Below are 56659 nucleotides of genomic sequence, written 5' to 3'. Positions count from 1 at the left end.
ACTCGGAGAAGGAGACCAAATATGTTGATTTTTCTCGATACTGAGTTTGCCGATTTCGACGACCGCGAGCTGATCAGCATCGGCATGGTGTCCGAGGACGGTCAGCACGTTTTCTACGTGGAGCTAGAGGACTTCGACCGTGATCGCTGCAACAACTTCGTACGCACAACAGTCTGGCCCCTGTTGGGCCAGACACATGGTGCAATGGTCAAGAAGATCGACCTACCGGATCGGTTACGCAGCTGGTTCGACACGCTGCCAAGAAAAATTACGATAGCTTGCGATAGCTCTTATGACCGTGAGGTATTGGGCGCAGTAATCGGCAGGCCGTGGCCAACTAACTTGGTAGGCTGGTTCGACTTACGCCCGCTGATCGATACGACGGTTTTCGACCAAGCTGTGAGCTCTTATCACGATCAACCAGATCGGCCATGGCATCATGCCCTACACGATGCTCATGCCCACAGAGCGGGTTGGTTAGCTTGGATGGACAAACGCAGGCGGGACGACCCTAGTTAGGAATGAGAAGCTGGCCCAAAATGGCACAGCACAACTCGTATTTCATGAAAAACGGGACAGTTCAGCACCTAACAGGATACCCTTATAACATATGTCATTTCAATAATATAATTTAGCAATTTTGCAGATAAAACGTAAAAGCATATGCTCCGATTTGAACGGTGAGATCCAAACTTGAGCTCCACAAACGACGAACCCATACGTATCCTGCGCTTTTGGCGCGACCTAGAGATTTTCAATATCCCGGCCGCCCCTACCTCCCGAGATTCCAACGACCTAACGAAAATCTCCACGCTACGGTGCCGTAACTCACGTAGAAATACCCTACCTTGGCGGCAAGCCGAATTCATACCCACAGACAAGTTTGGCTACGTGCACGTCGTCTATCTGGGGGTCGCTGACACGGAGGATCTATCTCGACTGTTGCTCAAGAGCCTCCTTCCGGACCGCGACCTAAGCGAGCAGGAACGCCAACGCGTAACTGGTAACGGTTGGCTGGCCGCATTCGTGGTAGATGAACTGGGTCGGCCCAAACTCGACAGCTACCTACCCGCCAGCTTCGCGCACGGTGTGGCAGCTATGCGGGAAACAAAAGCACTGGACAACATCAACGCTCGTCTTGAGCGGGCGAAAGAGGAATTTGCCCAGCGCCGTCATCAGCTCCCAGCAAACCAGAAACAGGAAGATGGCAGTACGAATACTGCGAGTCGTGCTTCGGCCGAGGCCATTCTGGATTGGAAGGAACTCGATGAGGAGCTGCGCATCGTGGGCAGCCTGCTCGGCGAAGCTGCGAACGAGCCGAGTCTGGACTGGCGTGTTGTCGTGCGGACCAGTCGAGTCAAGCGGCGCTACCGGATGACGGCCTGCAAGGCGCGACCGATTTCCTGAACTCGTTCTACTTGAATGACCTCGATCGATTGATCGCTCAGGCAGAAAAAAATACCCCTTTGGCAAAGCATTGGGGGCTTATCTCGGGCCAGCGCTGACAGAAGAGCAGCGTGTCGATATTCTCACTGACAACACCGCTATGGCGGGGCTCGTCAGTGCGAAGCGCTGCCCAGCGCACGATGGTAAGCCTCCCCCAAACACCCGCTCGTCCTCGCGCAGCGAGCAGCAGTTTCGCAGGTGGTGAACTCGCTTGGCAAGGCTGAGGGGACTCATCGGCGTTAATGGCCCTCCGGGGAACTGGCAAGACCACGCTTCTATGCGACGTCATCGCCGAGATCGTCACAGAGAGGGCGCGGCGAATCGCGGCGCTGGATCGCCCGGTTGCTTTGTTCGAGGACAAGATAACCGTTACGGGCAAGGGTTTCTTTCCTCTAAAAGCCGATGTGGTTGCTTAAGCACATCAATCGTTGTGACCAGTACGAACAACAATGCGGTCAAGAACATCACCCGAGGAGTTGCCCGCACGCAAGAAGGTCGCAGACGAGTTCAGTTCGGTGGACTATTTTGCGGATGTCATGTGCGAAGTCTTTCGAGCACAGAAGGTTCTGGACGAGAACAAAGAACCCATCGAAACACGGGGGACGATCGCCGCCGCCACGGGCAATGCTGGCAACCGGCGCTCGTTCGCACAAGGCTTCTTTCGCGACGAATACCTGCCCCAACGTCAAGCAGATGGAACTAAGGCGCAGGGAGAGGAACAACTTGTAAGCGCTGATCTGGCAGATGAAGAAACTGAAAAACCATCCACTGCAGATGATCGGCCGCCGTCAATGAAGCAGCTTCTCGAAGCGGCATCAGATCAGTACTGGCGGTACCGGGACGAATGGCAGAAGGCCAAGCAGGCATTTCTGGCGCTCCGGGCGGAATTTGAGAGCTGTCGCAAGGTGCTGGAGCGGGCTGAGAAGGCTGCCCAGCACATCGACGACGAGCAAAGCCGGTTGAGCAGCCTTTTGGCCGAAGAGCAGGCACCTAGCCAGGACATCCAAGCCCGCGAGCTGGCCCTTGCACAACAACGCGTTGCTGTGGCTACCCAGCGCACTGTCGTCGAAGGTAATCGGGTCGTACTGGAGCAACTACGTGCTGGCACGCCACGCAACCTGTGGGACCGCCTGATGGGGCTGTTTGGCCGCGAGACGCGCCGGATGGCAGACTTACGACAGTCCACGGAGGCGCGGACGCAAGCTTTGGCTGACGCTTCGTTTGCCCTCGCGGAAATGTCCAAGGAAGTAGCGGTATCCGAAGCCCAATTGGGACAGCGACAAGAGCAGCAGAAAGCTGTTTCCTCCGGGCGAGTAGCGCTGGAGCGCGAACTGGAAGCCCATCGGCGAGCGCTGCAAGTGCGGCTACGCAATAGGGGCCAAGCACTTCCCCGATACGCAGTTCTGGGCCTTGTAAGCCGATACACGTCACCGCGCCAGCATCACTGTCGGCCCCAAGTTGGATGAACTGCGCGCTAAGCTCTTTCTACTCGCAGTCGATCTTCACCGCCTTACCGTGTTGGCCAACGTAAAGCAAGTTCATCGCCAACCTGCGGGCGGTGAATGGCATGCTAACCGGCGGCTCGAGCGACAAGCTGTCTCCCGAGCACCGTCCGCTGCTGTGGGATGCCCTCTTCTTCGTTGTACCCGTCGTTTCCACGACCCTTGCTTCGTTTGATCGGCTATTCGTTGGCATGGGGAAGAACAGCCTTGGCTGGCTGCTGATCGACGAGGCGGGTCAGGCCACGCCGCAGTCGGCGGCGGGTGCGATCTGGCGCAGTCAGCGTGCGGTTATCGTCGGCGATCCCTTGCAGATTGAGCCGGTTTTCACCGTTCCACGGAGCTGGCTGAGGAGCTGCGACGCCGCCACGACGTAGCAACGCACTGGTCGCCCATAGACGAATCCCGTGCAGACGTTGGCGGATCGTATTACGCCTTTCGGCTCTCGGGTTGAGAAAACCAGTAGTTCATCCTCGAACGACACGCCTGAACGTCTGTGGACTGGCATGCCGTTGCGCACCCACCGCCGCTGCGATGACCCGATGTTCTCGGTGGCCAATCACATCGCCTACGCCGGGCAGATGGTGCAGGGTCGTGTCGACGAATCAGGCAAACCTACGCCACAGGACTTCTCCTGCAGCCTAGGTGAAAGCGCATGGTTTGACGTGCGCTCAAGCCGCGTAAATCACCCCGTTTCAGAGGATGAAATCGCCTGTCTGCTCGACTGTCTGGCGCAGTTACAGCGAGAGAAAAGTGGCAAGACCAAGGTCTATGTGATCTCGCCTTTCCGCAAGATCGCTCAGGCGTGCCGGAAGCGTGTCAGCGACGCGGGATTTGGTGGTATCGAATGCGGCACCGTCCACACCTTCCAGGGCAAAGAGGCGCACATCGTCTTTCTGGTTCTGGGTACGGCCCAGGGCCAAGCTGGTTCGGGCGCCCGAAGCTGGGCGGCAAGCAAGCCGAACCTGCTCAACGTAGCGGTCACCAGAGCACAGTGTCGACTGTACGTAATTGGTGATGTTACCCAATGGGGGCAGCTGAATTATTTCTGGAACCTGCTATATCAGCTGCCAAAGAGAAGCGTCGAGGCTGCGCGAGAAAATGGCGACTGTCAGGAAAGTTGGTCCAGACACGTCGATATCAAGAGTTGATCCCGGAGGAGTAGTGGACTGCCACGGGTCGATTGAGACGATCATAAGTTGTCGGAAAAACAGATGGTAAACAACAATAGAATGCGGAATGGTACTTGTAAGGAATCTATAGTTCCTGTTCTCGATGACCTTCTTAATGACGGCCGACTTACACGGCTGTTCTCGAAGGAGTCCCGCAACTGTGCGTTGCAGCTGTGGATCTTGCAGATCAAGTCCGATCAATCGATTGAAAATCTCATAGCTTATGGCCGCCTGCTCCCTTATAGCCATTCCAGCGACCGCTGGTACGCTCCCTGACGACGAGAGCTTCGAGGCCATAGGTGGATGTCAGATTCAAGTCGTCCGACTAAACCTGTACATCAAAAGTACCATCTGCGCAGACTTTTTACGGCAATTGAGTGCCGGACGAACCCTTGCAGCAATTAGCGAAGACATGAAAATTGGGTGTTCAGCCAAGTTTAGATCACGATTCGGCGCAACGGCACTCCCTGCAAATCATCTGGTCTACCGTCCTGTTGCCTATTTGCTCAACCGCGATGCATATGACCGGAACTCTCTCTCCAGTCCACATGGTGGGGCTGGAGCATTCAGCGCTTCGATAACCCAAGCAGACAAGGTGACGATGTTCTGTCTCGAACAAGGCTGTGACGTCGCCTTAGCCGAATCGGTAATCAAGCACCTCAACGTCGATACAGGGCTGGACTTCGGTGGAGCTGACGCCACTCGCTTTGGGGACCTTGAACTACTAGTCTTTCCTGCACTGGATGATCTTGAACGACCCTTGCTAAGTGTGAACTGGACCCACGCTCCACACGCCTCGGTCGCTCGATTTGATCCTATGCAGATACCGTACTTTAGCGGTTTTCAGTTCCGTCTGAGCATAGAGAATAACGGCCAAATTGCTTACGCAGCTCTCGCTACTGCAGAACGCAGTACGGAGGGTGTGTTCGAATGCAAATTCGAGCTGAGCGACCAGTTGCACGCTAGAACCGACAGCACTGAACTGGAGATATTCGGCTTCTACGGTGACCAATCCCGCGAGAGCACTCTGTGTTGCCGATGGAGGATCGGGTACATTCGAGAGGTCCATCTTCAGGGCCATGCGGTAGGCCACAAAACCAACCCGGTCAAGTTCGATTGGTTGGAAAAAACCACTCATCCATCCGTGTCTGGGCGGGTGAAAGCAGCACTGACGATCAATCGAGGCGACCTAGGATTCACCAACCTTATTGGTGGGCGCGAGGTGGACCCTTGGGTTCCGGCTAACCGCGATCTCATTTCCCTTTTGCACGGCTCCATCCACCGAAGTCAGAGGGGCAGTTCTTCCTGCGCTGGGGGAGGGGAAACGGCGGTAAAGCTTCAATTCGTGGAGTGGTTCAAGGCGATGCTGGCAAAGTACCATCAGCATCAGATAGTAATTTTCGATCCCTATTTTGAGGCTGCCGGTCTGGGGTTAGTACTACTTTGTGCGGCCCAAGAAGCCGACTATATTGTCTTCACGTCTCTACCCAAGCCTGCCGGTGAAGGCCTGAGCTATGCGTCGCAAATCCGACAGATATCCTCAGGAACGGATTAACAACTTGCTGGCAAACTGTGAGCGCAACAGCCCTTTACTAAAACCCATCAAACTACGCATCTATGGCCTAAAGGACGGCAAGCTACATGATCGCTACATCCTGATCATGGGGCAGGACAAGTTACCGATTGCCGGATTCCATCTATCCAACTCATTTCAAGCTGCAGCCCAAAATCAACCATTGTTGGTCACTCCAATCCCTGCAGATATTCTGCTCAAGGTTGAGCAATACAAGTCTGAGCTGGTTCGGGATGCAACAGAAGCACAGCCCGAAGGTGAAACTGAAACTCCATCGATGCGACTTCTCTTCGATTCCACAGCGTCTCCGACGGTGCCTCGACACTACGAGCCTCTTGGCTTCCTTGAGAAGGTCCAAGCAGGCGATGTACTAAGCGCATGGACCGGCGAGCTGTCGTTACATGGCCTAAGCAGCAAGCCGTTGAAAGAGCAGATGATCGTGCTGGGTCAGCTTAAGGATGACTCGCTTGTGCTGCCAGTAACGGCTAGCCTGCGTAAATTCCTAAAACAGCAAGAAGGTAACTTTGAGGGCTTCTCGGCGACATGGGAGGTGCTCGGCGAGGTGCTCGCCTATTCCCGTACCGAGAACCACTACGATCACGGGCTCGAATCTGCGCGTGACTTTCTGGAGTTCCTAGCTCAGTTTCTAAAAGAATCGTTCAACCGTGTGCATAACGAGGTAGATAAGGAGTTGGCAGTGGCAGAGGTCCGGTTCTTTCAGGACCCAGTCGAGGCCCTGCTACATAGCCCTTATTACCCACATCACTTGTCCCATCCGACAAAATTCACAGCCCTGACTTGGTCAGAGTACTACGCCATCAAGTTTCTGTGGTGGTACTTCCCAGACGCTCTGCTGGTAATCGCCGAAGCACAGATGGCTTGTGTGCCAATCGAGCCACAAGGCCGGGACGTGGTGAAGCTATCCCTATTGAGCCAGATCGTCAGTGAGATTTCACTGTCAGTGCAGTTTGACATCAGCAAGGGACAACGAGATCGGCTCGTTCGCAGTAGCAACGGCTTGCTACAGTGGATGGGACTGAACGCAATTGAGCAGCAGCTGGAAAAACCGGGAGGCCTCACCATCGTGCTGCAGTTGGTTGCCGCTTTTGCCTACCCCGAGCAGGTACGGGCACTGAGCTGGATGATTCATCGTGCGACAAGGGACCCGAAGAAAGTCGAGATCTACAACGGCCTAGTTGCAGCTCTACATGAGGTACTGCCGCCGACAATTCCCGCTGACGATCTAAGACATGTGGTTGACTCGATGCGCGGGCATATGCGAGAACTGACCTGGGCTGAGCCTTGGTTATTCCGAGATGTAATCTTCCCCTTGTTGCGGGATGACCGCGCCAACAACGATGATGCCTTCGAAATCTGGCGTGAGGAACTGGCTGCTTTGCTGGAGCCTAAACCTAGGCACCAATCGCGGCTGTTTGAGCTCGCTCGAGAGGGCCAGACGACCAACATCACCGCCTTCCTGTTTGCATACAGCAGCCCCGAACGACAACAGGCTAGCCTGAAATCAATGCAGGATATCCTGAAGTGGCAAAGGAGGATTGTGCAACAGCCTCTCGCCAGCACATCTGACTGGACCCGGTGGGATGATGCCCTAGTAGTATCGATGTGGATCCTGACCTTTGCCCGGTGGGGCCAGTACTACCTATACCAGCGCAGCATTACCAGTCATGAGCTGGACGAGCTGTCACGGTGTGCTAGCGCACTTGCACTGATTAGACCTATGGAAGAATGGCGATCAAGGGGGACCCCAGCAATCCCGGCCAGCTTGCCTCGTTTCTAGATCAGGTGGAAACTCTCACGGCCTCTCGCGACGAACCAAAATAAAGGTACGTCAGGTCTTGATCATGAACTTAACCCTTTGGGGACACTACCCATGGACTTTTCGCCTTCTATGAATAGAAGAAAGCAGGAGATGTGAATGAATGAGCTGATCAGGACTGCTAAGCAGCCCCCCTGCGACGAGGTATCTCAGGAGCCTTTGGCCCAGAGGAATATTCAAACCGCAAAGGCGAATAGCGAGAAATTCACGGCAGCCATTCCTGCCAAGATCAAGCAACGCGAGGATACAATCCAACGACAGCTATCTCTGGAGAATGCATCCGCTTTCAGTAAGCTGAGGAAACTGTATCACCTGCTAAACGAATTAGGTGCCATCGCAGCACCGTACATCGCCTGCGGGAAAGGCTGTTCTGCTTGTTGCCACATGAACGTGATGGTATCTCAACTAGAGGTAGCGCTTATTGAGAAAGAAGTGGGTGCAAGACCCGCTCCTTTGCAGGGTAGCAGAGTACATAATTTGGAAACTTTCAATGGTGTCCCTTGCCCCTTCCTGACCGATGGAGCTTGCTCGATTTATGAGGTTCGCCCTTTTGCCTGTCGAAAGCATATGAACTTTGACTCCTCGGCATACTGGTGTGCTCCGGATCGGTCACACAAGGTGGAAATGCCACTTGTAGAGTACTCAAGTGCTGAAAGTGCCTATCTGGGGTTGACGCGCATTTGGGGAAATGGGTGCTTTGCAGATATCCGGGATTTTTTCCCTTTGACAGTCCAATCATAGGGCAGGATTGCCTACAGGAACCGGGGCGATTCACCCCTGATGAAGCAGTGTTCAAACTTGCTTATCGTGGCCGACTAAAATGCCAACGTCAATGAAAAGCCTCCATGATAAGGTCATTTGTCTAATCAAAACATTTCAACTTGCCTCTTCTCGGACAGAGTTGCAATGTATTCCTTCTTGAAAAACCCTGAACAATTCCCAATATGCATGAAGCCACCACACCGCCACTAAAGGAGTATTTTCATGCCGGACAATTTGAAGATTACGCGCCCTCTGGATGCCACCGGGATCAACATTCATGAGCCGTACGAAGTCAATTACTGGTGCAAGGAGCTTGGTGTGAGCAAAGATACGTTGATTGCAGCAGTCAAGGCGGTTGGGACCTCCGCAGCCCAAGTACGCTCACACCTTAAAAAATAGCGCGGACTATTGCTAGCCACCCAAGCGGGTGGCTTTTTGCCCCCTTCACGTTCAACGACAACGAAGTGGTGGTAGCGACCCGTCTCGAAGAACTACGCAATTTGATGCGCGCCAAGAAAAAGACGAGGTCGAAGTGCCACCAGAAGATTGGCGCCATGAATCGCCCCTCCTTTCCTAGATATCTCATGAGCCACTACCCTGAACTGCCCATGGCGGGTTCAGTCTAGGTCCAATTTGTGCAACGAATCGAAAGGCTAGTAAAATGACTTTTCGATTACAGTCCAGAACCCGCATGTCTTCTATCGTTATCAACTATTACGAACACTACGGTAATACTAGCCAGCAGACGCTACTTGGAACGGAGGTTCTCGATCGGATTGAGGAGGCATTGCTACCTACGAACCCAGAGTTTGTGACTGATTCGATTACAGGCGAGTGGCAGCAAGAAAAAATCTTCATGTCGAAGAAATTTGTCGGCCGAGTTGAATATCGGTGGCAAGTCTTGCAAGTAGCGGGGCATAGTGACGTGATAACCCATCAATTGGTCTTTGATGTTGCCCTCACGTCACGACGCCGGTGGAAAAAGATCGATGCCTCACGCAAATTATGAAACAGCGGAAAAAGTTGCAAAAGCAGATCCTGCAAGCCTTTTTACGCCCATTTCATCTAGTTGAGGTGGAATACGGCCACCCCATGTCGATTGGCAAAGTAACTGGGGAGGTAAAATCAAACAAGCGCTACCCAGAAAGCTTCCAACTTGGCAGCATGCCCAAACGCCGTTTGGCGATCGTGCTAAAAGCAACACAGCGGAAAGCGACTGGCTTGGTGCAAGTAGTTCCGATCTCATCGGTGCAACCATCTGGACACGATCAGTCTTGTGTAGAAGTGACAGACATGATTGCCCCCTTCCGGATTCTCCAGTTACAAGAAGCAGTGTTGGGCGATCTGTGGCATGGTTGAACATGTGTCTGCTACCCGTATTTTCGCTCCTGAGATCGATTTTGGGGGGCGAAAGCATCCCCCTAGCTTCAAAGCCGTACTGAAAGGTGAGGATAAAAAAAGCATCCAGCGTGCTCTCGTTCATGGCGTAGAGGCACAAGCTGTGGTCGAAGAGAAAAATGACCAAATTGCACTGCGTGACAAACAGATTATCGAGCTACAGAAACAGTTAGAACAGTTACAAATGCAGTTAAAAACTGCAGAAATTCATGAAGCTATAGCACGGGAATATTCTGAAATACTTGAGGACAACTTCGAGGATGCTGTAGCCAGAAGGATAATGTCTGAGATGGCTTGCAGTGTTTCGGACGCCTAAATCTGACTTGACATTCACGTTGAGTCCATGTAAGGTTACGCCATCGGGTACAACGAAATGCGGACAGTGCCGTGTTGTACCGTCGGCCCTAAGAAGCCCACTGATGATGTCCTTAGTTAAAGCAAAAACCGCCTTCTGGCGGTTTTGCTTATTCATTTCTGATGTTCATCAGTCTAACTTCAGCTGTCCCTACATATGCCATTGACGGCTTTGTTGCACAAATCGGGGCTTGTGTACGTCCGGTAGAATGATAGCATGAGCAAGCCCTCCCTTCCTCCCAAGTACCAGACCACCAACTTGCATGCCTACAACCAGCCCCTCAAGCAACGAGGGCAACACTTTCTTTAGCTCGATAAAGACATAAACTAGCTGGCACCTACCACAGGCAAACGGGGACGGCAGCCAACTTTCTCCGACGCCACAAGCCACAGGCATGGATTGGACTCTAAAGTGACGTGCAACTCAATACAGGGAGGACGTCGGAGGCACAGCGCGAGATTTTCATGGTCATCGACGTGGGCGTAAGCACCACCGACTTTGGTGTCTTCCTGCTGCAACACAACCCGGACAAGGAGGTCTGCCTGACACGCATTATCCACGGGCACGATTGAATACCTGCCAGAAGCAGGCAACCGGGTAGATGACCTGTTCAAGTTTTACGTATTGAACTCCGAGGGCATCGATCCTGCAGTGCTGAGGGTAGAAGAAACCTACCCGCAGTTTGCTCCCCAGTACCCCCAACTCGCGGTTGCGATAGGCGGCGCTGCGCCAGACCTTCCGGAGCAGGGCGCAATCTTTGCAGATTTCAAAGGACTCGGCGCGAGAACTTACGCGTGATCTCGCTCCTGTGCCCATACATCCATCAAACACTTGGTCGACTGCTTATCCCCCCCCCCAACCATTCTTGGTGGACTGTCCCGGAAGTTGAGGCAGTCCATCCAGCTTAAGTTAGTGTCCACTGAAAGACCACGGCGAATTTATTGCAAAATGAAGCCCGTTCAGATAGATTAAGCGTAGCTATATCCTGCTTAGGGTATGGGCCCTGCACACGGGGTTGAGCTAGCCCGAGTCGGACAGTGTGTAAAACCAATTTTTCGCATGTACTTTCATGTCAGCGTTAGGCGTTAATCGGGCTGCCTGCTGATATTAGGAGAGCACATGTCCGTATCCCATATTGTGGATAGTCTTCGTCACGCCGCCGAGGAAGTTGGTATCTCGGCTGATCCGATGACTAAGGCACGAAACTTCGTTGCCAACCTCTTGTTTGACCGCAACTACGACCAAGTTAAGGCTGCCGAAAATGCTCGGAAATTTGTTCAGCCCCAGCTTGATCCATTACGTACGGCCAAACTAATCCAAGAGAGCCCCCATTTCGCCCCATTGGCTAAGTTCTGCATCGCGCACTTTGATGCATTTATGGGCCATTACGAATTCATCGAATCTGTCTCTTCTACCAATCAAGCTATTCGCCGGGGGGCTTATTCCGCCGCCCCCGAAAGTGACACTTGAACAGGTCAAAGCGATGGCACTTGAAGCTGAAAGTGGTGGTCTCGAACTGCACCGGCTGCCTTTCACGCCCACCAGTTTGCAACAGGGGCCTCATCTGCGTTTCATCCGCGAGGGCCATGGGCTTTGGCATGCCTTGTTTGATGCCTTCTACCAAGATGGTACGGCCGTGAAAACCGTCGAAGTAGATGGGGCAGTATTCCGCTACATGGAGCCGGAGGATGAGGATGAAGATGCCCATGAGTTCCTGTGCCAAATCTATTCCGATGGGCATTGGAAATTGGCGCCAGCCATTCACCTCATCTCAGACGAAGAGGATTTCGGCAGCACGCTGAACACTCTGGCCTGCTGGTTCTAATGCTAAACGTGGGGCTGGGTGCTTCCAAGTCCGCAGTAAGCTCGTTGGAAATTGGAAAGAGATGTCGTATGTCTATCAAACATGAAATTCAGGCTCTCGTGATGAGCTTCGAAAAATTGGAAAATGAAGTACTCGTTCCTGAGGGTGATTACTCTAGTTCTGCACTCAATTCTCAGGAGATCTTTGACCGCTTGCCTCCCCAGACTCAGGCGTTAGTGGAAGAAGTAGTGGAAGAAGCCCGCACCACACTGCTACAACAAGGTGATGAGAGTTTAGAACTCAATTCTCGTGCACGTCGTACTCTTGCCAAGGAAGGGGGGCGTGTGGTCTACCAGACGGATCAGGATGACCCCTACCGGATGGTCGGTAACGTGACCATCGGGGGAGTCACTCTGGATCTAAGTGATCCGCCGTTGCAATCTCACGACGAGTAATCCCTGCCTATGCTTCCCCCTACAACCTACTTGTGACTTCTGAGGGCAGTAATCCAACGACCGGCAGGGCAGTCACTTCGGTGAAGCCCAGCCGGTTTCCTGATGGCCTCATAAAGTGGAGTCGTATCAGCCTCTTCGGAACATCATGACAGCTGATTGGCTTTATGAGTTGGTGAACGAGGGTCTCTGCTGGGTTTGGGGCAATGCCCTGAAAGATGGATACAGCCAAACGGAAAGACTTTATAAGTCTTTGATTTTACCGCATTTGATACATTTTTTTTACAAAGAGCGCAAATTCTGTAGGAATTATTCACGTAGTCTGCAAGTTGGTAGGCTCCCCGCATGTGCACGTAAGTGAAAAATCCCTTACAAATCAAGGATCGCGTTTTTCACGAACTCTGCAAACCTACAATTCTTTCATCCCAAAGAGGCGGGGTCTCCAGCACGGCAATCCATCTTGGATCTGACGAAGCTTATCCTGCATACTACGCACGTTACAGAGTGAGAGGCGTGTACTGGATTGTGGCGAAATATCGCCGCATAGTGGTCGATGGAGACGCCATCAACCGCTTGCTCAACATCTTTTCCAAGACCTGCGCGGCCCCCCCTTTTTTTAGCTGTCGGCTAAAGTCGAGGTCATCTGGCTACGAGCCAGTTTCGGCTTCGGGGTCATGCCACCGAGTGCCATATTCGGCCGCTCGTGATTGTAGGTCCATATCCAGTCGGTGGCATAGTCCTGTACTTCGGCTATCGAATCGAACAGGTAATGCCCAAGCCAGTCGTAACGGACTGGTCAGGTTATAGTGTTCAATACAGGCTGAAGGTAAAAGCACTGGTTCCGCGTCGCCCAAGTCCCCGATGGATTCTGCGTTCCCCCCCCAAGAGCGGGTCCAACTCACTGACCGCTAGGTCACTGTCTCCCCTGCCACGCGAGATTCCGAGCAATAGCTGCTTCTTCCAGGGCAACCATCGAGCACGAGCACAAACACGCCAAAATTGCTGAAGACGGCATGGGCTAAATCGTCGAGGAAGAGGTGGCCACCATTCAGCGCGAATTCCAAGGGCAATATGGCTACTACCAAAATCTAAAGAATGCGCAGAGCCGTATTGATCAGCGGTGCGCTTCCATTGAGCGGCGAATGCAATTGGTGCTGGATCGTGTGGAACAGATGAACGGTGGCGTTGACACGCCGCAGGAATACGCCAGAGTCCAATCCGTATGCAAAGATCGGTCGGTACCCAAGAAATCCCTGTGGGAAAAATGGTTCGGCTAAGCCCCCCGAAGACAGAAGAATAAAGCGAGGAAATGAACGAGCAAGGCCCGTAGATACCGAGCCAGCACATAGAGGGGTGGAAAAACCCGGATTTTTGGCCTTTTTCCTCCCCCTAACTGCGTGTCCATTCTGGATAAGATGCACGCTGGAGTAAGAATTCCCAACAAAATAATTACGACAAATAGGTAAACACGGGAAATTAGCCTCACGAAGTCGGCAAAAACAACGTAAATAAATCTTTGTAATCAACGATATATGAATGTGAAAAAATTATGTGTTGCGGCAAGTTCGGGGTAATGACACAATGCACCCCATTCAATAGAGGGGACCATCATGGCAGCAAAAGTCATAGTGATGATCAATAACAAGGGCGGCGTTGGCAAAACCACGCTAACAACCAACCTTGGTGATGGTCTCGGCCGTCTGGGCAACAACATTCTTGTTATCGACTTGGACCCTCAAGGGAACTCCAGCTCGTTGCTAAGCCCGGTCAATCCTGAGCGCCTAGGTATGAATGTTGGCGATCTGATGATGGCCGACGATCCCCTAATCCATCTGGGGAAATGCCTGATCGAAGAAACGGGGTTTAAGCGCGTAAACCTTCTTCCGGCCAACCTGCGGTTGGACATTCAGGCTGAAGAAATCCACATGAAGATGTTTAACGCTTCGTTCCGCCTGAAAAAGGTCGTGGACGAAGTGAAAGACCTCTACGACTACATCATCATCGACTGCCCGCCACGACTTTCCGGCGTATTGTAAGCGAATGCACTGGCCTGCGCCGATCACGTTATTGTCCCCATTGAATCTGGCGATGAATTTTCTATCTCCGGGCTGGAAAACGTACTGGTCTATGTCTCGCGCGCCAAGTCTCAACTCAACCCGGAAATGGCAACACCGTTCTGTCTGATGAACAAAGTTTCACGGCGAACGTTGGGGGCGAAACAGACTGAACACGCGCTTAGAACACGCGTTTCTGAGAAAGCCGATATCGAGCTGCTCGAAACATCCATCCCTGAGAGCGTTCAGGCAAAAAACTCTCTAATGGCGCGGACGCCCATTATCTCATTCAAAGACAATACGGCGATTGCAGATGCAATCCGCGACCCGGCCGACGAAGTCAATCACAGAGTCGGTGGAAAACCGCGAGTGCGTGGAACGGGTCACAAGTCGAAAAGCAATGAGTCAACTCGCGTAGATGCGGCTTAATTGAGTAGAGAAATCATGTCCGACAACCTTTCCATTGCAGACAAACTCGCCGCCAGAGCCAAAGACCGCGAGCAAGCGCTAAAAGATAATGGCGTATTCTCTGGCGATATTTTCCCGGGAGTTCGTTCAACCATCGCCGTCGGTGGTGAAGAAGAAATCAAACTCATCCCGATCGATCAAATTGACGAACCCGATATCCCACAACGCTGGCACTACCCGGAAGAAGAAGTGTCCGCGATGGCGCAAGCCCTACTTTCCGAAGGTGATGGCAATGCACTGGCTGGCCAGCTGCAGGCTGTCATCATCAGAGAAAAGGACAATGGCCGCTATGAAATGATCGAAGGATTGACCCGGCTAAAGGCGTTCAAAAACCACCATCTTGGCCCGGTTATTAAGGCAGTCATCCGCTCGGGGGTAGATGGCCGCTCCGCGTTCCGTATGGGTTTTAAGGCAAACGAAAAGCGTAACCCATTGACAGACTATGACAAAGGCATGTCTTTTGCCAAGTTGATCGAAAGAAAAACTTACGATTCCGTGCAAAGCCTTGCTGCCGATTTGGAAGTTTCTGATAAAAAGGTTTACGCATTGCTGGCGTTCAGCAAATTACCAGAAACGACAAGAAGCATTATCGAGCAAGATAAATACCGCTTCAGCTATAACGTAGCGGTTCAGCTGGCATCGCTCAACAACAAAACCGAGAGCGAGGAAGAACTAAATAAAGTGGCCACCAAAGTCCTGACCGGCGCACTGGACGGGCGACAAGGTGGCCAAGCACGTAGCATCGATCTCCTCTGGGAAAACGGCCAGAAACAACAGGAATGGAACCACCACCACATTGCACGGGCTGGGAAAAATGCGTTACACCAACAAAAGAATGTTGGTTGACTTAGATTTAAGCGCCTATCCACCAGATATGAGCGAAGAAATCGCCAGAAAGATCAAACTTGTCTTGAAGGATTATGAGACACCTGAGTTGCCACCCGATGATGGTCAAAGTGATGGTGACTAACACCTTCAAAACAAGGCATTCCATGCTTCGTTCTATAGCTATAGAAAACCGGCTCCATCATCAGCCGGTTGACGTTGTTTCTATAGCTATAGAATTCCCCTTCCCCTCGCCACATCAAGATCCCGTTTCTATAGCTATAGAAAAAGTTATCGCCAAACAGCAAGCCGTCAGACAGTTTCTATAGCTATAGAAAACAGACCGTGACCAACCTTACCCCTTGCGTTTCTATAGCTATAGAAAACCATTGCAGCGAAACGGGTGCTCAAAGCGAAACAGGCAACGAACAGAGCGAAGTAGATCAACATGCTTCGGGAAAAACTTTCTATAGCTATAGAAAGCCGGTGCCGACTCCAAGCTGGCACCCAGCAAGTTTTCTATAGCTATAGAATTCTGCCTCTCGTCCGCACATTCAGAAATGATTTCTATAGCTATAGAAAACAGAAAGCGCGGTATTGACGCGCTTCGAGATGATGGCAGAACAAATGGCAGCATCGCTCCGCATTCCTCCGGAGAGATGTTCTATAGCTATAGAAAGTCATCGACCAACATCCCACGTATGCCTCATCCAGTTTCTATAGCTATAGAAACCCGGCGAACTGCTAGGGAACGAACAAGCAGATTAAAACCAAGGCTACAAGCTGGCCCACCACTTAGACCCCCGAGAAACCCTCGGGGGTTTTTACTTTCCGATCAAAATTTCAACTTCGCCCGTCTCGGCCACTCCGGCTCAGACGGGCGAAGTCTTTTGGGAACGAGAAATGAGCCTTTCCGAAAACTTCCCGCACAAGCTTGCCATCCTGCAAGTTGCACTGCGGGCTAAAAAGCTAAAGATCAACGAGTACCTGCAAGATATGGCCGAGCAGTCGGTTATCAGCAGTTTGCTGGTATTCCTTAATTCCAGTGATTTCCGTTGCCCGATAACGGTTCCACGCAAAATCATTGGCCAGTACAGCATGCTGGGGCGTAGCGCGCTGTATCTGAAATTGGCGAGCACTGGAAGAACGAAAACTTATCGAACGATTCGACGGTGAACGAGCCATCCGCTTTACCGAACTCGGAGCGAGTCTGCTGACAGCGATTGAGGAGAAATCAGAAAACAGCACAAAGAAAGAGAAACGGTCTTTCTTCCGTGTTGGTAGATCAAATTTTCCGAAAGAAGTGATTCCGCTGTTAACGCGAGGAATATCAGAAAAACAGATGGTTTTCCTGATGTCCGAAGCAAAAAAAGCGAATGTAAAAATTCAGGAACAAATCAAGAAATTTGGAAAAATTATTGAACGATATGAAGGCAAAACCTTGTTCTCGGTATTCAGAAATTTCCTGCGAAATCCAGAAAAGTATCTGGTGGCCGACAAGAAAAAACAGGAGAAACAGCAGTTCACCGACAAACAGCGCAAACTGTTAATACTGTTTCAAAACATGTCAGTTAATGACATGGGCATATTAAGACCGGGTGAAAAGGTCGCCAGCCATGAAGGCGTCTGGACACTCAGCTCACCGGAGATAAATGGAGGAGCTCCCATGCCAATCACCGATGAGATGCTGGCGGAGTTGGAACAGCGATTGGCAGATGTCTGCAGAAAAGCGGTCGTCAATATGGATGGGCACGTCGTCATTCCAATGGCTTGCCTGCCAACGCCGTTGATCTGGAAAGCCGATGAGAAGGATGGAAAACCTGTTGTCTACACGGGTGACAAGAAGCTGGTGGGCGCTTGGGAGTCAATCTACGGCGCATTTAAGCAGGTATATCAACACTGGTCATTCCTGTTTGGCGAAGACACACAAGATCCTCGCCAAGGCACCAGCTTTATCAGGAAGGGAGTGCGTTACCTGGTAGAGCGTATCGCGGCAGGTCGAGCCCTGCTATTTGCCGAACGCGATGGTCGCACCTGGACAGAGAACATCGAAGCCAGGGCTGTTGGGTGACGGCAGCCTGCAATGGTTGTGAGTAACACAGGGGGAGTCCATTTCGTGGACAGTATATATCCAGCCTACGGCAGACCAAAAAATAAAGGTTAAGACGAGATCGTTCGCGTTGCGATGGGAAAAACCCGGTTTGGGGTCTCTTTTCAGGGGATTAGCTCACCGACCAGTGTGACAAACGTGCCAAACGTACAAAACGTACAAAACAGTAAGGAGTCATCGTGGATAGGACCACGCTCCATTCGGAGCGAATGCAACGCCTTGAATATGCCCAACGGCAGCTGTGGCTGCATGACGAGTTTCAGGAGCTACCGAGCCGGTATTGGGGGATTGCCTGCCAGCTACTAGGTGAAGTGGATCTGTTGGCGCCGTCAGACTGGGTGAATGTTTCCATTCGGGACTTTAGTCAACGGCTTGGCCTGCCTCATACACGAATCAGAGATGCCCTCTCTCGGTTGGAAGATAGTGGTTATCTGAGTCTTCGCTTTAGTGCGGATCGGTGTTCTGTACGGCTGAAGCTCGAGGTGTGTTTATCGAACCTCTTGGTCTGAATGGCATGCCAGAAGGCGCCAGAAAAGGATAATGAGCATGGAGTACGCATTTGTTGGCAGGTTAAAAATGGATGCACAGTGCATGCCGTAGGCGATGGGCCAGACAAGAGTCTGGTGATCGCGGATGTGCTCGATATGCTGCACCGTGGGATACAGGTCGAACGGCTTCCCGGGCAGGAAGCCAATAACCTGATTGCCGGTTGTTCGATGTGTCCGCGCGGTCCATTTCCCAAAGGCGCCGGAGAGGCTATGTGTGGTCTTGAACTTGAGTCGTTGGTTGCTACCGTATTTGCTCAACGCAACGAACCGCCGAAATAAAGGTGGGAAAAGGAAACGGTATATGAGCAAGTTATGGATCATCACAGTGCTGGTAGTGACGGCCTCCTGCCAAGCTTCAGCAATGAAGCACGCCCCCATGCAATCAGATCCTCATTATTTGGAATGGCATCTGGAAAACAGCGCCGGATTTCTTGGCCCCTCGGGAAATTGAGGGGCGCATTCATGGCGGATATGCATGCTGTGTTTAACTGCAGTGGCAAAGACAGTGCACCTGAGTCAGCCAAGCTGGAACAAGCCAATCAAATTCTGCTATCTGCGTTGAGGAGAGTTGATGTCTACACATCGATTCAACATCGCCAGCCTACGTCCCAGTGAGGTACACAGCCGGGCGTTCAACGCTATCGAAGCCGCAGAGGCGGTCATGGCTGGGTTATCCAATGGCTTGAGTAAGGATTCCCCCTTGAAATTATCCACAGAAACTTTGGATAACTCAGGGCAAATTATCAATGAGATCAGCTATGAGCTCGGTCATTCAATCATTGCACTAAATTGATTAAATATTAATCAGCAAGGATTGCGTTACCGCGCGGGTGCTGCCATTATCCCAAATGAATAACCTGTGGCGTTGAGAACAATGCAAACAACGAAATTGTGTAATCTCTGCCGAAAACCCGCGTCGAAAAGCCTTCACTGTCATGTTGATGGGGTCGACCAAGAGTTCCATGTCTGTACTTCCACCCGGTGCTATGCACGGGCGGTCAATGCGGTCAATCGCCTGACTGAGCTGGCCAATCAGCGAACAATCCGGAGTTGCCGCAGGACTCAAGGCGTGTTGCCGAGCCTGAGCGTGACCCCGTCCTAGTTGATGGCACGCATAGTAAACGGATGTTTGATATTTTCGGAAAGGTGATGGTTAGGTGAGACCGTCGTGATTCGGCTTTGTTGCACAAATCAGTTAAAGGCCGAACTACCCCAAACCCCAAGCGGACTTATCCCATGCGGACCGTGTGCAGCGTGCCCAGCGCAGTAAAGCGATTGAGTATCGCAGCACAGATTTGAAGCTCTGCAACCTGCCGGTCAAAGTCCCGCGATTTGACGCGGTCTGCCAACAATTTGAAGCAATGCATTTTCGTCTCGACCAGGGCTGCGGCGATGGTAGCCAGTCCACTTTTTCCAGAGCGTCCTTCCCAAGTACTTCACCGCGCGCAGTGACTCATTGCGAGCCTGATTGCCCTGTGAATTCCCTTTCCAGAGTTGACCGTTTCGCCGCGGGGGAATGATGGCCGCTGCGCCACGTTCTGCAATCGCAGCGTGACACAGGCGCGTGTCGTACGCCCCATCCGTGGTTACCGTCATCAGTTCTTCTGACGCTGGGATTTGCGATAGCAACTCCGGCAGCATGGTGGCGTCGCCAGTGCGGTTGTCCGTCACTTCCATTGCACGGATTTCCAGCGTCTGCGCATCCACCCCCAGATGCAGCTTGCGCCATTGGCGGCGGTAGTCTGCACCATGCTTTTTCACCTTCCACTCGCCTTCGCCCATCATCTTTATGCCGGTGCTATCCACCAGCAGATGCAGGCAACCCTGCTTTTTCTGTACCGGGATACGCACTTGTAGGTCTTTCTGGCGTCGGGAGAGCGTACTGAAATCAGGCACCGCCCAGTCGAGCCCGGCCAAATGCAGCATGCTTTCGACCATGCCAGTGGTTTGGCGTAACGCGAGGCCAAAAAGGCATTTAATGGTGAGACAGAACTGAATGGCGGCGTCGGTAAACGTTGGCTGGCGCCCCCCCGTTTACCAGTGGTAAGCGCTAGCCAGTTCATAGCCTTGTCGAGCCAGAGGAGTAGTTGCCCTCGCTGCTTGAGGGACTGATTGTAGGTCTGCCAGTTGGTGGTTTGGTACTTGGGAGGGAGGGGCTTGCTCATGCCGTCATTCTACCGGACGTATACAAGCCCAGATTTGTGCAACAAAGCCGGTCTCTATCGCACTGAGGCCGAGGCTGCAAATGCTCGCGATCAGTTGGGTGGTGAGTACGTGGCCAAGTTTGGCGAGCATCGACTCGGGACGAACGAGTTCATCTTTTCCTAAGAAGTCTGCTGGTCGCTGCCGGGCGTGCTCGGTAGCAACGAGCTGACTCGACAGGCGAGTTTCGCGGGCGAAACTCAAGGCGTTCGCGTTATTTTTCCCTGCCGTCCCTGTGCTGGCTGTCATGCCAGTCGAGACAAGTGCAGTGGAGGCGGAAGCATAAGCACTCGCTGTCCAGCAGAATGCGCTATCCTTGGTTGATTTTCACCGGGAGACGGTGTGGTGAGGGGCTACCGCTGGATGTCGCATTCCGCGCGCCCAACTCGCCTTCATCCCACTTGAAGGGGCACTTACCCTCGTGTAATCCCCGCATGGGCATCCGCGCAATACGGTACTTGCCAGATCGGTATTTTTCGGGGCTTAGATAGGCATGTTCGCAATCGTAGGCGAATACCGACAGTATGAGTTCCGACTTACCGATGCGTACTGTCATGGTTTGCTCATCTTGAGCAAGCTGCGTTTTCACCGTGAAAACATCGTGAGGAATGTCGTTCTGGCCGAACTACGGTCGGATCTCCTGTAGCAGGGGGGGCGCCCTCAGGATTGGGGCTCCGACCTACCGATGCGTACTGTCATGGTTTGCTCATCTTGAGCAAGCTGCGTTTTCACCGTGAAAACATCGTGAGGAATGTCGTTCTGGCCGAACTACGGTCGGATTTCCTGTAGCAGGGGGGCGCCCTCAGGATTGGGGCTCCGACCTACCGGTGCGTACCATCATGGTTTGCCCATCTTGAGCGAACTACGTTTTCACCGTGAAAATATGACATCGATGATATCGACCGGGATTATCCTCAATCCAATATAAGCTTTTAAATCATGCCTCTTGGCGCTGGCAGGTGCTCAAGGAGTGCAGAATACAGCCTAGAAAATTCCTTTTTCCCGTGGTGATACCGGCCACCTATTGAGGTGGCGCTTTGCTTTCTCGTCGTGATGACACACTCAGCGCTCAGCTGTAAGGTTCTCGACCAGTGGCGGTAACATATCCAAGATTACCGAGTTTTCTTGGTATATCACTAGCTATGGCACATTTGAATCACGGCTTGAGCGTCAGCCGCTCACCATCAGGCCCAACCATCGACCATCGTTTCCCGCTACTGAGCGCATCAGCGCGCACCTGAGCGATTGTGGCCCAGTCATAGTCCTCTTGCTGGGCAAGATCTCGTACCAGCCGCACCACTTTCACCCGATGACAGTGATCAAGCAGCTCGGCCATTACCGCCGGGCGGATATTTCTAAGGCCCACAAACATGTTACGGACCTCCTCAAGGCTCTGCCCGCGGCCGATATCGCTTATGAGCTCAAGGATGGCTCGCTCGCGGCATGAGACGAAGACCTCGGGGTGTCCGCCGGGGAGGGTGCGAAGGTGTTGTTGATAGGGCATGCTTAAGCATCGAAAAGTGAGGTGCTCTGACAGGTAATATGCACGCTATCTTTTGCCCATTGAGGGAGATCGATCGGCGTCGGTGACCAAAGCGTGAGCCGCTCTCTCATCATGATATTGTGACGGATACCTTGCCGGTCCAGTGCAGTTTTACCTCCGATGTGAAGTCCGGGGTACGACGTCCGAGGAAGGAGACAATGCCGTCAGATGTCAAATGATCCCCGGTTAGCAGGTAAGCGCCTCGCCCAAGTCGCTGAAGCCATCCTTGCCCGGTCAGGCGCGAGGCCTCAGCCGAGGATATCCCAAGATCTGCCAGCATTCTGGCATCGATTGGTTGGCCGCGAGGGGCTCGCCGCATGATGAGCTGTATGGTAAGACGTGACATGTATGGAATAATAATAGAAATAACTATATTTTTATTAACTTCTCCAAATAAATTACGCAAAATATCAAGTTAATTGGGTTGATCATGCTGATTTTTTGGGATGCCGAGTTTACGGACTTCATTGACTGCGAGTTGATCAGTATTGGCATGGTCAGTGAGGATGGCCAGCATGAGCTTTACCTCGAGGTGCAGGACTTTGACCTTTCGAAGTGCAGAGCCTTTGTGCAGTCCACCGTGTGGTCCCAGCTGGGTCAGGTCGCCGGTGCCAGTGTGAGCCGGGGGGGGCTGGGAAAGCGCTTACGAGACTGGTTCGAGAGACAGCCCATTGCTTCCGATTCGCAACATGACAGAGATCTACTGGCGGATGCGCTGGAGGGGGAGTGGTCAGAGAATCTGGAGGGTTGGTACGACACTGAGAGTGTGCATGGCCAGTGCCGGATTTGAGTGTGCGGTGATGGAGTATCACTCGCAGACGCGAAGGCCTTGGCACTATGCGCTGTACGATGCCGAAGCTCTACGGGCGGTAGAAGCAGTCGAAGTAGCTGCTCCATGTCGCTACGGCCAGCCAGCAAGCCGTTAATCGACAGGTCTTCGTCCAACTCATCCCAATGGATGCCGTGGGCGCTCAGCTCACACTTGGCCAACTGCTTTTCGCTGGTGGACAGCAGGCGCGGAAACCAAGCCAGCGGAACCCCCAACGTGCGGCCATCATATAGCTTTACCTACATAGTGTCATCGTCAAGCCGAACAGCGTTAACCAAAGTCGTCATTCCGGGCCCTTTTCCGCTCCAAACGGTTTAGTCGCAGCTGATTCTGTTACTCAAAGCATCTGATGGGCCTCCAGCGCCTCGCCCGGATCCGCCTATGAGAGCGGCGTGCGCATATTTTGCACTCGTTCGCTAACAGGCTGTTGAAATACTGGCGTCTCGCGCACCGATCAGCGACGATGCGGACAAGTACTCAAGATGGAAGGATGCGCGATGCGCGGAGCAGACGGTTATAACGAAGCGTTGTTCACCACCATTCGGCTTGAGGAATTCGTTCCGGCCAACCATCCGCTGCGCCCCATCCGCACCTGGCTCAACGAAGCCCTCACCAAAATGGATGGCCGCTTCTCGGCAATGTATGAGGCCGATGTCAAAGGAGGACGGCCGAGCTTGCGCCTGAGAAACTGATGCGCGCCATGTTGCTTCAGGTGCTGTATAGCATCCGCAGCGAGCGACTGCTGGTTGAACAGATTTCCTACAACCTGCTGTTCCGCTGGTTCGTCGGCCTCGCCATTGAAGACCCCGTGTGGAACCACTCCGTATTCAGCAAGAATCGTGACCGGCTGATGACCTTTGATGCCGTCACCGAATTATTCAATACTACGGTCGAGATGGCCGCCAGCAAAGGGCTGTTATCGGGGGAACACTTCAGCGTCGATGGCTCCTTGATCCAGGGCGTGGGCCAGCCATAAAAGCGTGCGGAGTAAGGATGGAAGTGACGACGACCGCCCCCCAGACAACTGGCATGGAGAGAAGCGCAGTAACGCCAGTCATGCTTCGGTCTCCGATCCAGAAAGCAAGCTGTACCGCAAAAGTAGCGTCGCACCGGCACAGCTGAGTTACACGGGGCACGTACTGACAGCCAATCGTCATGGCTTGGTAGTCAATGTGCGCGCCAGCACTGCCGATGGCTATGCTGAACGGGATGTGGCGGCCACCATGCTGGCCGATGTTTGCCGACCGGATACCCGCGTAACGGTCGGTGCCGACAAGAACTACGACACGCGTGGCTTCGTCAGTGCATGTCGCAAGATGAAGGTGACGCCGCATGTGGCACGTAATACCCGGCGAACCGGAGGCAGCGCGATTGACGGTCGCACCACGCGACCGCTGAGTCAGCGTCGGCGCAAATGCATCGAGCAGTGTTTCGGCTGGGTCAAAACCATCGGCCCGATCCGCCGGGTGATGGTGCGGAGTTTGGCCAAAGTGGATCAGTTGCTGACACTGACGATGGCGGCCTACAACCTGATACGGCTACGTTCATTGGTCGCATTGCGTCCGCAGCTGCCGTGAGCGGGTCGTTATCGGGGAAATCCACCCCGCAAGCGCCGTCTGATGAGGGATTCTGGCTTGAACTGGCTGTGGGAACGGCAGCTGGGGGGGGCGATGTGAAGCATGGGTCACGCGCAAGCAGAAGCAGGAATGCGCCCGGCTTACCGGTATTTCAACAGCCTGCTAAAGCCATAAAATATGCTGAACGAATGTTCAAGTTTTGCACATACGCAACTACCGAGAAATGCTCGGTAGTTGCATGGGCCAGAAAACATTACCCTTTTCTTGGGAGTTGAAAATGGGAGAGAACGACTGTTTTACATGGCACAACTTTTATTTCCTGCAAATAATTTATATTTTTATTTTAAATTTACGTGTTATGTATCGAAATAGTAGGTGGAAAAAATATTTACACTTTTTTGATGAATAATATTATTTTCCGATGGGGCAGAATTTTGACTTAAAGGGCGAGTTTTTCAGATGCTGTATCTGGAAACCGATGTGAAATAGTCACACATCCCACATAGATGTTGCTTATTAATTGATTTTGAGTGTCCGATAGAGCACTGACAACGGTTGCAGGACGCCCAAGACAAGACCCTACGCAGCACAGCAAGCTGTAGCATCCTGACATGATATTAAATTCTTACATGCGCCCCCGTGGAGATCTAACGCGTGATAACGGTTATTATCACGCGTTAAGTAGTCTTCACTCTCCGTTTGGTGGCATTTCTGGCGTGTAAAACAGCACACAAAAGTGACCTGCTGGTCAAAATTCGACGCTGATTGACAATCTGGGGCGCACGCTCTGGAAAAAGTGGACGGGCTACCATCGCCGCAGCTTGGTCGAGAGGCTTTGTTGCATTAATCGGGGCTTGCACCCATCCGGTAGAATGACGGCATGAGCAAGCCCCTCCCATCCAAGTACCGCACCACCAACTGGCAAACCTACAACCACTCCCTCAAGCAGCGAGGGCAGCTCCTTCTCTGGCTGGACAAAGATATGAACTGGCGGGCACCTGCCACGGGAAAACGAGGGCGTCAGCCGACCTTCTCCGATGCCGCCATACAGTTCTGCCTCACCATCAAATGCCTTTTTGGTTTGGCGCAACGGCAAGCCACCGGCATGGTCGAGAGCCTGCTGTGCTTGGCTGGACTTGACTGGGCGGTGCCTGACTTCAGTACGCTTTCCCGCCGTCAGAAGGACCTGCAAGTGCGCATTCCGGTGCAGAAGAAGCAGGGTTGTCTGCATCTCTTGGTGGACAGCACCGGCATCAAGATGATGGGTGAAGGCGAGTGGAAAGTGAAAAAGCATGGTGCTGACTACCGCCGCCAATGGCGTAAGCTGCATCTGGGTATAGATGCGCAAACGCTGGAAATCCGGGCAATGGAAGTGACCGACAATCGCACCGGTGATGCCACGATGCTGCCAGAGCTACTAGCGCAAATTCCGGCGGCAGAGGGACTGGTGACAGTGACCACGGATGGTGCGTACGACACACGGCTATGTCATGCCGCGATTGCAGAGCGTGGGGCGGCGGCCATCATTCCCCCACGTCGAAACGGCCAATTCTGGAAAGGGAGTTCACTGGGCAATCAGGCTCGCAATGAGTCACTACGCTCGGTGAAATATCTGGGGCGCACGCTCTGGAAAAAGTGGAGTGGCTACCATCGTCGTAGCTTGGTAGAAACGAAGATGCACTGTTTCAAATTGCTGGCAGACCGGGTTAAGTCACGGGACTTTGACCGGCAGGTGGCAGAGCTTCAAATCTGTGCAGCGATTCTAAATCGCTTCACAGCGCTGGGCACGCCACAAACAGTCCGTATGGGATAAGTCCGTCTGGGGGGATTGGGGCGGCTCGGCCTTGAACTGATTTGTGCAACAAAGCCCATTTACTGTTTATTGACCTCGATGGTTTCAAACCAATCAACGACCAGCTAGGCCATGAAGCTGGCGATCAAGCTCTCATTGAAGTAGCCCGACGTCTTAAGTGTACGGTGGGAAAAAATGATTTTATTGGCCGTCTTGGCGGGGATGAATTTGTGGTTATCTTAACTCAAACAACTGATCATGAAGATGCCTTAAGCATGGCCAGAACCCTTATCTCAGCTATTTCCATACCTATGCATATACTCTCAGCGAAGATTCCCCGTACACTTGGGGCCAGCATTGGCATTGTTGCAATCTCGCCAGGGGCAAGGAACTCGAACCATGATACTGACCGCAGCCGATCACGCAATGTATCGAGCGAAACACTTGGGTAAAGGGCAAGCTCAGTTTGGCCAGCTAGTTGCGATAGCCTGAACTATGTCTAGTGAAAGAGGCCCCGGAGTGGTCTGTCCCGCCCTTCGTGGACACTAACTTAAGGTGACTGGTCTGCTCCATCTACCATGGACAGCGGATTTAGCACTATGGTCGGCATATCCTCACTCTCCAGTTCTTTGCGTCGCTTGGTATCGGATACGCTCATGCCTTCGACATAGTCCATTGATGACAAGACCTATTTCTACTTTACGTAGGAAACCGATGATTTGTTCCTTAGGAACAACTGTGCATCTCCCCTCAATCGCAATCCGCCCAAGCTAACAGAATCAAGGTATGAATTCGCCCGCGCATATCCATTCGACTAAGAAAAAACCTATGTGGATATTCTGATCACCTTGAGCTTGACAAAAGTTGTCGATAATCTCTTTTGCTAACTTGCTGCCATCGATCAAGAGCGAGCACTCATCGAACAGGTGTGGTGGATGCTCCTGTAATCAAGGCAATTGCCGCGTTACGTGCCCGAAAGCGGGGACGCATCCGTGAACTGCCGGGACGCAGGAGCCGACCTCTGAGTCTGGAGTAGGTTGCGGACATTCACAAACTATGAAGGGAGACCGCCCGGTTAGCAGGCGGGAACGGTCGTTGGTGTCAGATCAGGTGGGCAATAAATTTGGCCGATTTGGAGCCTTGCCGGTGGTAGTCCCATGAAAGTGGTCCTCCGCCACCTATTGCACCTCGCTGGTAGCAGGGCCATGTCTTTCTGGCTGCGATGTTGGCAAGATGATCTCTTATTGGAGAAATAACGGCATCCGGTATCTGGAGCGAGAGGTAGGTTCGGATGTCGTTTGTGCATGAGTAAGGAGCGTATGGTTTCTATCTATGTCGGCGAAGAGGATAAGACTGCGAAGATCAGCGACTGGACGATTTATTGGAGTGACCAATACGCAGCACTGCAACTGTCCTGCCATTTCCCATCGATGAAAACCTACACACGGCCACTCAGTGAGTGCCGTATAGTTCCCTCCCGTGAGTTGGGCAAGACGTTGCTGACGAGGCAGGGGAGCGTGGTCGTCCAGCCTATCGAAAAGGGAACGATTTACGGTGAGCGGTATGCCGTCGTGCACTATCCGGGTGTTGCCAAGCCCTACGTCTACAAAATGGACGGAATCCAGTTTGTGACGCAGACAGCGATGAAGGAATCACCTGTCTTCCGCTATTTTTCTGACGTGGCGGATACCAGAAGGGATCGCGCTGGCTCGGCGGATCAAAGGCAGATCGCAGCCAATGTTGTGCGCCAACTGGGAAAACTATCAGCTAGCCGGGATACTGCCTTGAATGCTTACTGCACAGGGCAGAATGGAACGCAGGCGCAAGGCGGCAGTCTGATCTACCCATTCGGCGTGAACGAAAGTCAGCTTGCGGCTGTTGAGCAGGCGTTCAGTGCACAGATCAGTGTGATTGAAGGGCCACACGGAACCGGTAAGACACAGACTATCCTGAACATCCTCGCCAATATCCTATTGCGAGGTAAAACGGTCGCGGTACTGTCCAACAATAACGCGGCAGTGGAGAACGTTTACGAAAAATTGGAGAAGTCCAGTCTGGGTCATCTGGTTGCCAAGCTCGGCAGCAGCAAGAACAGAGAGGATTTCTTCGCCAACCTGCCTCCTTGGCCATCGGCCGAATCCGAGCCTGCACCGACTATGGATGAAATCCAGACAATGCTCGCACGGTTAAAACAGCATCTACACGACCACAATATAGCAGCGCAACTGCAGACCGAAATTGATGAGTTGACCATCGAGCGTCGCTATCTGCAGCAGTGGCAGAACGAGAATGGGGTTCACGTTCCCCTGTCTCTGGATAAGTACGGACTATCCCCGCGCAAGACGGCGGACCTGATGGCCTACCTCGCCCATCTTCGGGAGCAGCGCATCCGGCTCAAGGACCGGATTGAGCTGCTGTTCAATTTCAGGATTTTCCGCACCAAACCTTTCGCGCAGGGGAGCGGAGCGCCTGTCCTTCTTCCATGCCCTGCAGATGCATTACTACGACAAGGCGTTGAGGGACAAAGGCGCGGCTCTGCTGACTTGCCGCGAATCGCTGGCGCGTGGGAATTTCACTGCCTTGCTGAAAGCATTAACGGTAAGTTCGATGCGTCATCTGAAGTACCATCTGCATGCGCAGGACCGCGCGTTGGAAACCTTCGACGCCCAGACCTACCGGAAACAGTTTGATGCTTTCGTGCAACGCTTCCCGATCCTCGGTAGCAGTACCCACTCCATCGTCAATTCGATTGCGCAAGGGGTAATCCTCGATTACGTGATCATCGACGAGGCCTCGCAGCAGGACATCGTGCCGGGCGTTCTGGCGCTGGGCTGCGCGAAGAATCTGATCGTCGTCGGGGACAGCCGTCAGTTGGCGCACATTCCCGTAAAATTGGGCCTGCAGCCCCCTGCTGATGCCTATGATTGTGAACGATACAGTCTGCTTGATTCGTGCATTGGTGTATTCAAGGACACGCTGCCCAGGACTTTGCTGAAAGAGCATTACCGTTGTCATCCCAGAATCATCCAGTTCTGTAACCAGCAGTTCTACGATAACGCACTGGTGCCAATGACCCAGGACAATGGCGAAGCACCCCTGCGGCTACTGGTGACAGCCAAGGGCAATCATACCCGGAGGAACACCAACCTCAGGGAACTGGACTCCTTGCTCAAGGTACTCGACGACGAGGGAGGGCCCATCGAGCTGAGCGAAGATGGCCGAGGCTTCATTTCTCCCTTCAGGGCACAGGTCACACTCTCCGGCACGTACTTGCCAGCGGATTTCGTCAAGGATACCGTGCACAAGTTTCAGGGCAGGGAATGCGACGAGATTGTCTTCTCTACCGTGTTGGACAAAAAGCACCACAATGAGGAACGGCTAGATTTTGTTGATGATCCACGCATGGTTAATGTGGCGGTATCGCGAGCCAAGACTCGATTCACACTGGTGACAGGCGATGAAGTTTTCACTGCAAACAACAGCCATATCGCGGCATTGATGCGCTACGTTGAGTATTACGCGCAGGACGGACAAATTGTGCGTGCGCCCGTGGTGTCGGCGTTTGATCTGTTGTACCGAGAGTACGACCAGTCCACCGGCACGGCTCCGGGCTAGGCTTCGCACCGAAGATTCCCGCTTCAGATCAGAGCAAATCGTGGTGCAACTGTTGCGGGAGGCTCTGTCCGAGGCGCCGTACCGGGCACTGACGTGTCACGCCCAGGTTCTGCTTAACCAGGTCGCTTCATCGACTAACCCGGCCTTGGCGAAGGATGAGCTGGATTTCATGCGCAACCGTGCCAGTTGCGATTTCGTGCTGTATTTCAAGGTGGGTAAAACCCCGCTGGGAGTGATTGAAGTCGATGGCGGCTCCCATGACAGGCCCGAGCAAGCGACACGAGATGCTTTGAAGAACAGCATCCTGGCGAAAAGCGATATTCCCATCCTGCGCCTGCGCACCATCGAAAGCCACATCGAAGAAAAGATCGATGGATTTCTCGCCCAATGGGCAAGCTCTGTGGCAAACGTGTGAAGCAACAAACGGGCACTGCGATGCGGTGACAGCCTCTATTCCAGTCATGTCGGACTGTTGTCGCCCAATTATTCCAGATATGAAATTAGCTTGTAGGTTTTGCTGCTGCTTCTGATACCTGATGTAGGCGGTAAAGTACAACGGACGCCGTTGATACAAATCAAGATTTTGCCCGCTGCCGATCAAGATTAAATGGAATTAATCCTGAGTTAAGGTTTCCCCCTTACAACGTCCCTGCCACCTACCGATTAAGGCCGTGATATGCCTTTATTATTATAATTAGCCGATGGATGTACATATGTTCCAGAAAAATTTATTGCGAAGTAGTATGCTTATTGCATTAATCCTGCCCGGTATGGGTTATGCAGCTAGTCAATCTCTTCTTCCGCACGATCACAATGACCAACACACGCTGCAACTAGAGTTAAATTCTGGTAAGAAATGGCAAACAGATGCTGCCTTGCGGCAAGGAATGGCGGCCATCTACCTACAACTTTCATCAGCCATGCCAGCGATTCACCAAGGTGAATTTCCCCCTTCAAAGCTTGATGATCTTTCGGTTGAAATCGAAAAACAAGTGGCTGGCATCGTTTCTAACTGCAAACTCAATGCTAAAGCAGATGCACAACTCCATATTATTGTCGCCCAATTATTGAAAGGCAGCACACAGTTAACAGGAAAGCAACCGGGCAGTAGTGCCAAGGAAGGGGTCATAACTGTATTAGATGCAATCAGTAATTATACTCGTTATTTCGACGACTCAGCGCTTCGCCATTCATTTCAACATTAAAATTAATTGACAAGCTGAATGGTATTTTGCTTTCGGTTTGCTATTAATAGCATAATGGTTCTAGGTATGAATACTCACAATGCTCGCCGAATTAGCTATAAACTCACCATGTTTGTAATGCTTTTATTTGGTTCAACTATCTTGTTAGTGGTTCCAAATTTATTAGAGAGTTTTCGCCGGGCACAAAACAGCGAACCAATAGGTTATACGATAGGACCTATCAATAAACCTTTTTGGAACGAGCTGAATGAAACACGCAGCATTGTACAGATTGAGTTGAATGATATTTCTAATTCGAGTATCGGAACATCTTCTAATATTTTAACAAATGATGCTCAACTTCATTTCCGAACGGCAATGACAAAACTGCCCTATAGTGTTCGGTCACTACCCGCTCTTCGTGAGATTCATGCCGGAATTGCGAATGACCTAGAATTGCTACAAGAGGGGAAAGGTATAATAAAAGAACTTGTGGCAAAACAGATTATTAATGACATTAATCTCATGGAGAAATTGATCAGATCTCAAGGGTATTGAAATAAAAAAGACTAAATATCGACTGCTTATTTTAGTGTAAGTCACTCTTCCCTATGATGTATGTACAGTTGGACTGCCTCGGGCAGTCCAACAACGTCTCACAACTATCTAGGTCGGTCGGGAAAATTTGACCTATCTATATTAATAGCCCCTGCCACTTGTTGCTTTAACGCTGCAGCTAAGCATCTGATCCCAGCGTCTAGTTCTGCCTCAGTAAGGTGGCCAAAGCCAAGTCGAATAGCTCGTACTGGCGTCGTCTCTTGTGAAAAAATCTGCCCATCTGTGATTTGAAGCCCTTGTTTGGCGCAATCAGCAACGAGCCTTGGCATATCAACCTGTGACACAAAACGCAGCCACAACGCGATGCCTCCAGCTGGCAGATCGAATTGTCCCCAGCCAGCTAATCGTTCAGTAATACAGGTAGCAACAAAGTCACGCCGGGCCTGATACACTTTTAGTGTACGGCGGATATGACGGTGTAACTCACCGCTGGACATCAGCTCACCTACTGCCAGCTCAGTGAGCTGATTACCCTGTCGATCAATTAGCATAATCTCGGCAGCACACCGTTCAATTACCCTTTCAGCAGCAACCAAATACCCCAGCCTTAGTCCCGGTGCTAACACCTTTGACAATGAGCCGATATGTAGCACTCTTCCATTGCGGTCCAAGCTTGCTAGAGGTGGGACCGGGCTATGCAGGTAGTGAAACTCGTGATCGTAGTCGTCCTCAACAATGGCAAAGCCATATTGTTCAGCTAGTGCCAACAGACGCATACGCCGGTCAGCAGGTAGCATCACTGTTGTAGGAAATTGATGATGTGGAGTCACATACACGATACGTACTGTGTGGGTACGGCATAGATCTTCCAATGCATCAGGTAGTAATCCGTTCTCATCTTGCGCCACATTCAGCACCGTAGCTCCGCAACTACGAAATGCCTCACGTGCTGGGGGGTAACTAAGTGATTCAAATACCGCGCAACTATCTCGATCTACCAGTAACCTTGCTGCAAGGTAGATGCCCATCTGACTACCTCGTACCACACATACTTGTTCAGGGCGCACATTAAGTCCACGCTCCATTCGCAGCATATTTGCGATGGCGGTACGCAATTCCGGTGTGCCTGCGGGGTCTCCGTAACCGAGCTGGTTATGGCGTACCAACGTCACCATTGCGTGGCGATAGGCTCTGGCTAGGACATCGTAGGGAATCAGACGGGTATCAGGTATGCCATCGGAAAACACCAATTTGCCAGTTTCCCTCTTTCTCGTTTCACCGAAATAGTCCGTCAGGGTTGGTGAGACCCTCCTAAGTGGTAACTCAGCGGGGATTATTGGTTCGCTGGCTTGCAACGTGAATGTGGGTAGACGAGCTGAGACGAACGCCCCACGGCGGGGTTGCTGCTCAATCCAGCCTTGTGCCTGTAACTCATCGTAAGCCAATACAACCGTCTTGCGGTTGATTGACAAATCAGCAGCCAGCACTCGGCTGCTGGGTAAGGCATCGCCTGGACGTAAACGTGCGGCGCGGATATCCGCTACCACTGCTTGAGTAATTTGCAAGTGCAGCGGCAGTTCGCTGCCTTGCTGCAAAGGCAGTTTCAAGGACCATGGTCTTAACATCAAAACTCCAGTTGGACTGGTAAGAGTTCCAATTCTTGATGTTTCTAATGGTCCAGAGCAAGTCTGGCGTATGGTGCTATCTGCTTTAACGCTCTGCCCTAGTAGGTTCGAGTATCACCCACAGTCTTTCTGTGCTGTTTCAGTCGCTAGTCACGGTGTCTGGTGCAGTGACGAAAACCTCAAGCACACAATATATTCCCCTCTTTACTCCGGTATTCAATCCAATCTGGACCGGCAATATTTTGAAAACTGGACCATGTAATAGGGCCAGTAACTTGTTAGGATATTGTCAACAGTTCAATGAAATGCCTAGTAGGAAGGATGCCATGTCATCGTACGATAGTAACTTCTATGAGTTAGAGGTACTCGACAAAGAGTTCCTAAATAACTCAGTAGTACGCCTCCGCATGGTCTCGCCACAGAAAAGAGGCATGGAGTATCAGGCAGGCCAGTTCCTAAATATTGAATTAGCAGATGGTGACGTCAGGTCCTATTCGATGGCAAACGTGTGGGCAAACGATGGCGTTATCGAGTTGCACATTCGGTTGCATAAACACGGAAAATTTTCTGAGTTACTTCGAACAGAGATTGAGCCCGGAAGTCGACTGAAGGTCCATGGCCCATATGGAAACTGCACTCGGGTCAATCCAGCAAGTACATCAAGCAAGATTCTAATGCTCGCAACGGGTACTGGATTGGCACCTCTGAAAGCGTTGTTGGAACAGATATTAGAGGCCGGGAGTAAGAACCCCGTATGGCTATATTGGGGGGGCAGGGGATCATCCGATCTCTATTTTTCAAAGCAAATGCGTGATCTGGAAAACGCCTTTGGGAAGTTCCATTACATACCCGTACTCAGCAATCCAGAGCCCGCTTGGTCTGGTGAAGTTGGATATATCCAACAAGTGGCAGCTCGTGATCACCCGAGCCTAAATGATGATTATGTTTATGCGTGCGGGGCTCCAGCCATGGTTAATGCAGCAAGGGTAATCCTGACAAAAACCTGCAACCTACCGGATCAGGCCTTCTTCGCGGATGCATTCGGGCAATTGGTTACAGGCTCTGTCACACCTAACCAACTGGTTAAGGTATCAATGCATGGTCCTAACGGCCAATCAACACAACTCAATCTTCCTGAGGGTAGCTCGCTCATGGAAGCATTGCGTATAGGCGGTCATATCAAGGGAATCTGCGGTGGACATGCCTCCTGTGGTACCTGTCGGGTAAACATAAACCCAAAATGGGTAGAAAAGTTAAAACCTGTAAGTCATGCGGAAAAACGCCTACTGACAACATTAGACGAATTTCGCTCAGGTGACAGGTTGGCATGTCAGCTAATCGTGACTAAGACACTCATGGGCCTTGATTTCACCATTCCGGACCACCTTTGGTGATGTCCAAATTTTCCAAAAAATCGATAGGAGACATTTATGACTGCAATAGCCAAACAAGAGTTGGAAACAGTTGGAAAAAACTATGATAGGGATAAGATGTTTAAAGTCAGGGGGATGACGCGAGATGCTATTCGTGCGATTGCTGCTGCAGTAAAACCGGGCATGCTTGAAGAAGATGCCGTGGAGATGGCCAAAGATATTCTGGCGGAGAAAAAAATGCTGCGAGGGTGGCACGATGTCTATGTCCGCTTCGGAGCCAATACGACAAAAACTTTTGGCGCCGCATCAGATCCGGGCATTCGTTTGGGAGAAGATGACATCTTCTTTATCGATATCGGGCCGATTTGGAATAATCTTGAGGGGGATGGTGGTGAGACCTTTGTTATTGGTTCCGATAAAGAGAAGCTACGTTGTGCCAATGACGCACGAGAGATTTTTCACGAGGTAAGAAAATATTGGCTGAAGACAGGTGGTAGTGGACGGAAACTATACGAAATTGCTGCCGCGGCAGCTAAACAGCGTGGCTGGGTTCTTAATTTGGATTTATCTGGCCACAGGATCTCTGATTTCCCTCATGCTGCTGTTTATGAGGGTCCGATGGCGGAGGTTGATTTCTGTCCTTCTGCTCAGTTGTGGGTTCTTGAGATTCATATCTGGAATGTCGACCATACTTACGGTGGCTTCTTCGAGGACATGCTGCTGGATGATTCCTATTTTTCGTAAATAGTATTAGTTTATAATAAAATACTGATTATTAGATAACAGACCATACAATGTGTGGTCTGTTTAGTCAAAATGGCCCTGTTTTATAAATCTAGGGCAAGATGATTTACCTCGTTCTCCAGCAGATTTATCCCATCACTACCGGGCATGGATGGCTTAGTATGCTGAAGCTGTTCAAGATGTTCCCACTCGCTTGCCGCTGTGCCTCTTGGCCATTGAAGCGCCGGATTGCCCCTCTTTCCCCCTGCGGTTGCACAATGCATCTTGGTTTCCACCAAGCCACAGCGATCATTGCTGCTCCAACGCTTCCAGATCGCTCAGTTTGATCGCTTGGTAGCCGGAGAATCGCGTTCCGGCTCTGTACGCTCAGTAAAATATGGCTTTGTTGCACAAATCAGTTAAAGGCCGAACTACCCCAAACCCCGGGCGGACTTATCCCATGCGGACCGTGTGCGGCGTGCCCAGCGCAGTAAAGCGATTGAGTATCGCAGCACAGATTTGAAGCTCTGCAACCTGCCGGTCAAAGTCCCGCGATTTGACGCGGTCTGCCAACAATTTGAAGCAATGCATTTTCGTCTCGACCAGGCTGCGGCGATGGTAGCCAGTCCACTTTTTCCAGAGCGTCCTTCCCAAGTACTTCACCGCGCGCAGTGACTCATTGCGAGCCTGATTGCCCTGTGAATTCCCTTTCCAGAGTTGACCGTTTCGCCGCGGGGGAATGATGGCCGCTGCGCCACGTTCTGCAATCGCAGCGTGACACAGGCGCGTGTCGTACGCCCCATCCGTGGTTACCGTCATCAGTTCTTCTGACGCTGGGATTTGCGATAGCAGCTCTGGCAGCATGGTGGCGTCGCCAGTGCGGTTGTCCGTCACTTCCATTGCACGGATTTCCAGCGTCTGCGCATCTACCCCCAGATGCAGCTTGCGCCATTGGCGGCGGTAGTCTGCACCATGCTTTTTCACCTTCCACTCGCCTTCGCCCATCATCTTTATGCCGGTGCTATCCACCAGCAGATGCAGGCAACCCTGCTTTTTCTGTACCGGGATACGCACTTGTAGGTCTTTCTGGCGTCGGGAGAGCGTACTGAAATCAGGCACCGCCCAGTCGAGCCCGGCCAAATGCAGCATGCTTTCGACCATGCCAGTGGTTTGGCGTAACGCGAGGCCAAAAAGGCATTTAATGGTGAGACAGAACTGAATGGCGGCGTCGGTAAACGTTGGCTGGCGCCCCCGTTTACCAGTGGTAAGCGCTAGCCAGTTCATAGCCTTGTCGAGCCAGAGGAGTAGTTGCCCTCGCTGCTTGAGGGACTGATTGTAGGTCTGCCAGTTGGTGGTTTGGTACTTGGGAGGGAGGGGCTTGCTCATGCCGTCATTCTACCGGACGTATACAAGCCCAGATTTGTGCAACAAAGCCCACCCCGTCCCCCACAATGGAGACAAAAGCCTGCGTATAGCGTTGGCACATCGTGCGCTAACGGCCCAAATGCTTCTCTCCCCTGACGACATCATCGTGACCCATGGGTGTATTGAGGCCTTGAACCTGGCCTTACGTGCGGTCACCCAGCAGGGAGATCTGGTGGCCGTGGAATCGCCCACATTCTTTGGTTTGTTACAGGTTCTGGATAGTCTGAAGTTGAAAGTGCTGGAGATCCCGACGAGTCCCTCTAGCGGTATCTCACTGGAAGCGTTGCAGCGGGCAGCCGATCACTATCCCATGCTGCGTGCCTTGGTGGTGGTCCCCAATGTGCAGAACCCCCTCGGCTGTGTGATGCCGGATGGCCACAAGCAGGCCCTCGGTGGCATGGTGCGAATCACGGAATCTTCCTTTGATTGAAGACGACACATACTCAGCGCTGGCCTGCCGGAAGCTCCCTCTCCGTGCACTCAAATCGTGGGACCTCCGTGGCAACGTGATTCATTGTGCCTCCTTGAATAAATCGTTGTCGCCCGGCCTCCGGATCGGCTGGATTAGTGCCGGACGCTGGCACGATAAAGTGGAGATGCTCAAGTACGCGCAGTCCCATTCCAATGAAGCGGTGGCCCAACGGGCCATTGCAGAGTTTATTGCCTCGGGAAACTACGAACGCCATCTGCGTCGCTTACGTCTGACGCTGACGACGCAGCGTGATCACTATGCCACCGCTATTGCTGAGCACTTTCCAGAAGGCTCCCGCTTGAGTCATCCAGGGCGGTGGATTATTCTTGTGGATAGAGCTACCTCCCGCAATTTCAGCTGAAACGCTCTTTTACCAAGCTTTGGAAGAGGGTATCCATCTGGCGCCCTGGTGGCTTGTTTTCTAATACCGGCCGCTTTGAGAACTTTCTGCGCATTAACTGTGGCACCCCATTCTCACTAGCGATTGACGGGGCGCTCTCCAGGGCTGGCGGGCTGGATGAAATGACACTGAATCGCTTCTGATTTTCTGTTTTGAAATATGGCGGACTTTTCAACCATCTACGACCAGTTGACGCTGCACCTGCTTAGTCGGCTGGCCGTTCGGCCAAAGCGGCTGGTCGAGCAATAACTGTTATATGGGAGCTACCGGCCAGAACGGGCTACTAGGGATGTGGTCGCGATAGACTATTGGCATAATTTGATTATTTATCTAGCCCAAAGCAAATGATTGGACTCGAAACAGTTCAAGGAATGGACTGCCGGTTGCTGACTAATCTATCAATTTGAACAGGGACATCTCATGAAATTGCCGATCTATCAGATTGACGCATTTACGGATAAGGTATTTAGAGGCAACTACGCTGCGGTAGTGCCACTCGAACGCTGGTTGCCCGATAGTTTGATGCAGGCAATCGCCGCTGAGAACAACCTGTCAGAAACAGCATTCTTCGTGAAAAATGCCGACGGCGCATTTGATATCCGCTGGTTTTCTCCACTAACCGAAATCGCTTTTTGTGGACATGCCACGCTGGCAAGTGCATATGTGATCTTCCAGCAATGTGCTGATTTGGAAGTCATCGAATTTGTTGCGAAAGCGGTCGGTCGACTTACCGTTTGCCATACACGTGACGGTCTGATCGAAATGAGCTTCCCGCAACGTCGGTCTGAAAAGCTGGACGAAATACCCGCAAACCTGATCCGGGGGCTTTCGATACGGCCTCAAGAAGTGCTGATAAACCAGCAAGCCTATGTTGCCATCTACGGAACAGAACAGGAGGTACGATCCGTTGTCCCTGAACTCAATCTGCTGTCGGCACTTGGCCCGCTCGATGTCGTCGTAACAGCGCGCGGAGATCAACATGATTTTGTGTCCCGCTACTTCTGGCCTGCCAATGGCGGAGATGAAGATCCGGTGACCGGATCTATTCACGCGGCGCTCGCGCCATTATGGTCTGACCGTTTGGGTAGGTCAGAACTCGTGGCCATGCAGGTCTCACGCCGCAGCGGATTACTACATTGTCGCGTACAAGACGACCGGGTATATATCTCTGGTCACGCTGTTCAATATCTTGAAGGGACAATCGAAATACCGGAAGCGTAGGAGCGAAAGCCCGGATTTACCTGGCTTTTTTCTTTGGAATGTCGTTTGATGCGTAATAGGTCAAGAAGGATGTGGCCGCACAGGCAGGACGCCACCCCCTGCGTGTGCACGCCCTTTCGGAGTTGCAATACGTACAGCGCTATTTCACGTATTCCAGTGCGGCCAAATGGATTATCCCCAGCAGTAACTTGGAAATCAACGTGGTGTGCACCTGAGGAGGACAACCGCTCGGTGGGACGGCGAGAAACGGGCAGCAGCTATAGCTGCTATGGAGATGTGGCGGGCGTTGGCTTGCACACGAGCATGCATTACGCGTAAATTTGCATGTAAATTACAAATGCATATTTCGTGCGACATCCATCATACATAAGCAAGGTAGTATCTTGAAATTCATTACCTATTTACCTCTGGCGCTTGTATTGATTTTATCGGGATGTCTCTATGGCCAGTGCATAAACGGACCTTGTTCATTAGAACGAGAAAGGCTAATTAAGTCGATTAAGCCTTTCGTTGAACTATGGAGTAAGCCTGAATCCTCACCAGAATCACGCTTGAATGACTGGGTAGCATGCGGAGGCCGAATAAATGGGGGCGTCGGATTCGATACAAGGAATCAGATGCATGCAGGAGAAGACTATGAATCAGCCCGAAAACGCACGGAAGACAATTTTTACCGCTGTCTGATTGGCAAGGGGTACCACTACACAGGATGTGACATAGGCTTGTTCAAAGGGCGGGCAATCTGCGGTGGCAAGTAGTACCACACGTCACGTGTTTGGTGGGTAATTTATCTTTAATAGTTGACTAGCAAGTGTGGATTAGTCTCCTGCCGTGAAGAACTACTATCGGCCGATTGTGTTGAAAAACTCCCGGCTCCTCTGATGCGGCGGTAAACTATGCCTAGTGCATTGAGACGCCGAGGTGTCGATATGATGGGGCAGCAGACAGGTGGTCAGGAGCGATTGTTCTATTCCTTCAACATTGAAGGCCACATCCCCCCAAAGCACCTCTTGCGCGGCATCGATCGCTGTCTCGACCTAAGCCAACTACGCCACCACCGGTTGACCACTACAGTCACACCGGACGGCCGTCCATCGATCCGGAATTGATGATTCGCATGCTTATCATCGGCTATTGCTATGGCATTCGCTCTGAACGCCGGTTGTGCGAGGAAGTCCATCTCAATCTCGCCTACCGTTGGTTTTGCCGCTTAGGCCTGGAAGATGCGGTGCCCAACCATTCGACTTTCTCCAAGAATCGGCACGGGCGTTTTCGGGAAAGCGAGACGTTCCGTTGGCTGTTTGACCAGGTTGTTCTTCGTTGCATGGCTGCAGGGCTGATCAAAGGAGAAGGCTTTGCGGTCGATGCCAGCCTGATTGCTGCCGACGCAAGCCATGACCTGAGTATTGCTCCGGGTGAGCAAGTGAATTGGCGGGATCCTGCGCACAACAAACGAGCGGTCCGGGAGTATTTAGCCGCCCTCGATGCTGACGCCGAGGCGCAACCTGTCACGCGGAAGACCTCCTTGAGCGATCCCCAGTCCCGTTGGACTGCCGCTACTGGTGGGATCGCCTTCTTTGCCTACTCGACCAATTACCTAATCGACACCGCGCATGGTGTCATCCTAGATGTCGAAGCCACGCTTACCATCGTACGGCAGAGGTCGACTCTACCAAGACCATGGTCGATCGTGTTGAGGAGCGCTTCGAACTGCGTCCCAAACGGCTGATTGGCGATACGGCTTATGGCACCGCCCCCATGCTGGGCTGGATGGTCGAGGAGAAAGGAATTGAGCCGCACATGCCAGTCTGGGATAAGAGCGCGCGAAAGGATGACACTTTCTCAAACAGCGACTTCACATGGGTCGCTGAAGCAAACGAATATCGTTGTCCGGCAGGCAAACCACTGCGGAGCAACTGGCGCCCATTCAAAAATCCGCGCAGCCACGTCACACAGGCCGACACCATCATTTACCGAGCCAGCCAGTCGGACTGTAAGGATTGCGCGATGAAGCCGCAGTGCTGTCCGAATATGACTTTCCGGAAGATTGCCCGCAGCATCCATGAGAACGCTCGCGATGTTGCCCGACGCCTCCGTGAAACTGAGGGGTATCAGCAATCTCGGTGCGAACGTAAGAAAGTGGAAATGCTGTTCGCACACCTCAAGCGGATCCTGAAGCTCGACAGACTTCGCCTTCGGGGGCTGTCGGGTGCGCAAGACGAATTTACCACGGCCGCCATTGCCCAGAATTTGCGTCGATTGGCCAAGCTGGCCAGCCCGATTCACCCCCTTGGTGGGCAAGTTGCGCCTGCTGGAAACGAAATGAGATGAAATAGCTTAGAAAAGCGGTCTTTTTAGACCGTTTTTACGATTAGATCCATGAAAAATGGCCTCTACATCCACAGGAATCGGCTGTGCTACCGGGTTTTTCAACAGAATCGGCCGGGAGCAGCCATTGCCGGGATACGGGGCCAAGGTCTCAAGCTCGGCCTTTGCAGCCAGTAAGCACAGTACCGAACACCGGCAGGTTTACACAGAACTTCGGACATGCACCGTTGAAGAAAAAAATGACATATAGCAATAACATGTACTACTCTAATGTCATTTAGATATATAATTATCACTCCCACTCTTTGGGGGTGATAAATGAGCAACAGCCAGATCGAAGAAGTCTACCGCGTCGCTACCCGCAAGGACCTTACAGAGACCGGCGACTGGCACAACCAGAAGGGTGTCGACTTTCAGCGGGCATGGGCTTGAGTTTCTCAGCGAGACGGCGTCCGCCTCCCCAAACACTGCCGACGTCTAGTTGGCTCAACAGGGTTGTCGTTTCATGGGCGGACAGCGAAGTGTCGACAAATAGTTGAGCCGAAAAGACAGCTGTTGTGCCGAATCAAAAATTTGCATAGCATTCAGAAAGCATTGATATATCTATATTGTGTCTTGGATCGGGTCTTGGACAACGACTTCGTCGGTGGGTACGTACCTCTGCAGAAACGACCCGAGTGTCAGTTCAGACCTCACGCTTAGCTTTGCTCCGGGCGCTTCCCAGACCAGAGGGGAGTAGTGACGGTCTGTTCTGACTTAACCTGAAGGAGCAAACCTGTGTGTCATTCCCTGTCAAAAGTCGGCATCGACCGACGATCTGTTCAGCTTACTCAGACCTCATCCCAGTACTGCTGGAATTGGTGTTACTCACCTCAGGATGGAACTGCGTTGACAACACTTGCGCAGCAACGACTCCGGATCGCCCCTTCCCATTTGAAGCAAGCGTAGAAGCCTGAACAACGCTACTGATTGCTTCACTTGCCGGAACTACCCTTGCGGAAGTACTGGCTCTCAATTTTGGGAAAAACATGACAAAGACAGTATTGGTCACCGGTTCTCGCGGCCTAGTGGGGCGGCGACTTTGCGCGTCGCTCAGAGATGATGGTTTTTGGGTCAAAGAACTGGATCTACAGTGCCTCGGGGAGAGTCTCGGTGATGTGACCCGCCAAGCCGACATAGATGCGGCCATTCAGGGATGCGCCGGTGTTGTTCACCTGGCGGCCGTTTCAAGGGTTGTCTGGGGGCAACGAGATCCAGACCTGTGTTGGCTCACAAATGTTACGGGCCTGCAAAACCTCATTAAGGCAGCGTTGGCCCAGAGTTCTAAACCGTGGATTCTGTTTTCGAGTAGTCGAGAGGTTTACGGGCAGACTTCATCGCTCCCAGTTGTTGAAACGGCCGCGTTGAATCCACTCAACGTCTATGCACGCTCCAAGGCTGAAGGCGAGCGCCTCGTTCTGGAGGCGCGTAGCCATGGCCTACAGTCTGCTGTCGTCCGACTTTCGAATGTGTACGGCTGTACGAAGGATCACGCAGATCGAGTCATTCCAGCGTTTGCCGGGCTGCCGTTGAAGGCTTGCCCTTGCGCGTAGATGGCAGCAATCACACCTTCGACTTTACCCACGTCAATGACGTCGTTCGAGGTCTTCGTGCCTTGATCGGACTGCTGGAGTCCGGAGAGCAGTCATTGTCCCCAGTGCATCTGGTTTCAGGGCATCCGACTTCGCTAGGCGAACTCGCAGCGACCTGTTGCCGACTTGCAAAGAGCGGCGCTGCCGTTACAGAGGCGGCACCACGGTCTTACGACGTTGCTCGGTTCTATGGCGACCCGGCGCGAGCGCAGGAGCTTCTTGGCTGGAAATCTGAAACTTCTTTGGAAGTGGGCTTGATGCGTCTCATCGAAGACTTCAGGCACGAACTTGAATTGCGCAGTGCAGCGGAGGCATCTGTATGAAAATTCTGAAGGTAATTCACGGTTATCCGATGCGCTACAACGCCGGTTCCGAGGTCTATAGCCAGACGTTGTGTCAGGGGCTGGCTGATCGACACGAGGTCCATGTCTTTACCCGCGAAGAGGATCCCTTCGCGCCGGACTATCGTCTTCGCAAGGAGCGAGATCCCGATGACGCAAGGATCACTCTGCATCTGGTAAACAACCCGCGGCTCAAGGACAGATATCGGGCTGAAGGGATAGATCAGCGCTTCGCCGAGGTATTGGACGAGGTGCAGCCCGATATTGTACATGTCGGTCACCTCAATCATCTCTCGACGTCGTTACTGAGGGCTGCGGCCAATCGCGGGATACCGATTGTCTACACGCTTCACGACTATTGGGTCATGTGTCCGCGCGGCCAATTCATGCAAACCCTCCCCGAAGATCCTGACAATCTTTGGGCGGCATGTGATGGGCAGGAAGATCGCAAGTGTGCCGAGCGTTGTTATGCGCGTTACTTCAGCGGTGCCGCCGATGAATATGAAGCGGATGTGACTTACTGGCAAGACTGGGTGAAGCGCCGCATGGCACACATGCGTGAGATGGCCGAACTGGTGGATGTGTTCATTGCCCCGGCGCGTTACCTGTTGGAGCGCTATCGCCATGACTTCGGCCTGCCCGAGCGCCAACTTATCTATCTGGACTACGGTTTCGACAGAAGGCGTTCCGCCAACCGCATCAGGGTTCAGGAACCGGAATTCACGTTTGGGTACATTGGCACCCACATACCCGCCAAGGGAATTCATGACCTGATCCGTGCCTTTGGGCAGCTCACCGGCAAAGCCCGGCTCAGGATCTGGGGGCGCCCGCGTGGTCAGGAAACGGCCGCGCTGAAAGACATCGCCGCAAGCCTGCCAGCCGAGATCGCAAACAAGATCGAGTGGATGCCTGAATACAGGAATCAGGATATCGTTCGCGATGTTTTTGATCGCGTGGATGCGATTGTTGTGCCATCGGTATGGGTGGAGAACTCGCCGCTGGTCATCCATGAGGCTCAGCAGGCTCGCGTACCGGTGATCACCGCCAATACCGGCGGGATGGCCGAGTATGTCCACCACGAGGTTAATGGGCTCTTGTTCGAGCATCGCTCATTCGCTGCACTGGCGGAGCAGATGCAGCGTTTTGTCGATGCTCCTGAACTGGCGGCCAAACTCGGGAGTCGTGGCTATGTTTTCAGCCAGGATGGTGACATTCCCGATATTGATACCCACGTGCAGGATATCGAAGCCTTGTATCAGCGAGTCCTTCGTCGGCGAGACAGAACAAAGCTTTCGCATGCGCAAGCACCCGGCGCATTACTTTTGATACCAACCCGGATACCTGCAACCTCAAGTGCGTGATGTGCGAAGAGCATTCGCCGCACAGCACGTTGCAACCTCTGCGCAAGCTCGATGGGCGCCGTCATCGTCGCATGCCCTTCGAGATGCTGAAGCGTGTCGTCGAGGAAACGGCTGGTAAAGGACTGCGTGAAATCATCCCTTCAACCATGGGTGAGCCTTTGCTCTATGAGCATTTCGAGGACATCCCGGCTTTGTGTGCGAAGCACGACGTCAAACTGAATCTGACGACCAACGGGACCTTCCCGAAGTACGGGGCTGGCGATTGGGCCGCACGCATTGTGCCGGTCACCTCCGATGTGAAGATCTCACGGAACGCCGCCTGCAAGACCACTCATGAATCGATCATGTTGGGCTCGAAATGGGAAGAATCGCTGCACAACTTGCGTGAGTTCATTGCGGTGCGTGATGCGCATGCAGCGAATGGCGGCAACCGTTGCCGCGTGACGCTCCAACTGACCTTTCTGGAATCCAACGTCGAGGAGTTGGCCGATATCGTGCGACTCGGTATCGAAATCGGCGTGGATCGGATCAAAGGCCACCATCTCTGGGCGCATTTTCCTGAAATCGAAGCCTTGTCGATGCGCCGCAATGCTGACGCGATCCGGCGCTGGAATCTCGCTGTCGAGCAGGCTCGAAAGATCGCTCTGGAACAGCCGCTCGCAAATGGGCGCGCGATTCTGCTGGAAAACATCTTTTCGCTGGACGAAGGATCGACCCAGGAACTCACGCCTGATGGCCTGTGCCCATTCACGGGGCAAGAGGCATGGGTCAGTGCTGAAGGGCGATTCGATCCATGCTGTGCGCCGGACGCGCAGCGCAGGGCTTTGGGAGAGTTCGGCGAATTGCTCGACACCCCCTTGCTCGATATCTGGCAGGGTGATGCTTACCGCGCTCTGGTTGCCAGTTACAGGAATCGATCTCTGTGTGCCTCCTGCAACATGAGAAAGCCTGCGGGGGAGGCTCTATGAACTGGCGTGATCTGAGCGTATCTGCATGCGGGAAGTACCATGAGTGCGATGGTCAGCCAGCGTATTCCGGGTGCTTTGACGAAGTGCTCAAGTTCCATGCGCCGGGCCTCGCGCCTGTAAAGCGTGGCGATGAGGCTCGGCATATTGGGCCGGATGGCAATGCAGCCTATTCCCGCCGTTTCATTCGCACATTTGGTTTCTATGAAGGTTTCTCTACGGTACAGGCCCGGGATGGCTGGCACCACATTCGTCCAGACGGAAGCGATGCCTATCCTGAGCGGTATGACTGGTCCGGAAACTTTCAGGGCGAACGCTGTACGGTGCGATTGCGAGATGGTCGCTATCGACATGTGCGCTCGGATGGCTCATTCGCGTATCCGGAAACCCGGCGCTATGCCGGAGACTACAAGGACGGATTCTGTGTCATCCAGAATGACGCAGGTCTATGCACGCATCTGGATCTGAACGGTAAGCCGTTGCATGGCAACTGGTTCACTGATCTGGACGTTTTTCACAAGGGTTTCGCACGCGCGCGTGATGGCGACGGCTGGATGCACGTTGATCTGCGTGGAGTACCTGCCTATGTGCGACGATTTGCGGCTGTTGAACCGTTCTATAACGGTCAGGCAAGAGTGGAGCGATTTGATGGTGGCACTGGAGGTCATCAACGAGCAGGGGCAACGCACTGGTCGAACTTCGCCCTGCTAGACAGTCTGAATTTGCGGCGCTTTCAGGCGATATGGTTGGTTACTGGCGCACTGAAACGATTGCGGCAGCGATACGTCTGGGCGTCATCGAGGCCTTGCCTTGCACACCGGCGCACTAGCCGAAAAGTGCGGGCTCTCCAGCGATGGAGCCATGCGACTGCTGCGGGCCCCGGGGAGCTCAGACTTGTTGAGCGTAATGCTGAAAACTGGGGATTGAGCGTTCGTGGTGAGTTCCTGTTGGCAGACCATCCACTGAGTCTGGCGGACGCTGCGCTCGAATACTCAGGAGCTCTGGGCGACTTGTGGTCGTCCTTGTCTGAGGCGCTTAAGGCTCAGGGGGATTGGCGCGCTCCGGATATTTTTGGCGATGTGGCCAGAGATCCTGCACGTCTGCAGGGGCATCACCTAATGTTGCGTAGTTATGCCCGCCATGATTACGCATTGATTCCGGATGCTCTCGGCTTGCAGGGCCGTGAGCGTGTGGTGGATGCAGGCGGTGGGTTCGGAACGCTTGGAATGAACATACTGAGTGCGTATCCCGATGCTCACGTGACCGTGCTTGATAAGCCTGAAGTGGTTGAGCAGGCCCGCAACAGCCTTGGTTTGGTGCCGGGCTTGAACTGGTTGCCTGGTGATCTCTTTGAGCCACGGAGTATCCGGGCTGATGTCGTGATTCTGGCCAGAGTGCTGCATGACTGGGACGACGGTGATGCAATCAAGATCCTCGGCTCAGGCTCGCGCTGTCCTCTCGCCGGGAGGGCAACTTTTCATCATCGAAATGCTGATGGAAAAGCACGGTGTATCGGGCGCTTTGTGTGACTTGCACTTGCTGATGGCTACCGGAGGACGGGAGCGCTCGAAGAAGGCCTTTGAACGGTTGCTCGCTGAAGCAAGGTTCCTTCTGGTTGATGTTCGTCGAGTAGCGGCGCTTCCTGCAGTGTTGTGTGCGGAGGCGATATGACTAAGGCGCACGGTTGGGAGATCCCCGCGTCACTCCTGAGTAATCTTGAGCAGATCCCGGTCGATCAGCCTGTCGCCTTGCTTCTGAGGCACTCCGTGCGAGACGAACTTCCTCCGGGTGAAGCCGGTAATGAAGTGCCGATCACCGTCGCGGGCAAGGACATTGCGCTCAAACTGGGCCAGAAACTTGGTGCTCGCCTGAGATCATTGCATAGCAGCCCATTGCCCCGCTGCATTCAAACGGCCGAAGCCTTGCGGTTCGGTTCGGGTGTCGATGCCCGTATTGCCAAGAGCCGGTTACTGGGTGACCCCGGTGTGTATGTGCTGGATGGCAGTTTGGCGTGGAGAAATTGGGAGACGCTTGGACACGAAGAGGTCATGCGGCATCTTGTTGCAGGCAAAGATGCTTTGCACGGGATGGCACAGCCTGATGAAGCGGCCTCGGTTTCTGGTGGAGAGCATGTTGTCGTCGGCTGATGGCGAACTAGGCATCCATGTTTTTGTGACACATGACGTATTGGTGACAACGACGGTCGCGAGGCTGCAAGGAGTTCAACATGAGCCTGCAGACTGGCCGCTTTTCCTCGAAGGAGCTCTGTTCTGGCGTAGCAAACTCGGCGTGCATGTTGTGTATCGAGACAGCGCCCACTTGGTTGCGCCTTCTATCCTTGTGCCATCTAGTGAGCTACATCGCTGAATCACACACCGGCCTTCCTAGATGTACCCGAGGGCCGCTTTACTCGCGATAGCGGCCGATGCCACGAGGTCCATTGAACGTCAGCAAAGGCCGAACTTAAGCTCTTCCTGCCATGCTGTTCATGACAGCCAATACTCAGATTCCTTCTCACTGAAAAGGAGTCTGACATGGACACTGCACAAAAGCATGAAGCACTGGAACAAGGGCAAGTTGATTGGCCAAAAGCCACCACTCAAGCCAAAGGATATCTGGGCTATCCGGATCCATCTTCAGAACAAGCACGCAGTACGTGACCGGCAATGTTCAACTTAGCTATCGACAGCAAACTTCGTGGATGTGATCTCGTTAATCTACGGGTACGTGACGTGACACATGGAAACCAGATTCTGCCCCGTGCGATTGTTATTCAGCGCAAGACTCAACGGCCTGTGCAATTTGAACTGACGGAGCCGACAAGGCTGGCGGTGTCTGCATGGCTAGAGAAAGCGCACTTGCGAAGCGATCAGTATCTGTTTCCTAGCTTAGCTGGCGGACTCTCCACACCTATCAACTCGCCAATACGCACGGATTGTGCATAGGTGGGTCTCGACAGCAGGTCTGGACTCATCCATCTATGGCACTCATTCGTTACGTCGGACCAAGGCAACATTGATTTACAAAAAGACAAAAAATCTGCGTGCTGTACAAATCTTACTTGGCCACACCAAGCTGGAGAGCACGGTTCGGTACTTGGGCATCGAAGTCGATGATGCACTGGAAATTTCAGAGCAGATTGAAATCTAGGTAGCCACAAGGAAGTTGGCAGCGAGCGTTCGCTGCCAACAGTGCCCTCATCGGCCAAAGCCCACGTTCAACTAGATCGAATAGAGCGGCCGGTATAAGACTGTCAGTTGCCCTTGTCGCCCTGGTTAGCCGAGAATGTCAGCTTTCAGTTGGTGTCTAGGACACCTCCCGACCCGGGGCGGTCGATCAAGCCTATCTTGAGCAATGAATGCTTTCAGATCAAACACCGCCTTGAGGTATCCAGAAAATAAGGGGAATTTACACAAAGTCTACTGACAGTGCTCAGAGAGGGAGTTGTGTACTCAGTCTCTACATGCACATCACCCGCTGCAGCGAAGTTTGCCCAGCTCCATAGATACTGCTTGTACTACGTCTCCCCACTGATCGTGCGTTGTTTGACGAAACAGGCGCAGAGAAGGATACCAAGGCGTATCTTCACGCCGGAGCAACCAGCGCCAGTCAGGCATGAACGGTAGCATGACCCATGCCGGGCAACCTAGTGCACCAGCCAGATGTACTGGTGATGAATCGACTGATACCAGTACATCAAGCAAAGTCAAGATAGCGGCGGTGTCTTCAAAGTCACGGATCTCATCGCTTAGTGACACCAACGACATATCGGGGGAGGCGCTGTACTTTGGGTTGCAGCAGGCCCTTTTTGCAACGCTAGGAAGGTGATGCCTCGGCTGTGCCAGTGGGGCAAGGTCAGGCAAGGCCATGGAACGGCGCGCATCATTACCATGTGTTGGCTAAGCCCGCCCAGACCAAGCCAACCCATGGGCGTGACAAATCAGACAGGCGCGTTTGCCAGTGCGCGACTCGTTCGGGGTCGGCGCTGAGATACGCGGTGCTACCCGGCAGATCGCTCAACTGTAACCCCAAGGCCATAGGCAGGCTCATCAGTTCGCAATGAAAATCGAACGCTGGCGGGATGGTGCCTTGGGGAATAATTTCGTCATAACCTGCGCAACGTTTGGCGAGCGTATAGCACTCTGGATTCACCTCCAGAATCACACGCGCGCCACTACGCTCGCGTGCCCAAGCGACCATACGCAAAAACTGGAAAATATCGCCATAGCCTTGCTCATCATGGATCAGCAAGGTTTTGCCTTTGATCGATTGTCCTTCCCAGCGCGGACGCTGCACATGGCGGCCGATCATGGCGGTATGTGTCATGTGGTAGCGAAAACGGTATTCGCGCCAGCCTCGGTTGAATTCGCCTTGCAGCAAGAGTATTTCCGCCAAGTCGAAGCGCGCCCCCATATCTCCGGGTACGGCTTGTACGATCATCTCGAGGATTTGGCGCGATTCATCCACGTTGCCCTGCGGGCGAATGGCATATATCAGTTGGCGCCACAGCGTCATAGGCCCGGTTCCCGAGGCAAGGGCATTGCGTAACAGTGCCTCTGCTTCAGCGTAACGCTGCTCCGACAACAATGCATTGGCGTGTTGATAAATAGTTGCGTGATCAGGCAACGATGTACTGGCGTCGTTCATTCCGTTGTACTGCCTGACTCTACTGCAATACCCAATGCGGCCAACAAAGGGCCAAGATGAGTGGCATGACGGCGCCAGCGTCCTTTAGACGTACTATAAATCGGTTGCCGCACCTGATTGATGCTTGCAGTTCGCACTACTCGACGTGTTTTGTGAAAATTGAGGCATGCTTCGTCCCACGGCATGTCGACAAAGGCAATCAAACGCTTGGCCTCACCTTCGAGATCGTCCACCACGTTCTCGTAGTCCACTTCCAAGAAACACTCAGGTGGCAAAACGTGTCGCAAGCTTTCCATCAAAGCCTCATAACCACGATAGAACTGCCCCAATTCATCCAGTTGGTAAGCGAATCGTTGTTCGCCTGCAAAAGACTTGCTGTAACAAGACAAGCACGTATCCACCGGGTTGCGCTTAAGAAACGTGAATGATGCGTGCGCCGGCAGAATCAACGGAATCAATCCTGCATACACAAAGTTGGCTGGCATCTTGTCCACGATACGCAGTGCCTCTGGCGCAATCCCCTCCACGCGCGATAAATAATCGCGGCCGATCTTTGCAAAGTCGGCGGCAGTCCATTGCGCCAGGCCATCTGGCACACCGCCTGCCTGGTCGATTACATGCCGCAAAGCGCTTAATTCCCCCTGCTCCGTGAATACCGGGATGCGATGCCAGAATTTGCTCTAGCAGCGTCGTGCCGGAGCGCGGCATGCCGATGATGAAAACTGGCCGCGTCGATGCAGCGCCAGCTGCTTTGAATCGGTCTATCAGTGCAGGTGTAAATGCCTCGGCAATGCGCCGCATCCAGCCTAGTGTTTGCGCCGAGTCATAGCTGAAGGTGGCGCGCTTGATGGCATTGCCTTTGTGCAGGTGGAAAAAGGCGCGCTCCGAATTGTGAGTGTCCAGATACGCTTTGCCGAGCGCAAAGTGCATACTCATCTGCTCATTGAGGGGCGGCTTGACGGCCTGCAACAGCGCGGTCTCCATTGCGGCGATATCCGGATCCTCGTCACAGTAGGTTTTGCTGTCGGAACGCGCTGCCATCACACGCACCGAGCCGGGAAACCGTTGCAGCGCACGATCAAAAGCTACGATGGCGTCTTCCTTGTTGCCGCTTTCCATGAACAGTACTGCGCGTGCGATCATGGCTTCTTCAGCCACGGTACCGGGCAGTGCTGCGGCACGATCAAAGCATGCAAGCCTCTTCGTGTTGACCCAAAGCCTGCAAAACCTGCCCCAGCATATTGTGTGCATTGGCGTGGTCGGGGGCCGCGCTCACGGCTTGGCGCGCGCACGTGGCGGACTCGTGAGGCCGCTCGGCCTTGAGCAAAATTCTTGCACGCTCCGTCAAGGAACCGGGGTGCTGTGGCGCAAACACTTGCAAGGCATCGAGCCAGTGCAAGGCCTCGGCATAACGTAAGCGCGAAAGTTCGATATCAGCCAAGTTCAGGTAGGCATCGGCCAAATGGGGATTGATGTCTATGGCTCGCCGCGCAGCAGTAGCTGCCTCATCGTAATGCCCTCGGTCGTGCAACAGAACAGCAAGGTTACTATGCACTTCGGCGTAATTGGGGTGGAGTACCAATGCACGCTCGTAACTCTGCAGCGCGTGCTCAAGCTTGCCCAAACGTTTGTAGGTGTTGGCGAGATTATTATGTGCTTCAGGGTTGTCCGGCTGCAGCAGTACTACCCGTTGCAAGCATTCCAGGGCTGGCATCAAGCTTGCCACTTTCCTGCAGGATAATGCCCAGATTGCTCCAGGGCTGCAACCAGCTGTGGCTCTACCGCAACTGCACGTCGTGCCGCACTTTCTGCTTCTGCAAGCAACCCTTTCTCTTAAGCACATTTCGGCAAGATTGCTGCTGTACGTTGCCGGTGTAGTGAGATCCAAACACGCCTCGGCGCAAATGCGTAATTGCCAGATCGAGCTGACCGTAAGCATGTGCAATTAGGCCCAGCAAATGCAAAGCATCCGGCTGCCGTGGCACCGCCTGCAGCACTCGCAGGCAAAGTTGCTCTGCTTGCGGTGCCTGTCCGGCATTCCAATGCGCATAAGCCTGACTCAACGCCTCTGGAATTGTGATTTGGTGGGCAACCGGGTAATTGTGCTTGTTCAAAAAAACCCCCGCAGCAGTATGGTTGAAACAGCCTTCGCTACGACTGTGGCTGACGTGATTCGTGGTGGTGCTATCCACCTGTGCGCAGCACTAGGGATGGGGTGGGATAGTCATGCACAAACGTGATTTTATCAAGCCCTGGAAAGGCAGGCGCACTGCCGCGTGGCAAGCACAGACACATCCGACTTACGAGCACATGGAAGTGTGTCCAGCAATCATTCGTACATGTATGCTTTACTTACATATGATGCGGCTTTTTCATAAAACCTCCTTCCACTCGCAGTTTCTTACGCTTCATGTGGTGTGCAAGCTTTGTGTGCTGCTATATGCTTATTGAGAATGCCCAGATTCCTTTGAAATTGTACGTTTTGATTCGGCTGATGGGCGTGCGCTTCCGCGTCATCCATAAACCGTTCATCTTACCAAGAAAAACCATGCCGACAAAAAACCAGCTGAGACAAGCAATGCCAAGCCAGCTCACTGCAATGAGCCCGGCGTTGGCCGCAGCGACCGCAGCCATAGCGCCACAAGCACTGGCTAGCATTACTCTCTCCACTACGTCCACTGTCGTGGGTGCTGTCACCAGTGCGCTGAACTGGACCGGCGGCAACCTGACGCTGACCAATAATGGCTCGGTGATCGTCACGAATAGCGTGCCGATTACGGCAAGCGGTTCGGTAGGAACGCTGCTCAATAACGGCAGGATTGACAGTAGTGGTGGTATTGGTATAGATGCGGTGGTGAACAGCGGCACACTTGCAGCCATCAGCAATACTGCAACCATAGTAAGCAGCGGCAGTGGCGTCGCGAATAACAGCAGTATCTTCACCCTCACCAATACCAGTGGTGGAATGATTAGCGGCGGTAACACAGGCATCAGCAATGCCAACTCAATCGGTACCTTGAGTAACAGCGGGACAATTTCGGGCAGTTCCTACGGCCTGCACAACACCGGCACCTTGAGTACGCTGACCAATAACGGCAATAGTACGATTAGTGGGAATTCCGCAGGGATTTACAACGATATCGGTTCAATTGGCACCTTGAGTAACAGCGGTACGATTTCGGGTGGCAATTACGGCTTGGACAACACCGGTGTCATCAGTAGCTTTGCCAACAGTGGTCTGATTTCAGGCGGTACTAATGGTCTTCTTAACAATGGCGGCACGATTGGCACCCTGACCAATACCGGCACGATTCAGGACAATTTTGTCTCCGGCCTATACAACGTTAGCAACGGGACCATAAGCCTGTTGAACAACAGCAGTGGCACAATCTCTGGCGCCGTCGGCCTCGTCAATCTTGGCTCTACGATCGGTACGATTACCAACGGTGGCCTGATTACAGGCACTTACTACGGCATCTACAGTTTGGGCGGCACCTTTGGCACGCTGTCCAACACTGGTACCATCAGCGGCAGTTCCGGCGCGATCTACTTTGATTCGAACAGTAGCTTTGGCACGCTGACCAATAGCGGTCTGATTGCCGGTGCGATCCAAAATGATTCCAGCAACACTCTGACCATCAGCGGCGGCACTGGGTCTATCTTTGGTACATTGACCGGCTTCAGCGGCGGGATCGGAACTGGCGATAGAGGCTCGATCGTCAATACGATTTCGAACGTTAATTTTGCTTCGGGCAATCTGCTACTCAACGACAATATCAATGTAACGGGCCATACAGTCACTAATTCCGGTGCAACGCTGCTGGTCAATAATCCAATCACCATTACCGGCAATTACAACCAAGATGCGAATGCGACTCTGCAAATCGGTGTTGCCGGTGGTGCCATCACACAAGGCACCATCAGTAGCGACACGGGCTATGGCCGATTAGTGGTATCTGGCAATTCAACCATTGCATCAGGCTCGACGATCAGCCTGAAGTCCAATGGTTATGCTTTTGCTGCCGGGCAACGTTATGTGGTTGTGGATACTGCGGGAACGGCCAATTACAACCCCACAAGTTTGAACTACGCAGCTAACGGTTTCAGTGGGGTAGTAACAGGTGCAGCTGTCGCTAATGCGGGTAAAACAGACTTGGTGCTGTCGTTAAATGCGGCTTCAGCCCAGGCCCCAGCAACGGTGCCGAATGCGATTTCATCACTCAATGGCTTATTGAGCTACACTGGTATCAATAGCCCTGAATTGCTGAATTTGTACAACGCAGCCTTAGGTTCTTTGAACCAAGGCTCGACAACGACTGCCAATCACATCGGTAAACAGCTATCTGCTACGCAGCTGGGTTGGGCACCAGCAGCACCAACTATTGATGCGTTGAATATTGTCGGTGCGCACGTTGATTCGTTGCGGTTGGCGCAGTCCGGCAATACGGGTATCTCCACTGGTGATGACAGCGTGCGCAATGGCGTTTGGGGCCAAATATTTGGCGGCCATGCAAGCCAAGATGAGCGGGATCACCTGGATGGCAACGATGCCAATTATAGTGGGCTGTTACTTGGTGCCGATACCGAGGTAAACAGCAATTGGCGTGCAGGTGGTGCCTTTAGCTACAGCAACACGACTGTCGACAATACCGGTGATACCGCAGGCAATAGCACCGACATCAACAGCTACGGCCTTATTGGCTATGCAAGCTATATCGGTAGTCCGTGGTATCTCAATCTCTCTGGCGCAATCGTACAGCAACGCTACGATACAACGCGTCTGGTCAGCTTCACGGGTTTTACTGGGGTGGCGAATGGCCGCTTCAATGGTCAGCAATATGAAGTACATGCTGAGGCAGGCTATCCAATCACGTTCGGCAATACGACGCTCACCCCATTGGCAGGCTTGAGCTACAGTTACCTGAAGCAAAACGCTTATACCGAGAGTGGTGGAAATGGTGCAGCCTTGTCGGTTGATGGCAGCCATGCGCACTCAGTGAGGAGCATCCTTGGCGCCAAACTTGAAACCTCGCGCACTACTAGCATTGGTGAGGTCGTGCCTGATCTTCAGGTGAAGTGGCTGCATGAGTTCAATAACAAAGGGCAGCGGACTGGTGTGGGTTTCGCAGCAGATCCAACGGGTCAAACTGCATTTACCACGGTAGGAGCCAGACCTATCTCCAACTTGGCAGATATTTCGTTGGGCTTAACCTTGTTACGTACAAGTAATTTAAGTATCTCTCTGCGTTATGAAGTACAAGCAGGGCCGGGGTTTGTATCGCAAACGGGAGCTTTGCGTCTGCGGCAATTGTTCTAACATTTGATACGGTAAAACTGTATTTGTTTGAAAGGCAGGCCGGTAGTGTGTGTACGTTCCTCTAGCTGGCGTACCACTACCGGCCTTGCCATATGCGTATTAGCACCACCAAGTCCGGGGATTTCCAGCTGCATTTATCGCACGGATCTCCCCCCGATGGCCCCGGCGCAGGTAGAATGCATAAACCTCCGTAACCACTCAGCGGCTAACACTAACTTGACCCATAAGTCATGAAAACTTGGCCATTAATGCTGCGCTTCAGTGGTTTTTTCAGCTTGGCACTGTTAGCGGCTTGTTGCTCAACAGATCGAGGTATGCATGCCGAAGCACTAGCGCGGCAGGCGAATTTAGCGCGAGAATTGATTCGGACTAATGATTTTGTGCTGACCGCATATCTACGTATCACCAATACTGCGGCTCCGGTGAATGTCTATATAGAAGGCGATGGCTTGGCGTGGACTTCGCGGCATGAACCCTCGCTCGACCCCACCCCCATCGAAGCTACTGGTCTTCAATTGGCAACGGCAGATCCGGGCGTGAATGTGGCTTACCCGGCCCGACCCTGCCAATTCACTTCAATGTCGATAAACCCTCGTTGCCGGGTCGCATATTGGACCAGCAAGCGCTTTTCGCCCGAGGTTGTTACAGCGCTGAACCAGGCGTTAGATCGATTGGCTTCCCGGTTGCCTGGTCAGCATATCAACCTGATTGGCTACTCTGGAGGCGGAGCATTGGCCGTTTTGCTTGCGGCACATCGCAGCGACGTGAGTTCAATCAGAACCGTGGCTGGCAATCTTGACCATCAGTTCGTTAACCAGTTACACCATGTATCGGCCATGCCCGAATCATTGAACGCGTTAGATGCAGGATCAAGCATTGCGCAGCTGCCGCAAATTCATTTCAGCGGGAGTAATGATACGGTAGTACCCCCGGAAGTTGCACAACGCTTTATTGCCACTACCGGTCCACGTTGCGCGCAGCTTCATATCGTGCCCGGCTTGAAACATACGGGTGACTGGCAACGAGTATGGCCTGCATTGTTGGCCATCACTCCTGCATGCGCGGGAATGCCAATTGAACATGGGTAAGGAACTACATATGCACACTCCTGCCACGTTGTGGCTCACCGGACTCAGCGCCTCAGGAAAAACCACACTGGCACACGCGCTGGCTGATGCATTCATCGCAAATGGAATGTGCTGTGAAATTCTGGATGGCGATGTGATA

Annotated in this window: 60 protein-coding genes and 5 pseudogenes (1 of these 65 running past the window's edge); 52 read left to right on the top strand and 13 right to left on the bottom strand. The window is 52.8% G+C overall.

Features of this window, described 5'->3' with window-relative positions:
* Positions 1-21 precede the first annotated feature (21 nt).
* The 16 genes from GKE73_RS21475 to GKE73_RS21400 all read left to right on the top strand — a co-directional run bounded on the left by GKE73_RS21475 (position 22) and on the right by GKE73_RS21400 (position 12301).
* A complete protein-coding gene (locus GKE73_RS21475) occupies positions 22-519 on the top strand; it encodes a 3'-5' exoribonuclease (protein WP_230371610.1) in 498 nt (165 codons plus the stop codon).
* A gap of 423 nt (positions 520-942) precedes the next feature.
* A complete protein-coding gene (locus GKE73_RS21470; protein WP_230371710.1) occupies positions 943-1407 on the top strand; it encodes a hypothetical protein in 465 nt (154 codons plus the stop codon).
* 515 nt (positions 1408-1922) lie between these two features.
* Positions 1923-2912: a hypothetical protein gene (locus tag GKE73_RS21465; RefSeq protein WP_230371709.1), complete on the top strand. Its 990-nt coding sequence runs from the start codon at positions 1923-1925 to the stop codon at positions 2910-2912.
* Between the two features lie 101 nt (positions 2913-3013).
* Positions 3014-3322: an AAA domain-containing protein gene (locus tag GKE73_RS21460; RefSeq protein ID WP_230371727.1), complete on the top strand. Its 309-nt coding sequence runs from the start codon at positions 3014-3016 to the stop codon at positions 3320-3322.
* 129 nt (positions 3323-3451) lie between these two features.
* A complete protein-coding gene (locus GKE73_RS21455) occupies positions 3452-4096 on the top strand; it encodes a DEAD/DEAH box helicase (RefSeq protein ID WP_230371708.1) in 645 nt (214 codons plus the stop codon).
* Positions 4097-4340: 244 nt separating this feature from the next.
* Positions 4341-5672 carry a VPA1262 family protein gene (locus tag GKE73_RS24415; RefSeq protein ID WP_230371707.1) on the top strand — a complete coding sequence of 444 codons (1332 nt, stop codon included), beginning with the start codon at positions 4341-4343 and terminating at the stop codon, positions 5670-5672.
* A 4-nt stretch (positions 5673-5676) separates the two neighbouring features.
* The gene (locus GKE73_RS24410) at positions 5677-7488 is read left to right on the top strand and encodes a VPA1262 family protein (protein ID WP_230371706.1); all 1812 of its coding nucleotides are present in this window, start codon (positions 5677-5679) and stop codon (positions 7486-7488) included.
* Positions 7489-7626: 138 nt separating this feature from the next.
* Positions 7627-8268 carry a YkgJ family cysteine cluster protein gene (locus GKE73_RS21440; RefSeq protein WP_230371705.1) on the top strand — a complete coding sequence of 214 codons (642 nt, stop codon included), beginning with the start codon at positions 7627-7629 and terminating at the stop codon, positions 8266-8268.
* A gap of 243 nt (positions 8269-8511) precedes the next feature.
* Positions 8512-8688: a DUF3606 domain-containing protein gene (locus tag GKE73_RS21435; RefSeq protein ID WP_230371704.1), complete on the top strand. Its 177-nt coding sequence runs from the start codon at positions 8512-8514 to the stop codon at positions 8686-8688.
* A gap of 292 nt (positions 8689-8980) precedes the next feature.
* Positions 8981-9298 carry a hypothetical protein gene (locus tag GKE73_RS21430; RefSeq protein WP_230371601.1) on the top strand — a complete coding sequence of 106 codons (318 nt, stop codon included), beginning with the start codon at positions 8981-8983 and terminating at the stop codon, positions 9296-9298.
* Positions 9265-9648: a hypothetical protein gene (locus GKE73_RS21425; RefSeq protein WP_230371703.1), complete on the top strand. Its 384-nt coding sequence runs from the start codon at positions 9265-9267 to the stop codon at positions 9646-9648. Before GKE73_RS21430 ends, GKE73_RS21425 begins: the two co-directional genes overlap by 34 nt.
* A complete protein-coding gene (locus GKE73_RS21420; RefSeq protein ID WP_230371702.1) occupies positions 9641-10003 on the top strand; it encodes a hypothetical protein in 363 nt (120 codons plus the stop codon). The genes GKE73_RS21425 and GKE73_RS21420 overlap by 8 nt, the downstream gene beginning before the upstream one ends.
* A 455-nt stretch (positions 10004-10458) precedes the next feature.
* Positions 10459-10614: a hypothetical protein gene (locus GKE73_RS21415; RefSeq protein ID WP_230371701.1), complete on the top strand. Its 156-nt coding sequence runs from the start codon at positions 10459-10461 to the stop codon at positions 10612-10614.
* Between the two features lie 547 nt (positions 10615-11161).
* Positions 11162-11512 (top strand): hypothetical protein, encoded by a 351-nt coding sequence (locus GKE73_RS21410; RefSeq protein WP_230371700.1) that lies wholly within the window; start codon positions 11162-11164, stop codon positions 11510-11512.
* Between the two features lie 13 nt (positions 11513-11525).
* Entirely contained in the window at positions 11526-11867 is a 342-nt protein-coding gene (locus GKE73_RS21405) for a hypothetical protein (RefSeq protein WP_230371598.1), read from the top strand.
* A gap of 68 nt (positions 11868-11935) precedes the next feature.
* Positions 11936-12301 (top strand): hypothetical protein, encoded by a 366-nt coding sequence (locus GKE73_RS21400; protein ID WP_230371597.1) that lies wholly within the window; start codon positions 11936-11938, stop codon positions 12299-12301.
* 613 nt (positions 12302-12914) lie between these two features.
* On the opposite strand, the pseudogene GKE73_RS21395 reads toward GKE73_RS21400, so the two are convergent.
* Positions 12915-13122, bottom strand: a pseudogene (locus GKE73_RS21395) (integrase core domain-containing protein); the annotation flags it as partial.
* Positions 13123-13335: 213 nt separating this feature from the next.
* Here GKE73_RS21395 and GKE73_RS21390 point away from each other — a divergent pair.
* From GKE73_RS21390 to GKE73_RS21350, 9 genes are all read left to right on the top strand, one after another.
* Positions 13336-13575, top strand: a complete 240-nt coding sequence (locus tag GKE73_RS21390) for a hypothetical protein (protein ID WP_230371596.1) — start codon at positions 13336-13338, stop codon at positions 13573-13575.
* Between the two features lie 333 nt (positions 13576-13908).
* Positions 13909-14334 (top strand): ParA family protein, encoded by a 426-nt coding sequence (locus tag GKE73_RS21385; protein WP_230371699.1) that lies wholly within the window; start codon positions 13909-13911, stop codon positions 14332-14334.
* 462 nt (positions 14335-14796) lie between these two features.
* Positions 14797-15666: a ParB/RepB/Spo0J family partition protein gene (locus GKE73_RS21380; RefSeq protein ID WP_230371698.1), complete on the top strand. Its 870-nt coding sequence runs from the start codon at positions 14797-14799 to the stop codon at positions 15664-15666.
* Positions 15635-15790 (top strand): hypothetical protein, encoded by a 156-nt coding sequence (locus GKE73_RS21375; RefSeq protein ID WP_230371697.1) that lies wholly within the window; start codon positions 15635-15637, stop codon positions 15788-15790. Before GKE73_RS21380 ends, GKE73_RS21375 begins: the two co-directional genes overlap by 32 nt.
* Positions 15791-16548: 758 nt before the next feature.
* Positions 16549-16821, top strand: a complete 273-nt coding sequence (locus tag GKE73_RS21370; RefSeq protein WP_230371696.1) for a hypothetical protein — start codon at positions 16549-16551, stop codon at positions 16819-16821.
* A 127-nt stretch (positions 16822-16948) separates the two neighbouring features.
* The gene (locus GKE73_RS21365; RefSeq protein WP_230371695.1) at positions 16949-17716 is read left to right on the top strand and encodes a hypothetical protein; all 768 of its coding nucleotides are present in this window, start codon (positions 16949-16951) and stop codon (positions 17714-17716) included.
* Positions 17717-18378: 662 nt separating this feature from the next.
* The gene (locus GKE73_RS21360) at positions 18379-18582 is read left to right on the top strand and encodes a hypothetical protein (RefSeq protein ID WP_230371694.1); all 204 of its coding nucleotides are present in this window, start codon (positions 18379-18381) and stop codon (positions 18580-18582) included.
* 22 nt (positions 18583-18604) lie between these two features.
* The gene (locus tag GKE73_RS21355) at positions 18605-18754 is read left to right on the top strand and encodes a hypothetical protein (protein WP_230371589.1); all 150 of its coding nucleotides are present in this window, start codon (positions 18605-18607) and stop codon (positions 18752-18754) included.
* A gap of 120 nt (positions 18755-18874) precedes the next feature.
* On the top strand, positions 18875-19096 hold the full coding sequence (locus GKE73_RS21350) for a hypothetical protein (protein WP_230371693.1): 222 nt from the start codon (positions 18875-18877) through the stop codon (positions 19094-19096).
* 436 nt (positions 19097-19532) lie between these two features.
* Here GKE73_RS21350 and GKE73_RS21345 read toward each other — a convergent pair.
* The 4 genes and pseudogenes from GKE73_RS21345 to GKE73_RS26350 form a co-directional block, all read right to left on the bottom strand.
* Positions 19533-20468 (bottom strand): annotated as a pseudogene (locus GKE73_RS21345) (IS5 family transposase).
* Between the two features lie 4 nt (positions 20469-20472).
* A complete protein-coding gene (locus tag GKE73_RS21340) occupies positions 20473-20754 on the bottom strand; it encodes a hypothetical protein (RefSeq protein ID WP_230371587.1) in 282 nt (93 codons plus the stop codon).
* A 907-nt stretch (positions 20755-21661) separates the two neighbouring features.
* Positions 21662-22009: a type IV toxin-antitoxin system AbiEi family antitoxin domain-containing protein gene (locus GKE73_RS21335; RefSeq protein ID WP_230371692.1), complete on the bottom strand. Its 348-nt coding sequence runs from the start codon at positions 22007-22009 to the stop codon at positions 21662-21664.
* 109 nt (positions 22010-22118) lie between these two features.
* Positions 22119-22394: an AbiEi antitoxin N-terminal domain-containing protein gene (locus GKE73_RS26350; protein ID WP_376767468.1), complete on the bottom strand. Its 276-nt coding sequence runs from the start codon at positions 22392-22394 to the stop codon at positions 22119-22121.
* Positions 22395-22472: 78 nt separating this feature from the next.
* Here GKE73_RS26350 and GKE73_RS21330 point away from each other — a divergent pair, with 78 nt between their 5' ends.
* Positions 22473-22838 (top strand): hypothetical protein, encoded by a 366-nt coding sequence (locus GKE73_RS21330; RefSeq protein ID WP_230371728.1) that lies wholly within the window; start codon positions 22473-22475, stop codon positions 22836-22838.
* Between the two features lie 125 nt (positions 22839-22963).
* Here GKE73_RS21330 and GKE73_RS26345 read toward each other — a convergent pair.
* Positions 22964-23104, bottom strand: a pseudogene (locus tag GKE73_RS26345) (DUF2442 domain-containing protein); the annotation flags it as partial.
* A gap of 270 nt (positions 23105-23374) precedes the next feature.
* On the opposite strand from GKE73_RS26345, the pseudogene GKE73_RS21320 reads away from it, so the two are divergent.
* The 8 genes and pseudogenes from GKE73_RS21320 to GKE73_RS21285 all read left to right on the top strand — a co-directional run bounded on the left by GKE73_RS21320 (position 23375) and on the right by GKE73_RS21285 (position 31603).
* Positions 23375-24454 (top strand): annotated as a pseudogene (locus GKE73_RS21320) (IS5 family transposase).
* Positions 24455-25334: 880 nt separating this feature from the next.
* Positions 25335-26267 (top strand): IS5 family transposase, encoded by a 933-nt coding sequence (locus tag GKE73_RS21315; RefSeq protein WP_230371584.1) that lies wholly within the window; start codon positions 25335-25337, stop codon positions 26265-26267.
* A 41-nt stretch (positions 26268-26308) separates the two neighbouring features.
* A complete protein-coding gene (locus GKE73_RS21310; RefSeq protein WP_280955274.1) occupies positions 26309-26698 on the top strand; it encodes a diguanylate cyclase domain-containing protein in 390 nt (129 codons plus the stop codon).
* Between the two features lie 852 nt (positions 26699-27550).
* Entirely contained in the window at positions 27551-28936 is a 1386-nt protein-coding gene (locus tag GKE73_RS21305; RefSeq protein WP_230371691.1) for an AAA domain-containing protein, read from the top strand.
* A complete protein-coding gene (locus tag GKE73_RS21300) occupies positions 28896-29861 on the top strand; it encodes a DEAD/DEAH box helicase (protein ID WP_230371690.1) in 966 nt (321 codons plus the stop codon). Before GKE73_RS21305 ends, GKE73_RS21300 begins: the two co-directional genes overlap by 41 nt.
* Before the next feature lie 40 nt (positions 29862-29901).
* Positions 29902-30276, top strand: coding sequence for a DUF2726 domain-containing protein (locus tag GKE73_RS21295; RefSeq protein ID WP_230371689.1), 375 nt, complete (start codon positions 29902-29904; stop codon positions 30274-30276).
* 286 nt (positions 30277-30562) lie between these two features.
* Positions 30563-31066: a hypothetical protein gene (locus GKE73_RS21290; RefSeq protein WP_230371688.1), complete on the top strand. Its 504-nt coding sequence runs from the start codon at positions 30563-30565 to the stop codon at positions 31064-31066.
* Between the two features lie 66 nt (positions 31067-31132).
* Positions 31133-31603 (top strand): hypothetical protein, encoded by a 471-nt coding sequence (locus tag GKE73_RS21285; protein WP_230371687.1) that lies wholly within the window; start codon positions 31133-31135, stop codon positions 31601-31603.
* A 104-nt stretch (positions 31604-31707) separates the two neighbouring features.
* On the opposite strand, the gene pdxR is transcribed toward GKE73_RS21285, so the two are convergent.
* Entirely contained in the window at positions 31708-33210 is a 1503-nt protein-coding gene (pdxR, locus tag GKE73_RS21280; protein WP_230371686.1) for a MocR-like pyridoxine biosynthesis transcription factor PdxR, read from the bottom strand.
* 344 nt (positions 33211-33554) lie between these two features.
* Here pdxR and GKE73_RS21275 point away from each other — a divergent pair, with 344 nt between their 5' ends.
* Both GKE73_RS21275 and GKE73_RS21270 read left to right on the top strand, forming a co-directional pair.
* Complete coding sequence (locus GKE73_RS21275; protein ID WP_230371685.1) at positions 33555-34622, top strand: NAD(P)H-flavin reductase; 1068 nt, start codon at positions 33555-33557, stop codon at positions 34620-34622.
* Positions 34623-34658: 36 nt separating this feature from the next.
* Positions 34659-35345, top strand: a complete 687-nt coding sequence (locus GKE73_RS21270; RefSeq protein ID WP_230371684.1) for a M24 family metallopeptidase — start codon at positions 34659-34661, stop codon at positions 35343-35345.
* A gap of 432 nt (positions 35346-35777) precedes the next feature.
* Here the strand turns inward: GKE73_RS21270 and GKE73_RS21265 are convergent, their stop codons facing one another.
* Positions 35778-36710 carry an IS5 family transposase gene (locus GKE73_RS21265; protein WP_230371080.1) on the bottom strand — a complete coding sequence of 311 codons (933 nt, stop codon included), beginning with the start codon at positions 36708-36710 and terminating at the stop codon, positions 35778-35780.
* Between GKE73_RS21265 and GKE73_RS21260 the strand changes: the two genes are divergently transcribed.
* From GKE73_RS21260 to GKE73_RS21215, 13 genes and pseudogenes are all read left to right on the top strand, one after another.
* Complete coding sequence (locus GKE73_RS21260; RefSeq protein WP_280955273.1) at positions 36709-37179, top strand: aminotransferase class I/II-fold pyridoxal phosphate-dependent enzyme; 471 nt, start codon at positions 36709-36711, stop codon at positions 37177-37179. The genes GKE73_RS21265 and GKE73_RS21260 overlap by 2 nt on opposite strands.
* A gap of 94 nt (positions 37180-37273) precedes the next feature.
* Positions 37274-37582 carry a hypothetical protein gene (locus tag GKE73_RS21255; protein ID WP_230371682.1) on the top strand — a complete coding sequence of 103 codons (309 nt, stop codon included), beginning with the start codon at positions 37274-37276 and terminating at the stop codon, positions 37580-37582.
* Between the two features lie 459 nt (positions 37583-38041).
* Positions 38042-38842 (top strand): PhzF family protein, encoded by an 801-nt coding sequence (locus tag GKE73_RS21250; RefSeq protein ID WP_230371681.1) that lies wholly within the window; start codon positions 38042-38044, stop codon positions 38840-38842.
* A 929-nt stretch (positions 38843-39771) separates the two neighbouring features.
* Positions 39772-41173, top strand: a pseudogene (locus tag GKE73_RS21245) (transposase).
* Between the two features lie 1025 nt (positions 41174-42198).
* Positions 42199-42762, top strand: coding sequence for an NAD-dependent epimerase/dehydratase family protein (locus GKE73_RS26340; RefSeq protein ID WP_376767463.1), 564 nt, complete (start codon positions 42199-42201; stop codon positions 42760-42762).
* On the top strand, positions 42753-43124 hold the full coding sequence (locus GKE73_RS21240; RefSeq protein ID WP_230371680.1) for an NAD-dependent epimerase/dehydratase family protein: 372 nt from the start codon (positions 42753-42755) through the stop codon (positions 43122-43124). The genes GKE73_RS26340 and GKE73_RS21240 overlap by 10 nt, the downstream gene beginning before the upstream one ends.
* Complete coding sequence (locus GKE73_RS21235) at positions 43121-44503, top strand: glycosyltransferase (protein WP_230371679.1); 1383 nt, start codon at positions 43121-43123, stop codon at positions 44501-44503. The genes GKE73_RS21240 and GKE73_RS21235 overlap by 4 nt, the downstream gene beginning before the upstream one ends.
* Positions 44503-45471, top strand: coding sequence for a radical SAM/SPASM domain-containing protein (locus tag GKE73_RS21230; RefSeq protein WP_230371726.1), 969 nt, complete (start codon positions 44503-44505; stop codon positions 45469-45471). The genes GKE73_RS21235 and GKE73_RS21230 overlap by 1 nt, the downstream gene beginning before the upstream one ends.
* The gene (locus GKE73_RS21225; RefSeq protein WP_230371678.1) at positions 45468-46997 is read left to right on the top strand and encodes a methyltransferase; all 1530 of its coding nucleotides are present in this window, start codon (positions 45468-45470) and stop codon (positions 46995-46997) included. Before GKE73_RS21230 ends, GKE73_RS21225 begins: the two co-directional genes overlap by 4 nt.
* Positions 46888-47139 (top strand): methyltransferase, encoded by a 252-nt coding sequence (locus tag GKE73_RS26335; RefSeq protein WP_376767462.1) that lies wholly within the window; start codon positions 46888-46890, stop codon positions 47137-47139. The genes GKE73_RS21225 and GKE73_RS26335 overlap by 110 nt, the downstream gene beginning before the upstream one ends.
* The gene (locus GKE73_RS21220; RefSeq protein WP_230371677.1) at positions 47136-47615 is read left to right on the top strand and encodes a histidine phosphatase family protein; all 480 of its coding nucleotides are present in this window, start codon (positions 47136-47138) and stop codon (positions 47613-47615) included. The genes GKE73_RS26335 and GKE73_RS21220 overlap by 4 nt, the downstream gene beginning before the upstream one ends.
* Before the next feature lie 387 nt (positions 47616-48002).
* The gene (locus GKE73_RS24405; RefSeq protein WP_280955272.1) at positions 48003-48128 is read left to right on the top strand and encodes a hypothetical protein; all 126 of its coding nucleotides are present in this window, start codon (positions 48003-48005) and stop codon (positions 48126-48128) included.
* Between the two features lie 232 nt (positions 48129-48360).
* Positions 48361-48618 carry a tyrosine-type recombinase/integrase gene (locus GKE73_RS21215; protein WP_280955282.1) on the top strand — a complete coding sequence of 86 codons (258 nt, stop codon included), beginning with the start codon at positions 48361-48363 and terminating at the stop codon, positions 48616-48618.
* A gap of 735 nt (positions 48619-49353) precedes the next feature.
* On the opposite strand, the gene GKE73_RS21210 is transcribed toward GKE73_RS21215, so the two are convergent.
* The 5 genes from GKE73_RS21210 to GKE73_RS21190 form a co-directional block, all read right to left on the bottom strand.
* Complete coding sequence (locus GKE73_RS21210; protein WP_230371675.1) at positions 49354-50115, bottom strand: tetratricopeptide repeat protein; 762 nt, start codon at positions 50113-50115, stop codon at positions 49354-49356.
* Positions 50112-50600 carry a sulfotransferase family protein gene (locus GKE73_RS21205; RefSeq protein ID WP_230371674.1) on the bottom strand — a complete coding sequence of 163 codons (489 nt, stop codon included), beginning with the start codon at positions 50598-50600 and terminating at the stop codon, positions 50112-50114. Before GKE73_RS21205 ends, GKE73_RS21210 begins: the two co-directional genes overlap by 4 nt.
* Positions 50527-51273: a tetratricopeptide repeat-containing sulfotransferase family protein gene (locus tag GKE73_RS25160; RefSeq protein WP_230371673.1), complete on the bottom strand. Its 747-nt coding sequence runs from the start codon at positions 51271-51273 to the stop codon at positions 50527-50529. The genes GKE73_RS21205 and GKE73_RS25160 overlap by 74 nt, the downstream gene beginning before the upstream one ends.
* A gap of 25 nt (positions 51274-51298) precedes the next feature.
* On the bottom strand, positions 51299-51829 hold the full coding sequence (locus GKE73_RS21195; protein WP_230371672.1) for a tetratricopeptide repeat protein: 531 nt from the start codon (positions 51827-51829) through the stop codon (positions 51299-51301).
* Between the two features lie 64 nt (positions 51830-51893).
* A complete protein-coding gene (locus tag GKE73_RS21190; RefSeq protein ID WP_230371671.1) occupies positions 51894-52307 on the bottom strand; it encodes a tetratricopeptide repeat protein in 414 nt (137 codons plus the stop codon).
* A 248-nt stretch (positions 52308-52555) separates the two neighbouring features.
* Here GKE73_RS21190 and GKE73_RS21185 point away from each other — a divergent pair, with 248 nt between their 5' ends.
* The 3 genes from GKE73_RS21185 to cysC all read left to right on the top strand — a co-directional run.
* Complete coding sequence (locus GKE73_RS21185; RefSeq protein WP_230371670.1) at positions 52556-55432, top strand: autotransporter outer membrane beta-barrel domain-containing protein; 2877 nt, start codon at positions 52556-52558, stop codon at positions 55430-55432.
* Positions 55433-55662: 230 nt separating this feature from the next.
* A complete protein-coding gene (locus tag GKE73_RS21180; RefSeq protein WP_230371669.1) occupies positions 55663-56520 on the top strand; it encodes an alpha/beta hydrolase in 858 nt (285 codons plus the stop codon).
* Positions 56513-56659, top strand: partial view of an adenylyl-sulfate kinase gene (gene cysC, locus GKE73_RS21175; RefSeq protein ID WP_230371668.1) — the beginning only. It continues 417 nt past the right edge of the window; only the first 147 of its 564 coding nucleotides appear in the window; its start codon is at positions 56513-56515; its stop codon lies beyond the right edge, outside the window. The genes GKE73_RS21180 and cysC overlap by 8 nt, the downstream gene beginning before the upstream one ends.

The organism is Paludibacterium denitrificans, assembly GCF_009707705.1.
Lineage (GTDB): Bacteria > Pseudomonadota > Gammaproteobacteria > Burkholderiales > Chromobacteriaceae > Paludibacterium_A > Paludibacterium_A denitrificans.
This window is presented reverse-complemented; position numbering and strand designations above follow the sequence as displayed.

Excerpts from the sequence above, each read along its gene's own strand:
- GKE73_RS21475 (WP_230371610.1), top strand. The coding sequence starts at position 22 with ATGTTGATTTTTCTCGATACTGAGTTTGCCGATTTCGACGACCGCGAG.
- GKE73_RS21460 (WP_230371727.1), top strand. The coding sequence starts at position 3,014 with ATGCTAACCGGCGGCTCGAGCGACAAGCTGTCTCCCGAGCACCGTCCG.
- GKE73_RS21455 (WP_230371708.1), top strand. The coding sequence starts at position 3,452 with ATGCCGTTGCGCACCCACCGCCGCTGCGATGACCCGATGTTCTCGGTG.
- GKE73_RS24415 (WP_230371707.1), top strand. The coding sequence starts at position 4,341 with ATGGCCGCCTGCTCCCTTATAGCCATTCCAGCGACCGCTGGTACGCTC.
- GKE73_RS21440 (WP_230371705.1), top strand. The coding sequence starts at position 7,627 with ATGAATGAGCTGATCAGGACTGCTAAGCAGCCCCCCTGCGACGAGGTA.
- GKE73_RS21435 (WP_230371704.1), top strand. The coding sequence starts at position 8,512 with ATGCCGGACAATTTGAAGATTACGCGCCCTCTGGATGCCACCGGGATC.
- GKE73_RS21430 (WP_230371601.1), top strand. The coding sequence starts at position 8,981 with ATGTCTTCTATCGTTATCAACTATTACGAACACTACGGTAATACTAGC.
- GKE73_RS21420 (WP_230371702.1), top strand. The coding sequence starts at position 9,641 with ATGGTTGAACATGTGTCTGCTACCCGTATTTTCGCTCCTGAGATCGAT.
- GKE73_RS21410 (WP_230371700.1), top strand. The coding sequence starts at position 11,162 with ATGTCCGTATCCCATATTGTGGATAGTCTTCGTCACGCCGCCGAGGAA.
- GKE73_RS21405 (WP_230371598.1), top strand. The coding sequence starts at position 11,526 with ATGGCACTTGAAGCTGAAAGTGGTGGTCTCGAACTGCACCGGCTGCCT.
- GKE73_RS21400 (WP_230371597.1), top strand. The coding sequence starts at position 11,936 with ATGTCTATCAAACATGAAATTCAGGCTCTCGTGATGAGCTTCGAAAAA.
- GKE73_RS21385 (WP_230371699.1), top strand. The coding sequence starts at position 13,909 with ATGGCAGCAAAAGTCATAGTGATGATCAATAACAAGGGCGGCGTTGGC.
- GKE73_RS21380 (WP_230371698.1), top strand. The coding sequence starts at position 14,797 with ATGTCCGACAACCTTTCCATTGCAGACAAACTCGCCGCCAGAGCCAAA.
- GKE73_RS21375 (WP_230371697.1), top strand. The coding sequence starts at position 15,635 with ATGCGTTACACCAACAAAAGAATGTTGGTTGACTTAGATTTAAGCGCC.
- GKE73_RS21370 (WP_230371696.1), top strand. The coding sequence starts at position 16,549 with ATGAGCCTTTCCGAAAACTTCCCGCACAAGCTTGCCATCCTGCAAGTT.
- GKE73_RS21355 (WP_230371589.1), top strand. The coding sequence starts at position 18,605 with ATGAGCAAGTTATGGATCATCACAGTGCTGGTAGTGACGGCCTCCTGC.
- GKE73_RS21350 (WP_230371693.1), top strand. The coding sequence starts at position 18,875 with ATGTCTACACATCGATTCAACATCGCCAGCCTACGTCCCAGTGAGGTA.
- GKE73_RS21340 (WP_230371587.1), bottom strand. The coding sequence starts at position 20,754 with ATGACAGCCAGCACAGGGACGGCAGGGAAAAATAACGCGAACGCCTTG.
- GKE73_RS21335 (WP_230371692.1), bottom strand. The coding sequence starts at position 22,009 with ATGCCCTATCAACAACACCTTCGCACCCTCCCCGGCGGACACCCCGAG.
- GKE73_RS26350 (WP_376767468.1), bottom strand. The coding sequence starts at position 22,394 with ATGTCACGTCTTACCATACAGCTCATCATGCGGCGAGCCCCTCGCGGC.
- GKE73_RS21315 (WP_230371584.1), top strand. The coding sequence starts at position 25,335 with ATGAGCAAGCCCCTCCCATCCAAGTACCGCACCACCAACTGGCAAACC.
- GKE73_RS21305 (WP_230371691.1), top strand. The coding sequence starts at position 27,551 with ATGAGTAAGGAGCGTATGGTTTCTATCTATGTCGGCGAAGAGGATAAG.
- GKE73_RS21290 (WP_230371688.1), top strand. The coding sequence starts at position 30,563 with ATGGATGTACATATGTTCCAGAAAAATTTATTGCGAAGTAGTATGCTT.
- GKE73_RS21285 (WP_230371687.1), top strand. The coding sequence starts at position 31,133 with ATGAATACTCACAATGCTCGCCGAATTAGCTATAAACTCACCATGTTT.
- GKE73_RS21275 (WP_230371685.1), top strand. The coding sequence starts at position 33,555 with ATGTCATCGTACGATAGTAACTTCTATGAGTTAGAGGTACTCGACAAA.
- GKE73_RS21270 (WP_230371684.1), top strand. The coding sequence starts at position 34,659 with ATGACTGCAATAGCCAAACAAGAGTTGGAAACAGTTGGAAAAAACTAT.
- GKE73_RS21260 (WP_280955273.1), top strand. The coding sequence starts at position 36,709 with ATGCCGTCATTCTACCGGACGTATACAAGCCCAGATTTGTGCAACAAA.
- GKE73_RS21265 (WP_230371080.1), bottom strand. The coding sequence starts at position 36,710 with ATGAGCAAGCCCCTCCCTCCCAAGTACCAAACCACCAACTGGCAGACC.
- GKE73_RS21250 (WP_230371681.1), top strand. The coding sequence starts at position 38,042 with ATGAAATTGCCGATCTATCAGATTGACGCATTTACGGATAAGGTATTT.
- GKE73_RS26340 (WP_376767463.1), top strand. The coding sequence starts at position 42,199 with ATGACAAAGACAGTATTGGTCACCGGTTCTCGCGGCCTAGTGGGGCGG.
- GKE73_RS21235 (WP_230371679.1), top strand. The coding sequence starts at position 43,121 with ATGAAAATTCTGAAGGTAATTCACGGTTATCCGATGCGCTACAACGCC.
- GKE73_RS21230 (WP_230371726.1), top strand. The coding sequence starts at position 44,503 with ATGTGCGAAGAGCATTCGCCGCACAGCACGTTGCAACCTCTGCGCAAG.
- GKE73_RS21225 (WP_230371678.1), top strand. The coding sequence starts at position 45,468 with ATGAACTGGCGTGATCTGAGCGTATCTGCATGCGGGAAGTACCATGAG.
- GKE73_RS26335 (WP_376767462.1), top strand. The coding sequence starts at position 46,888 with ATGCAATCAAGATCCTCGGCTCAGGCTCGCGCTGTCCTCTCGCCGGGA.
- GKE73_RS21220 (WP_230371677.1), top strand. The coding sequence starts at position 47,136 with ATGACTAAGGCGCACGGTTGGGAGATCCCCGCGTCACTCCTGAGTAAT.
- GKE73_RS24405 (WP_280955272.1), top strand. The coding sequence starts at position 48,003 with ATGGACACTGCACAAAAGCATGAAGCACTGGAACAAGGGCAAGTTGAT.
- GKE73_RS21210 (WP_230371675.1), bottom strand. The coding sequence starts at position 50,115 with ATGAACGACGCCAGTACATCGTTGCCTGATCACGCAACTATTTATCAA.
- GKE73_RS21205 (WP_230371674.1), bottom strand. The coding sequence starts at position 50,600 with ATGCCAGCCAACTTTGTGTATGCAGGATTGATTCCGTTGATTCTGCCG.
- GKE73_RS21195 (WP_230371672.1), bottom strand. The coding sequence starts at position 51,829 with ATGCCAGCCCTGGAATGCTTGCAACGGGTAGTACTGCTGCAGCCGGAC.
- GKE73_RS21185 (WP_230371670.1), top strand. The coding sequence starts at position 52,556 with ATGCTTATTGAGAATGCCCAGATTCCTTTGAAATTGTACGTTTTGATT.
- GKE73_RS21180 (WP_230371669.1), top strand. The coding sequence starts at position 55,663 with ATGAAAACTTGGCCATTAATGCTGCGCTTCAGTGGTTTTTTCAGCTTG.